The sequence below is a fragment of the Winogradskyella wandonensis genome, assembly GCF_004346845.1.
Taxonomy (GTDB): Bacteria; Bacteroidota; Bacteroidia; order Flavobacteriales; family Flavobacteriaceae; genus Winogradskyella; species Winogradskyella wandonensis.
In genome coordinates this window covers 1-57,671 of record NZ_SMGI01000003.1, presented here as the reverse complement: position 1 = coordinate 57,671, position 57,671 = coordinate 1, and the positions used below count along the sequence as shown (strand labels likewise).

Sequence of the window (57,671 nt, the reverse complement as noted above, 5' to 3'; positions counted from 1 at the left end):
TGCCCACGTCTTCGCTAATTCGATTCATTAAATCACCAGTACGATTGGCTTTATAAAAGCTCAAGGAAAGGACTTGATAGTGTTTGTAAACTTCGTTTTTTAGGTCGTATTCTATATATCTAGAAACATTAATAATGGTCTGACGCATTAAAAACGTAAATAACCCTGCAACTATAGCTGCACCAAGAATTAATAGAATAGTAGTTAATAAACTGGATTTTGCTAGGCTAAGAGGTAGGTCACCTTCAATATAAGCCTCGATAATATTTATAGATTTACCGATAAGTCGAGGCGTAAATAGCGCAAATATTTTAGCTACAATAGTAATTAAGATACCAACAATTAGTCGATATCTGTATTTATAGAAATATTTATTTAGATGTTTTAAGGCTTTCATTGAAAGTAAAAGAGTACAAAGCTATTGTTATAATCCTATTTTTCAGTTAATATTTTGCTAATGCTTCAATAAAGATTTATTTTTGCACGCTGTTTTTAAATAATCTCTAACAGCATTTAATAAATTTAAGCATGACAACAGACGTTATAGAGGCAAAAAACTTGGTAAATGCAGACCCGGTTTTTGGACAATTATCCTTCGATAATCATGAGCAAATCGTTTTTTGCAACGACAAAGATACTGGTTTAAAAGCAATAATTGGTATACATAATACGGTTTTAGGACCAGCACTTGGTGGTACAAGGATGTGGCAATATAAAAGTGAGTGGGACGCACTAAACGATGTTTTGCGCCTGTCTCGCGGAATGACGTTTAAGTCAGCAATCACAGGGTTAAATTTAGGTGGAGGTAAAGCGGTTATCATCGGTGATGCCAAGACTCAAAAAACACCAGAATTGATGAAACGTTTTGGTGAGTTTGTACATTCTTTAAGCGGAAAATACATTACGGCAGAAGATGTTGGGATGGAAACCGAAGATATGGATATTGTAAGGGAAGTTACACCATTTGTAACGGGTATCTCTGAAAGTAAAGGAGGTGCAGGAAATCCATCGCCGATAACGGCTTATGGCGTTTTTATGGGGATGAAAGCAGCAGCAAAGTTTAAATATGGCTCTGATATTCTTGAAGATAAAAATGTCTTTGTACAAGGCATTGGTAACGTAGGTGAAGCTTTGGTAGAGCACTTAGTTAACGAAGGTGCAAAAGTTACAATTGCCGATATAAGCCAAGAGCGATTAGAAGAAGTTAAATCTAAGTACGGTGCAACTATTTATGGTGGTAACGACATTTACTCAGAAGATATGGATATTTATGCACCGTGTGCATTAGGAGCAACAGTAAATGACGAAACTATCCATAAAATAAAAGCAGATATTATTGCAGGAGCTGCAAACAATCAGTTAGCAGACGAGCTTAAGCATGGAAAACTGTTACAAGAGCGCGGCATTGTGTATGCACCAGATTTCTTAATTAATGCGGGTGGAATTATTAACGTGTACGCAGAGCTCGAGAACTACGATAGAGCTGAAATTATGCGTAAAACCGAAAATATTTACAACACCACTTTGGAAATTTTAGAAAACGCTAAGGTTAATAAATTAACAACGCACAATGCAGCTTTAAATATAGCTAAAGACCGCATTGAAACACGTAGAAGAGAAAACGCGAATTAATTTTATTAATTAGCTAGAAATACTATTTTTGCAGGGTAAATCTTTTGTTAGATTTACCCTTTTTTAATGTTATAAATAAGTTCTTTACATATGCTCAATCGACGTCACATACGTATTAAAGTTATGCAATCTCTATTTGCTTTTAAAGGCACAGAAAGTGATGATTTTAAAAAAGACGAAAATTTCCTTTTTAACAGCATCGATAAGATGTCTGACTTATATTTTGCCATCATGGCATTACTGATTGAGATTCAAAAGAAAGCCAATTCTAAATTAGAATTATCTCAAAAAAAATTACTTGCTACTAAAGAGGATAAAAATCCAAACCGAAAGTTTGCAGATAATGCCGTACTAGAGTTTATAAGCAGTAATACTATGCTCAAGGAGATAATTAATAAACGTAAACTTAATTTTTGGGACTTGGATTTTGAGTATGTAGATGTTATTTACAAAGCCATAATCGATAGCGAGTTGTACAAAGAGTATATGTCTAAAGGGCCATCAGACCTAAAAGAAGACAAAGATTTTATCATAGATATATATTCTGAAATCATTGCACCTAACGAAAAATTATTTGACTATTTTGAAGACAAACAACTTACATGGATAGACGATTTACCTGTTGTTAATACCGCCATAGTAAAAAAGTTTTCAAAGCTTAAGCTCACAAAACCTGAAACATTTTTAATTCCTGAACTCTATAAAGACGAAGACGATAAAATTTTCGCAAAAGAATTGCTATATAAGACGCTATTGAATAGTTCAAAATTTTCAGAAGAAATATCAGAAAAAACGACAAATTGGGATGCTGAAAGATTAGCAAGTCTAGATGGTGTACTTTTACAAATGGCTTTGTGCGAGTTTCAAAAATTTCCATCTATCCCTGTAAAAGTAACTATCAACGAGTATCTGGAAATCGCAAAAGAATATTCTACACCTAAAAGTAGTCTCTTTATAAACGGAATTTTAGATAAAATCGTTAAAGAATATAAATCTAAGAACATTCATAACAAGATAGGAAGAGGGCTTATGGAATAACTAAAATCTACAGTTTTAGATATCTGTTAAGGACGTATTAAAAGTTTTAATTCCTTGAAAATATTGTTACATTTGGCAAACGAAATAAAAAGTTCAACATAAATTTAAAAATACAGCAATGAAAAAAGTAATTTTAGGACTGAGCGCATTATGTATGATAGCTTTTACATCATGCAAAGAAGATGCGGCAAGCAAAGTAAATTCTGAAAACGTAGCATTAGCGGCAGAGCGTGATGCTAACGCTGGTGATTTACCAGTAATTAAATTTGACAAAGAAGTTCACGATTTTGGTACTATTGAAAACGGAACTCCTGTAGAAACTACATTTAAATATACCAACACAGGAAATTCTATGTTAGTTGTTAGTAATGTAAAGAGCACATGCGGATGTACTGTGCCTTCTAACTACACTAAGCAAGTTGCACCAGGTGAGACAGGTGAGTTTACCGTAAAGTTTAATGGAAAAGGTAACGGAAATAAAGTAACAAAAGCTGTTACTATGACTACGAATACTGCAAAAGGAAATGAGCAGGTAAAGATTACGGCTTTTGTAGAAAAAGACCCTAATGCTAAAACGCCTGCACAAGCTACTGCAACGGGGACGTCTAGTATCTTACAGACACAGCCAAAGAAATCAAGCACTCGTCCAGGTCACGAAGGTCATAACCACGATTAATAAGTATCCATGGGAGAAGGTATAAGTTCGTTTTTACCATTAATAGCTATGTTTGCTGTGGTGTATTTCTTTATGATTGCACCACAAATGAAGCGTGCAAAGAAAGAAAAAGCGTTTGCAGCAGCATTAAAACGTGGCGACCGTGTTATTACAAAAAGCGGAATGCATGGTAAAGTTGCAGAGTTAAACGATAAGGATAATAGCTGTGTCATAGAAACACTAGCTGGAAAAATTAAGTTTGACCGTTCTGCAATTTCTATGGAAATGAGTAGTAAACTTAATGCTCCTGTAGTTAAGAAATAATTACGGTTAGCAATAGAAAATAAAAAAAGCCACTTGAAAAAGTGGCTTTTGTTTTATTAAGACTTTATAAAAATCATACAATGCTGCCAGGGTAGATTCGATATATTTTTTAAAAATTTAAATCCTGCGGCTTCAAACTCTTTAATAGCTTGCTTTTCGCTCATTTTATGAAGGCGTTTCATCGGTACGTTATCGTCCTCAGCTCTATATTCGACAAGGTATATTTCTCCGTTTGGTTTTAGTGCTTTTTTCATTGAAGCTAACATCTCAACAGGAAAACTAAATTCATGATATACGTCGACCATTAATATTTTGTCAATAGCATCTTCTGGAAGGTTTGTGCTCTTTTCAGTACCTTGAAGAAGTACGATATTATTTAATTTTTGCCTTTTATTTTCTTGTTTAATGGCATCTAGCATCTCTTTTTGAATATCTACTGCATATACTTTCCCATTCTTAGCAAGTGGTGCCATTTTAAACACATGATAACCAGAACCCGCTCCAATATCAGCTAATATGTCATTTGGTTGTATATCTAGGTTTTTAATGAGTTTACTTGTGTTTTCTTCATACTCACGTTCAGGGCGCTCTAACCAACCAATGCCTTGGTAGCCCATGACATAAGCAATTTCTCTACCCATATACCATTTGCCAATACCACTATAATCGCCTTTTTTATAGGTGTAGGTTTCTGCCGTAATTTTATCTTGGCTGTATAATGTAACTGTAGATAAAATACTTAGTAGTAGAATATATCCTTTGTAAAACATAACTTTACTTTTCCGGTAAAATTATGGAATATTAAGGTTGGCGTCTATGGGCTTAACGAAGAATTAGCAATTTTTGTATTTGTCATTTAGCCCAACACCGTTAAGTATCATTGGTGTAATTTTTTCTAATCGAGATACTTTTGTAGCCTCTCTTTTAGCAGAACTAATATATTCACAATACTCACGTTGCTTACCCGGAGTTAATGCGCTAAAAGCTAATTGTAAATCTTGGTCATTGTTTAAACAGGCTTTTAACTCTTCAGGAATATCTACTGTTTTTCCCTTACGTTCTACTTTTATCTCTTTGCCAGCACGTTGGTTTTCTATAGCTTCTTTTACGTAGTCTAAAACGAGGTTTTTGTTGATATCATCTATGGTTTCAAAGCGCATTTGGCGCAAGGCTTTGGTTTTACCTTCTTGTGCGTTTACGAGTAAATTATGTTCATCTTTTAAAAACACGCCATTAAAAAACCAAATGCAAAAGTGGTTTTTAAAAGCACCCAAACCCAATACATTCTTTCCGTTTAAATCATAAACAGGTGCAGACCATTTTATGGCTTCGTTAAGCTCTGTTTTTAACACAATTTCACGAAGTAACTCCAACTCTTTTTCAAAGTGGTTGTTAGTTTCTATATATTCTTCAACGGAGTATACTTTTTTCATTTTTTAATTGTAAAAAGAAAAGTTTCGTTATCGGTTCTGTGTATGGCAAGTAGGACAGTAAAAAGCGATAAACTTTCAAGTTTGCACTGAGCCAAAGCGTGTATTTTGTTTTTATCTTATTCATGTTAAAAGCCAAATCAACGATTTGGCGGCGTTTGTAAATAGCACCGAACTGTCGTAAACCACCGAACACCCTATTTGCAATATATAGTGTTAGGTGCTGACTTTATTTTATTTTTCTAAGATTTTCGAGTAAATCATTTTTAAACTTTTCATCGGTTTTTTTCGTCATAAAATACTCCTTGTCATATCGTTGTTTCTGTTCGTGTTCCCCTGCTGATAAGAAGTTAAGTTTTGAAATAGCCATAGACTGAACAAGTTTGCTTTTGTCGTTTAAGTAACTAAACAACATTTCAATACTTTCTTTATTTTTTAGGTCAACTATTTGGTCAAAATGAGCTTCTCGCATAGTATCTGATGAGTGCTCCTTTAGTTGTCTTAATAGCTTTGGATAGATATCGTCTGCGTTAATCCGCCATATTGCTTGTCCAATTACTAAAAGCCAACTTATATTGGTATTAGCATTTAATTGGTCATATAAAATTGGTAAGGCTTGCTTATCCTTTAAAACTCCTGCAGCTTTAAAAAGGTGAGATTGTCTCAGTTTCAAATTTTGGCGAATGAGTCTTTTAGCAATCTCTTTTTCATATTCAGACATTGCTTCAAAGAAGTATGTATCTACTTCATTCCTTGAAAGTCCATAAGTATTAATAAAGTGGTTTTGATAGAAGTCCTTGAACGCTCTAGAGAGAGAATCTGAGCTTGGGTTAATATCAATAAAATATTCAGAAACCTTGTCTGTAGTCTTTTCACCTGCTTCAGTCTTTTTTCCAAATAAATTTTTCAGTATTCCCATTTCCATCTTCCGATAATTCCAATTCTTTATGTGCTTGCACCTATTGCTTAGATAAATTCAATTATAATACTTCGACTTGCTCCTCCGCTATAGCTTCGGCGCACGCGGACGCTCATGACAGGTTGACTTTATCGGTTGATACTGAAGCAAGTTCAGCACATGTAACGAAGTTAGTTTTTTAAAATTAGAATGTCAAGCTATATAAGTATGTTACTTATTCTTTAAAGCCGTCAACTCCGCAATCTTACAAATCACTTCAGTAGCTTTAATCATACTTTCAACAGGAACATATTCATAACGTCCGTGAAAGTTATGTCCGCCAGCAAAAATATTTGGGCAAGGTAAACCCATATAACTTAATTGTGAGCCGTCGGTTCCACCACGTATGGGCTTTATAATCGGCTTAATGTCTAATGCTTTCATGGCTTCTTCGGCAATATCTATGATATGCATTAGAGGCTCAACCTTTTCTTTCATATTGTAGTATTGGTCTTTAATTTCTATTTCAAAAACAGGTTTGCCATATTTTTCGTTGAGGTCATCAGCTATTTTTTGCATTAGCGCTTTACGCGCTTCAAACTTATCGCGGTCGTGGTCACGAATAATATATTCTAGCGTTGTCGATTCAACTTCGCCATTCACAGCATATAAATGAAAAAAGCCTTGATAGCCTTCCGTGTGCTCTGGAGTTTCTTCTCTTGGTAATGAGTTGATAAACTCACTAGCATAATACATACTGTTCACCATTTTACCTTTAGCGTAGCCTGGATGCACAATTTTTCCATTGACTTTGATTACTGCGCCAGCAGCATTAAAATTCTCGTACTCTAACTCACCAATCTGGCTGCCATCCATGGTGTATGCCCAATCGGCACCGAATTTTTCAACATTAAATTTATGTGCGCCACGACCAATTTCTTCGTCTGGCGTAAAACCAACTTTTAGGGTACCGTGTTTTATTTGCGGATTGTTGATGAGGTATTTCATGGCTTCCATTATCTCGGTGATACCAGCCTTATCATCTGCGCCAAGAAGCGTTGTGCCATCTGTAGTGATTAGGGTTTGTCCTTTGTATAGTAGTAAGTCTTCAAAATAATCTGGAGATAAGACGATATTTTCTTCGGCATTTAGCACCAAATCTTGCCCTTGGTAATTCTCTACAATTTGAGGTTTTACATTGGCTCCTGTATAATCTGGTGTCGTATCGAAATGCGAAATAAAACCAATCACTGGGACTTCGTGGTCTACGTTACTAGGTAAGGTTGCCATAATGTAGGCATTCTCATCAATAGAGACATCACTCATACCCATATCTTTTAATTCATTTACTAGTTTGTTTGCCAAATCCCATTGTTTGGTAGTACTAGGTGTGGTTTCAGATTTTGGGTTGGATTCTGTATCTATGGTAACGTAGCTAATAAAGCGGTCTATGAGTTGTTGTTTGTCTATCATTATCTTATGGTTTCTTCAAAAATAGAGAACGAAATAGGATAGTGCAAGTGCAAGTTTGGTTTCTTTTTATTTGTTTGAAATTGACGTATTTTTGCCCAGCAACACACAACGCATGTACAAAACACTTATAAGGCCAATTTTGTTTCGTTTCGACCCTGAAAAGATTCATTATTTCACATTTTCATTAATTAGAAACTTATCTAAAATTCCAGGTGTTAAAGCACTTTTTAGAAGTTTGTATTTGCTTGAAGACAAACGTCTAGAGCGAGAGCTTTTTGGATTGAAATTTAAGAATCCAGTAGGTTTAGCTGCTGGTTTTGATAAAAATGCGGTATTATATAATGAGTTAGCAAATTTTGGTTTTGGTTTTATTGAAATAGGAACGGTGACACCTAAAGGTCAAGAAGGTAATCCAAAGCAACGCTTATTCAGATTAAAAGAAGACCAAGGCATCATAAACCGAATGGGATTTAATAACGAAGGTCTTGAAGCGGCAATTAAGCAATTAAAAAATAATAAAAGACAACTGATTATTGGTGGAAACATAGGTAAAAACACCCAAACTAAGCCTGAAGATTATACCAAAGACTATTTAGAATGTTTTAATGCGCTACATCCTTATGTTGATTATTTTGTGTTGAACGTGAGTTGCCCAAATGTAGGAAGCCATGCCAAGTTAAACGATAAAGATTATTTACTAGAGTTAATTGGCGCAGTTCAAAAAGCGAATAAAACTTTTGAAAAACAGAAACCAATCTTGTTAAAAATAGCTCCAGACCTCAATGATGGACAATTAGATGAGATAGTAGAATTAGTGCAAGAAACCAATTTAGATGGTGTTATAGCAAGTAATACTTCAACAGATAGAGATGGATTAAAAACTTCAAAACAACGCTTAGACGAGATAGGTAATGGCGGTTTAAGTGGCCAGCCGATTAAAGCTAAATCAACTAGAGTTATTAAATATTTAGCTGAGAAAAGTGGAAAAGCGTTCCCAATTATTGGTGTTGGAGGTATACACTCTGCAGAAGATGCTTTAGAAAAAATTGAAGCCGGTGCAGATTTGGTTCAAATCTATACAGGCTTTATCTATGAAGGACCAAGTCTTATAAAACGAATCAATAAGGCGGTACTCAAACGCTCTTAATTTTGAATTGGGAAACCCTAATATTGTTTTGTTCTGCAACCGCTGCTTTAGCCATCTCGCCTGGACCAGACAATATTTACGTGCTTGTTCAAAGTTTAACTAAGAGTAGAAACCACGCTTTAGCAACAGTTGCTGGTTTAATGACAGGATGTATCATTCACACCACATTATTAGCTTTTGGTATTTCTGCTATCATTCAGGCGAATGAACATCTTTTTTTAGGTATTAAAATTCTTGGAGCTATTTATTTACTATATCTAGCTTATAAAGTTTATAAATCAGGTAACAATATCTCTATTGATACAGATAATGCCCCAAAGAAAAGTTTAAAACAGTTATTTGTTCAGGGCTTTTTTATGAATGTACTTAACCCTAAAGTGACGATTTTTTTCTTAGCGTTCTTTCCAGCTTTTTTGTTTAGTGATACTTTAAACACAGTTATTCAATTTTATGTTCTTGGCGGATTGTTTATTCTAGTATCATTTATAATATTTTCTACAATTGCTTTGATGGCTGGGTTTATAAAAGATTATACGTTAAGTCATAAAAATTCTGGAGTTGTGTTTAAATGGCTTCAGATTGTCGTTTTTGTAGGAATAGCGATTTTTATATTATTGTAATTATGCGACTATGAAATCGACAGACGAAATCTTATATTTGATGTCGATGAACAAGAACGTAAAACTTATCGAATGTCCGCGAGATGCCATGCAAGGTATCAAAGATTGGATTCCGACTGAGAAGAAGGTGCAATACATTCAATCCTTGTTGCGTGTAGGGTTTGATACAATAGATTTCGGAAGTTTTGTGTCTCCAAAAGCCATTCCTCAAATGGTTGACACGGCAGAGGTTTTAGCGCAATTGGACTTAAGGAAAACAAAGAGTAAACTATTAGCAATTATTGCCAATGTTCGTGGTGCTAATGATGCGTCACAGCACAAAGAAATTGATTATTTGGGATTTCCGTTTTCGATATCTGAAAACTTTCAAATGCGTAATACGCATAAAACCATTGCACAATCTGTAGAGATACTTACCGAAATTTTAGAGATAGCAGACAAAAGCCAAAAAGAAGTAGTCGTTTATATTTCTATGGGTTTTGGCAATCCTTACGGTGACCCATGGAATGTGGACATAGTAGGAGAGTGGACAGAAAAATTAGCTAAAATGGGTGTGAAAATATTATCTTTAAGCGATACGATTGGAAGCTCTAATCCAGAAAATATTTCGTATTTATTTTCAAACTTAATCCCAAAATACCCAAATATTGAATTTGGGGCGCATCTTCATACAACACCAACGACTTGGCACGAAAAAGTAGATGCAGCTTATAAAGCGGGTTGTCGTCGTTTTGATGGAGCTATCCAAGGTTTTGGGGGTTGTCCTATGGCAAAAGATGAGCTTACGGGTAATATGCCAACCGAACGCATGCTGTCTTACTTCACGCAGCAAAAAGCACACGATTTAAGTGCTATGGCTTTTGAAAGCGCTTATAATGAAGCTAGTAAAATCTTCAAAATGTACCATTAAAAAAAGCGCTACTTTTCAGTAACGCTTTATCTGTTGTTCATCAATCTTTAAAACTTAAACTCTAAGCCTAAATTAGCACCGAATGGATGTCCCGGTCTTAAGCCTGCTGGTACTCTAGATACGGCGTAAGTTTCATCTAATAAGTTAATAATATTAGAAGTTAAGCTTAACTTTTTGTTGAAATGATATTTAGCTGAAAAATCGATAATAAAGTTAGAATCTACACGCTCAGCATCAGGTATTGAGCCATTTCCAGCAAGTGTTCTAAATTCGCCATTATAGCGTCCACTTAGATTCAATTCATATTTTGTGTGCTCTAATGAAATAGCAGCGTTAAATTGATGTTTTGGTATGTATGGTAATTCGTCACCAACTTCAACTTCTCCCCAAATACCGTTTGCACTATCAAAGGCATTTAAAAATTCGGTATGAGTAAAGGTGTAACCAAAGCTAATAGGCAATTTAAAAGTTGAGTTGTTTGGGAGTAATTCATAGTTTAACAATAACTCTAAACCACTGACTTCAACTTCACCAGCATTAAACTGGTCTAAATTTCCTGTGCCACCTGTCGCCGCGATATCGCTTCCTAATAAGTTGCTGTAATCGTTGTAAAAACCAACTAACTCTCCGCGAAGCTGACCTAATGTAAATCGAGAACCTAGTTCGTAATTAATACTCTCTTCAGCTTCTTCACCAGTTGAATTTCCTGGAGGGGAAAATCCTTTGTGTACGCCACCAAAAACTGAAGCATTATCAGTAAAAGCATAGTTAAAACCTATACCTGGAATAAAAATATCAACCTTGTTTTCTCTTGTAGATAAGTTGTCGCCAGTTCGTGTTGGGTCAGAGCTTCCAAAGTCTTCACGTTCTAGTAAAATATTCTCGTAACGTAAACCAGGTGTAAGCGTAAGGTCATTCCATTTTAGTTTATACATAGCGTATGCCGCAAACGCAGTAGCACTGCTAATTCTGTTGCCTTGTGCTCCTCGTGGACCTTCAGACGTTCGGTCGAGTTGTCCATCAGTTATACTATAACCATCTTCCCATTGAAAACGGTCTTCTTCATCATAATGGTAACGCGCACCAACTTCTAAATCATGGAACGTGTTGTCGCCATACCAATGATAATCTAATTTGGTTTGTATACCTGTAGAATAGTATACCCTATTATTAGCCTTAAGCAATAAAGCGTCAGCACCAGAATTTACATCACCTCTCACAATGGCCATATGGTCTGGAAATGCTAATGGATTAGCTACGACATTAGCAATACCTTGTTCATTGCCATTAAATACGACATCGTCGAGCTTAAACCAATTACGCGTAAACTTATTATAATATGCATTTGAAGTAATTCTGAAATTTTTAGTGAGGTTAAGCTCGTGGGTCAGCATAAACTGCATATGCTCTGCTACCATTTGGTCATCTTGGGAAGATGCATAGCGAGAGAATGGCGCTGTTTCAAAATCTTCTTCAGTTAAGCCTAAATAGGTTTCGTTTGATACTTCATCAGAATACTGAAATTTAGCTTCTATATATTGCTGAATTTTAGCATCTGCTTTACTGCTGTAGCGTAGTTTGGCTAGTACTTCATTAATATCAAAACCTGTATGGCTGTCGTCTGGTAAATCTTTAAACCCGCCAGAACCAAAGTTTAAAAATTCTGCTACATAACCAAACTGTCCTTTTTGTCCACCAGCTTTTGCATGTAATTGTCTTGTGTTGAAAGCTCCGTAATTTGCTAGTATTCTACCACCAAATTCATCAGGAATTTGTGCAGAAACCATATTTACAGCTCCACCTGTTGTAAAAGGACCATATTGCACTTGGCTACTACCTTTCAGAATTTCTACGGCTTCCATTCTCGCTACCGATGGAAAATAGTAAGCTGATGGCGAACTGTAAGGCGCTGGAGCAATTAAAACACCATCTTCCATAATAGATATTTTTGCACTTCGTTGAGGTGATGTACCACGAAGACTTATATTTGGTCTTAAACCAAAGCCATCTTCTTCATAATAAGTAACACCTGGTACAGAGCGTAACACACGATTTATGTCTGTATAATTATATTTTTTTAATTCTTCGGGCGAAATATAGTAAGCTGAACCTGTTCTGTTTTTTGCAACATACTTAGAACCAAATATAACGTTACTATTGATGATAACTTCATCTAATTTCTGAATCGAATCTTTACTTTTTTCATTGCTTTTGTTTTCTTGAGCAAATAAGATTGCACTAAAGCTTAATAGTAGATAGGAAAGTTTTAATTTCATTTATTTAGACTTATTAAAAATAATATTTGTTTTTCAGTTTGCAAATTTAAAATCAAATTAGACTTTGACAAAATTTATTTAGAATAAATAAAAATAAAGACTGTTAAAATTTTTAAATATCTATATATTAGATATATATGATTTTAAATTATCTTTAGTAATTTTATTCTTCATTTAAAATTACATTATGCGTCATATTATCACCTTAGTTTTATTAGCCTGTTTATTAATGTCTTGTGGAAGTTCCAAACCTATAATTTTAAGTACTTCAACAAGTCAATCGAAAAAGGCAAGTAATTACACGCCATTTTTTGATGTTACAGAATATGCTGAAGATGAGTCTTACGGACTCAAAGGTGACAATCCTGTTAGAGTAGGTGAAAAAAGTGTTGAGAATCAAATACGCTATATATCATCTCTTGCTGGCCCTAATGGAGAAGAACTAAAATTTATTCGTACCGGAAGTTGCTGCGCTTACGATAGTGAAACGGTTTTATGGGCAAAGCACTAGTTGATGTATATGAAATTACTTACGAAGGATTAAAAAAGCCAATTCTATTGTATATCTCATTTTACGATACTGATAAACTATACATTCCTAAAGGTTTTATAAAGCGCATTTAAAATCCTAAAAAAGCGCTATATTTGCATGCAATTATCTTTTAATTGCAACATGACAGCACACAACAACAAAATTCTTGGAGAAGGTCTTACGTATGACGACGTTCTTTTAGTTCCAGCTTATTCTGAAGTTCTTCCTCGCGAAGTCAACATTCAATCAAAATTTACTAGAAATATTACTATCAATGTACCCATTGTTTCCGCAGCGATGGATACAGTAACCGAAAGTCGTATGGCAATTGCTATGGCGCGTGAAGGTGGTATTGGTGTGTTGCATAAAAACATGACAATTGAGGAGCAAGCTACTAAAGTACGAAAGGTAAAACGTGCCGAAAGTGGTATGATTATCGACCCTGTAACTTTGCCGATGGATGCTAAAGTTATTGATGCAAAAAATGCCATGCGAGAGCATAGTATTGGCGGAATTCCTATTGTAGACGATAATGGAAAATTAAAAGGTATTGTTACCAACAGGGATTTGCGTTTTGAGCACAGAAACGAAAGACCAATTGTTGAGGTTATGACGTCTGAGAATTTGGTTACCGCACCAGAAGGTACATCGTTAAAGGACGCTGAACTTATTCTTCAGGAAAATAAAATTGAAAAACTACTGATTGTTGATGGTGACAGACTGGTGGGATTAATCACCTTTAGAGATATCACAAAAGTTACCCAAAAACCTATTGCCAACAAAGATTCTTACGGTAGATTGCGTGTTGCGGCGGCTATCGGTGTTACCGGTGATGCTGTCGATAGAGCGGAGGCTTTAGTTAAGGCAGGTGTGGATGCTGTGATTATTGATACAGCACATGGGCATACGCAAGGTGTTGTTTCCGTTTTAAAAGAGGTAAAGAAAAAATTCCCAGAATTAGAAGTTGTTGTTGGAAACATTGCTACTGCCGAGGCGGCTAAATATTTAGTTGAAGCAGGAGCAGATGCCGTAAAAGTTGGTATTGGTCCAGGTTCTATCTGTACAACACGAGTGGTTGCAGGAGTTGGTTTTCCACAATTTTCTGCAGTTTTAGAAGTTGCTGCTGCAATAAAAGGCTCTGGTGTTCCTGTGATTGCAGATGGCGGAATTAGATATACAGGCGATATTCCAAAAGCTATTGCTGCTGGAGCCGATACGGTGATGCTAGGTTCGCTTTTAGCAGGAACCAAAGAAAGTCCAGGTGAGACTATAATTTACGAAGGCCGAAAGTTTAAATCCTATCGTGGTATGGGTTCTGTTGAGGCGATGAAGCAAGGTAGTAAAGACCGCTATTTCCAAGATGTAGAAGACGATATTAAGAAATTAGTACCAGAAGGTATTGTTGGTCGTGTTCCTTACAAAGGAGAATTATTTGAAAGCATCCACCAATTTATCGGCGGTTTACGTGCCGGAATGGGATATTGCGGTGCTAAAGATGTCGACACTTTAAAAGAAACTGGTCGTTTTGTGAAGATTACAGCAAGCGGAATTAACGAAAGTCATCCGCACGATGTAACCATTACCAAGGAAGCTCCTAATTATTCGAGGTAATATATACTATGTAGGAAAAAAAAGAGGCATTAACCAATTAAAGTTAATGCCTTTTGTCTTTTATGAATTTATTGTTATTCGGTACAACTATTAATATCATAATTCTCCCTAAATAGAGTCGTAGTTCCTCCATTTGCATCCACTAAGTCTACAACATTTCCTTCGCATCGAAAATTGGGGATTGTTCTAGAAAAGTTTCCAAAATTCAAGTCAATTACTAGTTCATCTCCTTCAAAAACCCATTCATTTGGATTAGGTATAGCAGTTTCAATACCTCCAAAATTCCCATCTGTGCTGTAAATGGTATACCTTAAGTTTTCAGTAAAGACATACATTGTTGTTTGTTCAAAGCCAACAATGTGCCATCTACCAATTATTGTATTCTCTACTTCTTGTTCTAATACATTATCATCACTAGTGCTACATGATGAAAAAGATAAAATAGTTATTAGGATAATAACTTTGAAAATTTGATTTGTGTACTTCATAATTTTATAGTTTAGTTCATTTTGTTATATAACATTAGACTAAATGTTTTTCCTACCTTAGAATTAATTTTTTTTTAAATTTTTTAATTCAAGTTGTTAATATAGCTTCTAGAATTAACAATTTTTAGCATCTAATATATCCGATGAGATGTCTTGTAAGTTGTATTTTTACAAAACAAATGAAAAGCCAATCAGTAATCATAATAGGAGCAGGAATAGCTGGATTAGCAACCGCAATCCGTTTAAAAGCTAAGGGCTTTAAAGTTTCAGTTTATGAAGCTAATAGCTATCCTGGTGGAAAGTTAACAGCGTTCTCAGAAAATGGCTATCGCTTTGATATGGGACCATCTTTGTTTACGATGCCTCAGTTTGTTGAGGAATTGTTTAAGATTGCTAATGTGGATGTGTCTAACTATTTCCAATACAAAAAAAAGGAGGTGGTTTGCAATTATTTCTACGAAGATGGCACCACATTTTCGGCTGTTGCAGATGAAAATGAATTTGCAAAAAATGCTGAAAATACTTTCAATATAAAAGCCGAAGATTTAGAAACGTACTTTAAACAAAGTAAGCGTAAATACGATTTAACGGCTTCATTATTTTTAGAGAAATCACTTCATAAATTCAGTACCTATTTTTCAAAAGACACGCTCAAGGCTATATTTAATGTAGGCAGTTTAGACATCGATACCACTTTAGATGCTTATAATAGTAAAATGCTTAAGGACGAACGGCTAGTGCAATTCTTCAACCGCTTTGCGACGTATAATGGCTCATCACCATACCAAACGCCTGGGATTATGTCTATAATTCCGCACTTGGAGCAATATTTTGGGACGTATTTTCCAAAAGGAGGTATGCATTCTATTACTATGAGTTTGTTTCAATTGTCAAAAGACATTGGTGTCGACTTTCATTTTAATACAAAAGTAGAGCGTATTATTAGTGAAAAAGGGAAAGCTGTAGGTATTCAAATTAGTGGTGATAAAGTGCTAAGTGATATTGTGGTTTCAAACTCAGATATTGTGCCGACGTATCGTAAACTTTTAAAAGACCATAAGGCTCCAGAGAAAATATTGAATCAGCCACGAAGCAGTTCTGCCTTAATTTTTTATTGGGGAATTAAAAAGGAATTTACACAGTTAGATTTACATAATATTTTCTTTTCTGAAGATTATAAAACGGAGTTCGACTATATTTTTAACAGAAAAGAGGTGCATAGTGACCCAACAGTTTACATCAACATTACGAGTAAAGACGAAAAAGGAGATGCGCCAGATGGCTGCGAAAACTGGTTTACAATGATTAACGTACCAAGCAATACTGGGCAAGATTGGGATGGAATTATACGTCAGGCTCGAGAAAACATTATTAAAAAGGTAAGCCGATTGCTAAACGAAGATATCTCTAAACTTATAGAGTTTGAAGCTATTTTAGACCCAAGAACCATTGAGTCTAAAACGCAAAGTTACCAAGGTGCATTGTATGGCGCCTCTAGCAATAATAAATACGCGGCTTTTTTAAGACATCCAAATTTTAAATCTAGCATTAAGAATCTTTATTTTTGTGGTGGAAGCGTGCATCCTGGTGGTGGTATTCCGCTATGTTTATTGTCTGGTAAAATTGTTTCAGATTTAATTGCAAAAACAAACTAATGTTCGATAAAACCTTTAAGCTTCATTTTTCAATTTTTCTGATTTGGTTATTCACCATTTCAGGAATTTTTGGAATCCTATCCGATGAATATTCGGATTGGTTTTTAAGCATGACACCGCTTAATTTGCTATTAACCTTTATCATCTTAAATATTAATATAGAAGAATTAAAACCTAACGCAATTATCGCATTAGCCATTCCCTTTTTTATTGGTTTTATCACAGAGGCTTTAGGTGTTAATTTCGGACTAATTTTCGGTACCTATGCTTACGGTGAAAACTTAGGTCTTAAAGTTTTTGGTGTACCTTTAATGATATGCGTTAATTGGGCATTACTTACAGCAGCAACAGCAGACGTTGCTAGATATATTAGTAGAAACAAATGGCTTTCTGCATTAATAGGTGGCGCATTAATGACAGGTTTAGACGTGCTTTTAGAAGTCTCGGCACCTCGGTTCGATTTTTGGGAGTTTGAAGGTGGCGTAGTACCACTTCAAAATTATATAGGATGGTTAGTCACTGCATTTATAGCACATTTAGGTTATCAACATTTCAATATTAAAACCAATGCATCTATTTCTTGGCATATACTTATATCTATAGCATTATTTTTTACTGTGTTTTTATTTTTTTAATTTGAAAGTCTACGATTACATCATATTAGGTGCTGGCGCATCGGGATTAATGCTCGCATATCGCATGGCTAATGACGCCTTCTTTGATGATAAATCGATATTGATTATAGATAAAGACGCAGATAAAGGCAACGACCGCACTTGGTGTTATTGGGAAGAAGGTAAAGGCGAATGGGACGACATCTTACATAAAGAATGGGAAAATATCTATTTTGGAAGTTCAGTTTTTGAAGAGACAAAATCAATCCTTCCATATACCTATAAAATGATTCGCAGCGAAGCGTTTTATAAATCACTTTGGTTGAGAATTAATAAAGCTGAAAATATTTCATTTTTAAAAGCCTCGGTCGATGGTTTCTCAGAGCAATCTGAGGTTGAAGTCAACACTTGTAAAGGTGTTTATAAAGCAAAAAAACTATTCAACAGTATAGTTGATACTTCATTCCTTCAACAAAAGAAATATCCTGTTTTACAACAGCATTTTGTAGGTTGGTTTGTAAAAACTGAAGCAGATGTTTTTGACGACTCTACGGCTACATTTATGGATTTTACCGTGCCACAAAAGGGGAACACACGATTTATGTATGTGTTGCCAACAAGTAAGCGAGAAGCATTATTTGAATACACCTTGTTTTCTAAAGATTTATTAGAGATTTCAGAATACGAAGATGCAATCAAAGATTATTTAGAAGAGAAAAACATAGCCAATTACGAAATTGTTGAAACCGAAAAAGGGTCTATACCAATGACCTCATTTAAGTTTTCAAAACTAAATACTAAAAACGTATTGCATATTGGCACCGCTGGCGGTTGGACCAAAGCCAGTACAGGATATACGTTTAGAAACACGACCAAAAAAACAAAATCACTTATTCAGTTTTTAAAATCGAATGACGATTTATCCCAGTTTGGAAAAACTACAAAGTTCTGGTTTTACGATTTACTATTCTTAGATGTTTTGGCTAACGAAAACGCCAAGGGATACAAGCTATTTTCAGCTTTATTCAAAAACGCGAAGACAAAAACAATTTTCAAGTTTTTGGATGAGGAAAGCAGTTTTTTAGAAGATTTAAAAATTATTACGGCTGTTCCTACAATTCAGTTTACTAAAGTTCTATTTAAACGTTTATTTCAACTTTGATAAACTTGTCCGCGATGCGGACGCAACGCATCGCGTATAGGTTTCATTTTGTCTTCATCTACGACTAGATAGGCAATACTGTGCATATCGTTGAGTTCTTCCGTTCCTGTGATGATTACATCAAGTTTCTCAAGCTCTATATATTCTTTTAGATGAGTTAAGTGATGTTCGGCAGTTTTTTTTCCTGCGGGTCCACGGAAATCCCAGATGAGTTTTAGTCGTCTCATAAGTTTAAATTAGTGCTTTAAGGCAAAGATAAATCTAATGACGTTAATCTGTATAATTCTAATAGTCTTTTAAACTTGCAGAATAGGCTATTTATCTTATTTTTGTTCGGCTTAAACCTACATCAAATATAAGTTTTATGACAAATCGTTTTAACTCTCTTTACTTAAAAAACAAGCTCTTTTTGGTTGTTCTTTTTGTGGTCAATACAGCTCTTGCACAGACGCAAGAGACGTTGTTAACTGTAGAAGGTCAAGAGGTATCCTCCGATGAGTTTTTAAAACTCTACAAGAAAAATTTAGATTTAGTAAAAGATGAATCTCAGAAAGAACTAGATAATTACTTAGAACTATTCATTAATTATAAATTAAAATTAAAAGAAGCAGAACGACTTGGACTTGATAAGGATGTCAATTATCAGCGTGAATTCGAAAATTATAAGAAACAACTCACTAAAAACTACCTCACAGATAATCAAGTAACCGATGCATTAGTTAAAGAGGCATACGATAGAATGCGATACGATATTAAGGCATCGCATATTCTTATTATGGATAATCCTGAGGAAGAAGATACATTAGTCGCCTACAATAAGCTATTAGATTTTAGAAAGGTTTTAAAAGATGAAGGCTTTAAAGCAGCTAAGGAAAAATTTCATAACGGAAAAACAATTTTGGTAGAAGATTTAGGCTATTTCTCTGCGTTTAAAATGGTTTATGATTTTGAATCTAAGGCCTACAAAACACAACCAGGAGAGGTTTCTATGCCTTTTAAAACGCAATTTGGCTACCATATTGTTAGAGTCGATGACAAGCGACCATCACGAGGTCAGGTAACCGTAGCCCATATCATGGTGTCTTTAAAGCAAAAAGACAGCACGATAAATCCGGAAGAACGTGTTAATACTATTTACAATAAATTACAGCAAGGCGAAGCATTCGATGCCTTGGCTAAGCAATTTTCGGATGACAAGAGTTCTGCCCGAAATGGCGGAAAATTAAGAGCATTTAAAAGTGGTCAATTATCTTCTGTAGAGTTCGAAGATGCTGCATTTGCTATCAAAAATATAGGCGACATTACAAAACCCATAAAAACGCAATATGGTTGGCATATCATTAAGCTTTTAAATAAAGAGCCTATTCAAGATTTCGAGGACATCAAACCAAACTTAGAAGCACAAGTAAAGCGAGACCAGCGCTCGAAACTTATTAACAGTGCTATGGCTAAAAAGCTTTCTAAGAAATATACCGTTGTTAAAAATGAAGAAACAAAGGCTTATTTTAAACCCATTTTAGAAGACGCTTATTTTTCAGGAAAATTTAACTTACCATCAGACTATAACGGAAATACAGCCGTTATTAAGATAAACGATTCCATTTATTCTAATAACGATTTTCTTCAGTTTTTAAAATCGAAACAAAGGCAATACATGCGCCAACAAACAACTGTAAAAAAAGTCTTAGATGCAGAATTACCGTTGTTTTATGAGCAATCAATTTTAAAATTTAGAGAGGATAATTTAGTTAATGAGAATAAAGAATTCGCTGATATTCTTAAAGAATATAAAGATGGTCTTTTGCTATTTTCACTCATGGAAAAAGAAATTTGGAATAAGGCGGCAAAAGACTCTACAGGTCTAAGAGCTTACTATGAAGCAAACAAAAATAGTTACCAATGGGAAGATAGAATAGAAGCGACGATTGCCACTGGTAGTAAAAAAGCTAATGCAGAATTAGTAAAAAAACTATGGAATGATGGCAAAACAGATGAGGAGATTAAAAAAGAATTGAATACCGGTAAGTCCAACACTATAATTTTTACGCAAGGAACTTTCGAGAAGTCTAACCAAAAATTGCCTTCTAATTTGAAGTTTTCTGAAGGTATATCTGATGTTTATTTTAATAACGAGAACTATCATGTAATTAATATCAGTAAGGTTTTAAAGACAGGTCCGAAAAGTTTAGACGAAGCTCGTGGGAGTGTTGTTAACGATTATCAGGCCTTTATTGAAGCACAATGGTTAGAAAACTTAAGGGAAAAATACAAAGTATCTGTGAATCAAAAAGTCCTTAAACTATTAAAGGCGAAATTCAAAAACTAATTTTGAAAACAAAGCACCTACATATAATCTCGATTTTTATAGTTTTAATTGGCTGTAATAAATTTAGTACTGATATCCCAGAAGATGCAGTTGCGAGAGTTAATAACACATTCTTGTACAAACAAGATATCGAGCGCATTATTCCAGAAAATGCCTCAAAAGCAGATAGTACTTTGTTGGCGCAGAACTTTATTAACAAATGGGCAAATGGTTTACTGGTTTTAGAAAAAGCAAAATTAAATTTACCCGACAATCAACAACAAAATTACAATGAGTTAGTAAAACAATACGAAACAGATTTGTACACCAAGGCCTATCTTGAAGCTCTTGTAAAGCGTACGATTGACACGCTTGTAAGCGATGAAGAAGCAATAAGTATTTATGAGGCTAACAAAGAATCCTTCAAACTTAATGACGAGCTGTTAAAACTCAGATATGTAAGCTTACCTCAAAATGCAATTAATTTAGACAAAATTAAATCAAAGTTTAGAGCGTTCGAAAACCAAGATAAGGTCTACCTAGATTCTATCGCAGTACAATTTAAATCATACTCTTTAAATGATTCTGTTTGGGTTAGGGCATCACAGGTCTTAGAAAAGATTCCAGCAGCAAACCAAGGCAACAAAAATCAACTGTTAAAAAAATCTAATTTTGTAGAGCTCAAAGACTCATTAAACCTATATTTGATTCAAATTAATGATGTACTTTTGCGCAATGATTACGCACCATTAGATTACGTAAAACCTACGGTAAATCAAATTATAATTAATAAGCGTAAGCTAGAGCTAATTAAGCAGATAGAAAATGAAATTACAAAAGATGCTATTAAAACAAAACAATTCGAAATCTATAAGTAATATACTACTAACAGTCTTTTGGTCTATAATTGGTCTCTCATTTGGATTTTCTCAAGAAATTATTAAAGATGAAGACCGTAAAGCAGAGGTTTTAAGGGTTAAGGACAAAAGCGGAAGAATTAAAGCCGATGGTGTTGCTGCTGTTGTTGGAGACTTTATAGTTCTAGACTCTGACGTAGACAGAAGAACAGCGCAAATTAAAGCTGCTGGCGGAGATTTAGGTGATGTCACACGATGCGAATTATTTGGTAGTATTCTTGAAGAGAAGCTATATGCCCACCAAGCTATACAAGATAGTATTGTAGTAAATGAGTTACAGATTCGTTCGCAGATAGACCAACAAATTCAAGGAATTTTGGGAGAATTTGGAGGTTCTATGGATAGAATGTTAGAATTTTATAAAAAAGATTCTGAAGATGCACTTCGCGAAGAAATTTATGAGATTAATAAAAATCAATCGTTAGCGACTCAGATGCGCGAAAAAGTTATTGCAGATGTAGAGATTACGCCAGAAGAAGTGCGCCAGTTCTACAATGAAATGAAGCGTGATGGTCTTCCAACTTTTGGTACAGAGCTCCAAATTTCAAATATTGTGGTTATCCCTGAGGTAACAGAAGAATCAAGGCAAAAGGCTATTGACCAATTAAAGGGATTTAAGAAAGACGTGGAGGAAAATGGTGCAAGCTTTATTACTAAAGTATTGTTCTTTACTGACGACACTGCTTCAAAATCCACTAATGGTTTATATACATTAAATAGAAAACGTCCACGAATGGTAAAAGAGTTTCGCGATGTAGCATTTTCTCTACAAGAGGGCGAAATATCAGAACCATTTGAAACAGATTATGGCTACCATATTATCCTGCTTGAAAAAATTAGAGGACAAGAATACGATGTTAGGCATATCTTAATTCGTCCAGAAATTACACCAGATGCTATAGAAGAGGCACAAAAGAAAATTGAGGATGTAAGAGAAAAGTTAGTTGCTGGCACCGTAACGTTTGAAGAAGCTGCACGCGAATTTAGTGATGAAGAACAATCTAAGAACGAAGGTGGTCGACTTATTAATCCGATAACACAAGATTTTAATTTTGAGTTAACTAAAATGGACCCAGATATTTATGCTCAAGTCCAAAGTCTGAAAGATGGAGAAATAAGTGAAGTCATTCAAGATAGTGACCGAGAAAATCCGATTAAGTTTAAGATTATGAAAGTCACAAATCGAATTAATGAGCATGAGGCTGATTTTTCTAGAGATTATTTAAAGATTAAACGTTTAGCTCTTCAAGACAAACATTTCGATGCCATAGGGAAGTGGCAGAAAGAGACTATCGAGTCCACTTACATAAAAATTAACGGCGAGTACAGAGATTGTGAGTTTAGTGGAAATTGGCTTAAAAACAAATAATATGTCAGACGTAACGGCTATCGAAAGTTTTGTAAAAAAATATAAAGCTTTAAAAGAGGAAATTGCAAAAGTTATTGTCGGACAAGAAGACGTTATAGACCAAATTCTTATTTCTATATTTTCTGGAGGACATTCGTTGTTAATTGGTGTGCCTGGTCTTGCAAAAACCCTGATGGTAAATACTATTGCTCAGGCTTTAGGTTTGGACTTTAAACGAATTCAGTTTACACCAGATTTAATGCCTAGTGATATTTTAGGTAGCGAAATTTTAGACGAAGACCGTAAATTTAAGTTTGTAAAAGGACCAATATTTGCCAATATAATCCTTGCAGACGAAATTAATAGAACACCGCCAAAAACGCAAGCTGCATTATTAGAGGCTATGCAAGAGCGTGCGGTAACAGTTGCTGGTCACCAGTATAAATTATCTTTGCCATATTTTGTTTTAGCAACACAAAATCCAATAGAGCAAGAAGGAACATACCCTTTGCCAGAGGCGCAATTAGACCGTTTTATGTTTGCAATTAATTTGCAATATCCGTCATTTCAAGAAGAGGTAGAAGTTGTTAAAGCAACGACAACAGATGTAACCAAAACAGTAAACTCATTATTTACCGCTCAAGAAATTATAGATTATCAAAACGTAATACGCCGTATTCCTGTTGCAGACAATGTCATTGAGTATGCTGTATCTATGGTTGGGAAAACTAGACCTAATAGTGAGGCTGCTGCAGACTTGGTAAAAGAATACATTGATTGGGGCGCAGGACCAAGAGCGTCTCAAAACCTAATATTGGCAGCAAAAACTTATGCCACAACAAAAGGAAAGTTCTCTCCTGACGCAGAAGATATTCAAGCTGTAGCTACTTCAATTCTTAGGCATAGAATCATTAGAAATTATAAAGCCGAAGCAGAAGGTATTACAGACGAGACCGTGATTAGAAGCTTATTCTAATTATTCTTTAGCATAGTATTACATTTGTACTATGTGGAATATTCCAAACAGAAATTTTGGCCTCGATGTCATAAGAGCAACTGCGATAACTCTTGTTGTAATTTCGCATTGTACTTATATTTTACCCGAATTTAATTCTACATTAACAAATGCCATCAGGCTACTTGGTGCTACTGGCGTAGATATATTCTTCGTTCTAAGTGGATATTTAATAGGTGGAATACTACTAAGAAAACTAGAAACAAATAAGACAAACTTTAAAGATTTGTTTCATTTTTGGAAACGACGCTGGTTTCGAACATTACCTAATTATTTTGCGGTATTATTCCTGAATATTACGCTTGTTCTTTTTCTTGGAGATAATTTAGTAGACGACGTTTGGTTGTATATCCCATTTCTCCAAAATTTTTATCATCCACATCCAGATTTTTTTACCGAGGCTTGGAGTTTATCAATTGAAGAATATGCCTATTTAATATTGCCATTAGCAATGTATCTAGGTCTTTCGTTTTTTAAGAAAATTAAATCTTCCATCATCTTTATACAAACTACGATTCTTATAATTCTAGTTCTATTTGTTTTTAAGTTGAAGTTTTATCTTGAAATAACAATAACTGACTATTCTCATTGGAGTGCTACGTTTAGGAAAGTGGTTATTTACAGACTCGATGCTATATACTATGGTTTTATAATGGTTTTCTTAATGTCAAAATACACTTTTTTTAGAGGTAATTCTAGACTGTTTCTTTGGTCAGGTTTTTTGTTATTTATTGTGTTGCATCTTTTGATACTGGTTTTTGATATTAGTCCAGATAATTTCTTAGGATTTTTTTCGCTTTTCTATTTACCATTAGTGAGTATAAGTATCGCATTAGTTTTTCCGTTTTTTATTAGTTTGAAAAAGAATAGATTGATTGGATTAATTACATATGTAAGTAAGCGCTCTTACTCGATATATTTAGTTAACTATTCACTAATATTATTAAGTTTAAAGCGGTTTTTTCAACCTTCATTTTTTATTGTGATCGTCTTTTTAATATTGACTCTAATAATATCTGAAATTCTCTACAGAACCATTGAAATTCCCTTTTTAAGACTTAGAAAAAGACTGGTGCCGCGGTAATCACGAAAACGTTTGAAATCATACATAGAGTTTTATTGTTAACTCATTAAATTATTAACTAAATAATTCAAAAAATCTTAAATTAATTATGTGTATTTCACTTTTAGCTGAATTATTTTTAATGATATTTCAATTCTATTACATATTTTTAAATACGTTCTAAAAGTTGTAATTTTGTGCAACTTAAAAATAATAATTAACAACCTTTAAATATACGATATGGCTTTTGACATTGATATGATTAAAAAGGTTTATGCCAATATGACGGAGCGAGTAGATGCTGCTAGAGATATTGTTGGTAAACCACTAACCCTTTCAGAAAAAATATTATACTCACATTTATGGGATGGAAGACCTACAAAGGCTTTTACCAGAGGTAAAGACTATGTAGATTTTGCTCCAGATAGAGTTGCATGCCAAGACGCAACAGCACAAATGGCATTATTGCAATTTATGCAGGCCGGAAAGCCAAAGGTTGCTGTGCCTACAACAGTGCATTGTGACCACTTAATTCAAGCAAAGGATGGTGCAGCTACAGATTTAAAAAATGCTAATAACACAAGTAGCGAAGTATTTAACTTTCTAGAATCGGTATCTAATAAATACGGTATTGGTTTTTGGAAACCAGGCGCAGGAATAATTCATCAAGTTGTTTTAGAGAACTACGCTTTTCCTGGTGGAATGATGATTGGTACCGATTCTCATACAGTGAATGCTGGTGGATTAGGAATGGTGGCTATAGGTGTCGGTGGTGCAGATGCTGTAGATGTAATGGCTGGTATGGCGTGGGAATTAAAGTTTCCTAAACTCATAGGTGTAAGATTAACCGGAAAACTTTCTGGTTGGACAGCACCAAAGGATGTAATTTTAAAAGTTGCAGAAATCCTTACTGTTAAAGGTGGTACAGGTGCAATTGTAGAATATTTTGGACCAGGAGCCTTATCTATGTCATGCACAGGTAAAGGCACAATTTGTAACATGGGTGCCGAAATAGGAGCTACAACATCTACATTTGGATATGACGATTCTATGGAGCGTTATCTTAGAGCGACTGATAGAGAAGATGTAGCCGATGCTGCAAATAAAATTAAGGATTATCTTACTGCTGATGCAGAAGTTTACGAAAACCCAGAACAGTATTTTGACCAAGTTATAGATATCAATTTGTCAGAACTAGGACCTCTGTTAAACGGACCATTCACACCTGATTTATCGACAACTGTTGGAAAAGAAATGACAGAGAAGGCTCAGGCAAACGACTGGCCAATGCAAGTTGAGTGGGGACTTATAGGGTCTTGTACAAACTCGTCTTATGAAGACTTGTCAAGAGCATCTTCAATTGCACAGCAGGCTTTAGACAAAGGATTAAAAACTAAGGCAGAATTCGGCATAAATCCAGGTTCAGAACAAGTGCGTTATACAGCGGAGCGTGATGGTATTTTACAGGTATTCGAAAAATTAGATGCCAAAATCTTTACAAATGCTTGTGGACCATGTATTGGTCAGTGGGCAAGATATAGCGACCCTAAAAATGCGCCAAAGAATAGTATTGTGCATTCCTTCAATAGAAACTTTGCTAAGCGAGCGGATGGTAATCCAAATACACATGCTTTTGTCGCATCCCCAGAAATTACGGCAGCTATTGCTATTGCAGGCCGCTTAGACTTCAATCCAATGACCGACACACTTATAAATGAAAACGGAGAAGAGGTAATGTTAGATGAGCCAACGGGATGGGAGTTACCACCAAAAGGTTTCGAAGTAAAAGAAAATGGTTATTTAGAGCCAGTAGAAGATGGAAGCGGTGTTGAGATTTCTGTGAATCCAACATCAGAGCGTTTACAACTTTTAACGCCTTTTGAGCCTATTGGCGATAGTATAAAAGGCGCAAAATTATTAATTAAGGCTTTTGGAAAATGTACGACCGACCATATATCTATGGCTGGACCATGGTTGCGTTTTAGAGGGCATTTAGATAATATTGCTAATAATACACTAATTGGGGCTGTGAATGCTTTTAACAAGAAAACGAACTTTGTTAAGAATCAACTAACAGGCGAGTATGGTGGAGTGCCGGATACACAACGCGACTATAAGAAAGCAGGAGTTTGGTCCGTTGTTGTGGGTGACCATAATTACGGTGAGGGCTCGTCTAGAGAACATGCCGCAATGCAACCGCGTCATTTAGGTGTAGCTGCTGTTATTGTAAAATCGTTTGCACGTATACACGAAACTAACCTGAAAAAACAAGGAATGTTAGGTTTAACGTTTGCTAATGAAGCAGATTACGATTTAATTCAAGAGGATGATACATTTAATTTCCTTGATTTACATGAATTTGCTCCAGACAAGCAGTTAAATGTAGAAGTTGTGCATGCAGATGGAAGTAAAGATGTAATAGCTTTAAACCATACCTATAATAATGCTCAAATTGAATGGTACAAAGAGGGTTCTGCCTTAAATTTAATTAAGAAGCAGAATGCTTAATCCTATAAATTTTTGAAATTTAAAAAGGCTTTGATTTAATCAAAGCCTTTTTTTATTCAACTCCTTAATAAGAGAGTGGTTTTTATAGGGGATATCTATTCAAAGATAATTTCATCTTCAATTTGTCTCAAAAAAAAAGCCTTTCAAAACTGAAAGGCTTTTTAAATATTATATTTTCTAATTATAACGCCGCAACATGCTTCATTAAATTAGATTTTAAATTTCCTGCTTTATTAGAATGAATGATGTTTTTCTTAGCTAACTTGTCTATCATTCCTACAACAGTAGGTAACATAGCTTGCGCTTCTTTAGCATCAGTTAACTCACGTAACTTTTTAATCGCATTACGCGTAGTCTTGTGCTGGTATCTATTAAGCACTCGTCTCTTTTCGTTACTTCTAATTCTCTTTAAGGCTGACTTATGATTTGCCATGTTTTTTCTTTATATTAAAATTGTAGCCCGTAGGGGAATCGAACCCCTCTTACCAGGATGAAAACCTGGCGTCCTAGCCGATAGACGAACGGGCCATTTATTAACTTTAATTAGACATTACACACATGTAATTTCTAATATTTAAAATTTAAATGAACAACAATGTTTCCATTGCGGATGCAAAAATACAACTATTTTTAAATGTTGCAACACTAAATTAATTTTTTTTAAAAAAAATTAATAGGCCTTTGCAAACAGCACTCTTTGCTTAGATGGATTGCCTGTAAACACGCAGTTTCCAGCTTCAATTTTGCTGTCGTAAGGAATGCATCTAATCGTTGCTTTAGTCAATTCTTTTATTTTAGTTTCGGTCTCTGCTGTTCCATCCCAATGCGCAGATATAAAACCACCTTTTGTTTCTAGCGTATTTTTAAAATCATCAAAATTATCGACTTCTGTAATGTGAGATTCTCTAAAAGCGAGCGCTTTCTGGAATAGGTCGCTTTGTATAGTTTTTAATAAATCTGAAATTTTTTCTTCTATACCTTCTATGGATACAACTTCTTTTGTTAACGTATCGCGTCTCGCTAATTCTACAGTACCGTTTTCTAGGTCTTTTGGTCCTATGGCTATTCTTAGTGGAACACCTTGTAATTCGTGTTGTGCAAATTTTGCTCCTGGTCTGTAGGTGTCTCTATCGTCAAACTTTACACTTATATTATTGTTTTCTAAAGAAGACTTTAATTTAGATACAACAGCAGTTATTGCTTCCAATTGTTCATCACTTTTATAAATTGGAACAATCACAACTTGGAACGGAGCTAGATTTGGAGGTAATACTAAGCCTTGGTCGTCGCTGTGTGTCATTATCAACGCGCCCATAAGTCGGGTAGAAACACCCCATGAAGTTGCCCATACATGGTCCAGTTTTCCTTCCTTGTTCGTAAATTTTACATCAAAAGCTTTGGCAAAGTTTTGTCCCAGAAAGTGAGATGTTCCAGCTTGTAATGCCTTACCATCTTGCATTAATGCTTCGATGCAATGCGTGTCAACTGCTCCAGCGAAACGCTCGCTCTCTGTCTTTACACCTTTAATTACGGGTATAGCCATAAAGTTCTCAGCAAATTCTGCATAAACCTTATTCATTTGTTCTGTTTCAGCAATTGCTTCGGCTTCTGTTGCATGAGCAGTATGTCCTTCTTGCCATAAAAATTCAGCAGTTCTTAGAAACAGGCGCGTACGCATTTCCCAACGAACCACATTAGCCCATTGATTAATCAAAATAGGAAGGTCTCTATAGCTTTGAATCCATCCCTTGTAGGTATTCCAAATAATTGCTTCGCTCGTAGGTCTAACAACAAGTTCTTCTTCTAGCTTTGCTTCAGGGTCAACACGAAGTTTACCTTCATTATCTGGGTCATTTTGTAGTCTATAATGTGTGACAACAGCGCACTCTTTGGCAAAACCTTCAGCATTTTTTTCCTCAGCTTCGAATAAACTTTTAGGTACAAAAAGCGGGAAGTAAGCGTTTTGATGACCTGTAGCTTTAAACATTCGGTCTAATTCGGCTTGCATTTTTTCCCAAATAGCGTATCCGTAAGGTTTAATAACCATACATCCTCTGACTGCAGAATTTTCAGCTAGGTCAGCTTTAACTACAAGTTCGTTATACCATTTGGAATAATCGTCAGCTCTTTTCGTAAGATTTTTGCTCATTATCTGTAATTTGGCACAAATGTTGTGCTTATGTTAAATAGAAAAATAGTAGCGCAAAACTAACTATTTTTGTAATGTTCAACAATTAAATCATTAGAGATATGCGATTTACTTCTACACTCAAAAAAAAATATACGCCTTTTATGTTATTAGGGGCGCTTATAATGCTTACATCATGTGGTTCGTACCAATACGTTGGTTACGATAATGATGGTATTTACAGTTCTGACGAAGTTGTAGTCGAGGTTGAACAAGCAGCTACAAATAGGACTAATAGTAATTATTATGCTAATTATTTTGCAGATCAAGTCACTGATGCGCAGTTAGCGCAAGAAGAGACTGATGAAGTTTTTACTGATATTGATTCTTATACAAGTGGAAATGTTGCCAACAACGAAGTTGAAATTATTGAAGATTATGGCGGATGGGGACAAGTAAATGACAGAGTAGTAATTAACTATTACGATAATGGTTGGAATAACTGGGGCTGGGGTTGGGACCCATGGCTTTGGAATGGTGGCTTTGGCTGGGGTTGGAATAACTGGGGCTGGGGCTGGAATCGTTGGAACAGATGGGGAGGACTTGGCTTTGGTTGGGGCTGGGGCTGGAATGACCCATGGTTATGGAATGGCGGCTTTGGATGGGGCTGGAACAATTATTGGGGTTGGAATAACGGTTTCTACAGAAATAATCTGGCCTTTAATAGAAGTAGAAGAGGCGCTTACAATAGAGATTTAGCATTAAATAGTAGAAACAATCTTTCTAGAAGAATAGGTAACAGTAGTTTGTCTAGACGTTCTTCGGGACTTACAAGAAATAGAGATGGCTCAAGAACTAGAGTTGGTAGAAATATTTCTGGACGTCCATCAAGAGGAACTGTATCAAGACCAAGAGGAACTACGACACGTCCTTCTAGAGGCACTATTTCAAGACCAAGAGGAACAACAACACGTCCATCGCGTGGTTCGACTACCAGACCTTCTAGAGGAAACACAGCAAGACCATCAAGAGGTAATATTTCTAGACCATCAAGAGGTACAACAACTAGATCTTCTAGAGGCTCTTCGCGTTCTTCAGGAAGCGTAAGGTCAAGTGGTGGCTCTAGGTCATCATCAGGAAGCTCTCGAGGCGGTGGTTCTAGAGGTGGCGGAAGAAGAGGTTAATCTTTAAATCTTATTAGAATAAAAATATTATGAAAAAGTTAATGTTACTTGTCATAAGTGGGTTTTTAGTGTCTATTGGTAATGCACAAGATTTTACAGATGCACTAAGATTTGCAAAAGACGAAATTGAAGGAACTGCACGTTTTAAAGCTATGGGTGGGGCATTCGGAGCATTAGGTGGCGATTTATCTGCTGTTACTATTAATCCTGCAAGCTCATCCATATTTAATAGCAGTACAGCATCTTTTAGTTTAGGGTTTAATACTTTAGATAATGATGTTTCTTATTTTGGAGGTCCTTTGTCTACAAAAGAAGATAACGTTAATTTATCTCAGGGCGGAGGTGTTTTTGTCTACAAGAGTAATAATCCAAATAACAAATGGAACAAGTTTTCTTTGGGTGTAGCTTACGACAGAACAGGGAATTTTGATAACAATTGGGTAGCAAATGGTGTGAATCCTAACACGTCTATTGCCGAATATTTTAGAGGTTATGCTCAGGGTCTTCGTTTAGATGAAATTTCTGCGTTTCCTGGTGAATCACTTAATGAGGCGTATATAGCAATAGGTTCAGAATCTGGATTCGAAAACCAACAGGCATTTTTAGGTTATGAATCTTTTATCCTAGAACCAGATGTCAATACTGATGAAAATACCATTTACACTAACAACATCTCTGGAGGAAATTATAACCAAAGATATGCTTTAGCTACTTCTGGTTACAGTGGTAAAATGGCATTTAATATTTCTGGACAATATAACGAAAAACTAAATCTAGGCCTAAATGTAAATGCCCATTTTTTAGAGTATAATCGTTTGACTGTTTTCGACGAAAGCAATTCTAATGCCAGCTCAACAGTCACTAGGGTTGGGTTTGACAACACATTAAGAACAACTGGTACAGGTATTTCTTTTCAAATAGGTTCAATTTATAAACTATCTAAAGAATTTAGAGTAGGTCTAACTTATAATTCACCAACATGGTTTAGAGTGACTGACGAAACAACTCAGTTTTTACAAACAACAGTAGATGGGTTTGACGACCCTATAGTTATAAACCCTAATATTATAACGATTTTCCCAGAATATAAATTACGAACACCTGGAAAAGTTACGGGAAGTCTAGCTTATGTATTCGAGGATAAAGGCTTAATAAGCTTTGATTATTCTAGAAAGGATTTTGGGGAAACCATTTTTAGACCAACAGATGACCCATTTTTCTCTTCTAGAAATTCTGAAATGAGTCAATTATTAGGTGTGTCTAATACTTATAGATTAGGAGGCGAGTACAGATATAAAGAATTTAGTTTTAGAGGTGGTTATCGTTTTGAAGAAAGTCCTTTTAATGACGCTATTTTTGGCGGCGATTTAACAACCTATTCTTTAGGCTTAGGTTATAAAATTGGAGATTTTGCAATAGATGTGGCATTCTCTCAAGGTCAGCGAGAACAAAGTGAATTTTTATACTCCGATGCTCCTACCTTTGGTGAGGTGGCCAATATCGATTCTAGAATTACAGATGTAGTCCTTACATTATCATTTGGTATATAATTTCACTAAATAGAATACTTAAATCCTCTAATCGAAAGGTTAGGGGATTTTTTTTGTAAGTAATACAAAGTCATTACGACTTTAGGTAATGTCACCAATTATCACCTACAATGAATACTATTTGGCTCTTCGAGGATGTTAACCTGTTTGGGCTACTTTGCCCGCACAAATTCAAGGCTTATAAAAATAGTCATCAATTCGATGCTTATAAAAAAAGTGATTATATCTATTTTGAAGAAGATGCAGCAAATAAGGTTTATTTAATAGAAAAAGGAAAAGTAAAGATTGGTTATTATAATGAAGATGGTGTAGAAGTTATAAAAGCTATTTTACGCAAAGGAGAACTGTTTGGAGAAAAGGCAATTTTAGGAGATAGCAGACGCGACGAGTTTGCTCAGTCCATAGATAATAATACATCTATTTGTCCTGTCGGTGTGCAGACCTTGCACGAATTAATGAGAGATAACCAGACGTTTAGTTTTAAAATTTACAAGTTTATAGGGCTAAAATTCAAAAAACTAGAACGAAGGCTTCAGCTTTTATTATTTAAAGACGCTAAAACGAGATTAAAAGAATTTATAGACGAGCTCTGCGTGGATTATGGTTACAATTGCGTTAAAACAGGAGACCATATTATAAAACATCCTTATACACAAAAAGATATTGCGTCACTCATTGGTATCTCGAGGCCCACCTTAAACACACTTTTAAACGATTTGAAGGAAAATAAAATTATTGATTTTAATCGAAGCGAAATTAGAATACTTAAAAAATCAGCTTAGTGTTAGCTAGCTAACATTTTGTCTTGTTCATGTCATATAATTTAGCAGTATTAAATTATATGAACTTAAAAATAAGACAATGATTAAAAAAATGTTTTTAGGAGTTTTAGCATTAGGATTAATGTTTACTTCTTGTGATGACGATGATAATGTAATAATTATCCCAGACGCTGGCACATTAAGTGGTGGCCCTTTTTCTTTTATTGTAGATGGTCAGCCAGATATGGTAACAGGAGTTTCTACAGACCCATCTGCAGTAGGAACAAATAGAACGTTTGTAATTACGGATTTAGATTTAAATATTTTAGGAACACCACCTACGTTATCAGACTTAGAAGGCGTTAATTTCGATGGTGCTGGCAGAGGTGTTTGCTTAATTTGGTATTTACGTTACGAGAATGATACAAATTTAGATACTGTTACTAATGCGGGAGATTTAACTGGGACATTTAGTCTTTCAAATTCTATCAGAGTAGAGCGTGGTCCTAATGCAGATGTTTTAACAGGAGGACCTTTTAATTTTACAGTAGATGGTACGCCGGATATGGTAAGCGGTATTGCTTTTGAAAATCCTGATAATCGGGTAGGTAATAATGCTACTTGGGTAATAACTGATGATGCAGGTATGATTTTAGGTACACCACCAACATTAAGCGCTGTGGAAGGTGTAAATTTCGATGGCGCAGGAGTGGGTGTTTGCCTGATATGGTACTTGCGTTACGAAAACGATACAAATATTGCAACAGTAACAAATGCAAATGACCTAACGGGTACGTTTCACTTATCTAACTCTATTACTGTGAATAGAAATTAATTTTAGATGCAGATTTAATTAATTTTAAAGCGTAGTTTCGTTCATGAAATTGCGCTTTTTTTTAAATGAATAGAAAACGAATTAGTAACATTATTTTTCTTGTAGCAATTGTGCTTCTTGTAATACCACAAACAAGGAGGCCAATACAAGTAACGCTTCATAAGGCTCTAGCTATATTTAATTCGCCGAGCATTATTAAAGAAACACAAAGAACAAAACTTAAAGATTACAATTGGTCTTTAATAGATGAAACAGGTAAGTCTTATAATTTAAAGAATAGTAAAGGAAAAGTCATTATTATTAATTTTTGGGCTACTTGGTGTCCGCCATGTATAGCTGAAATGCCGAGTCTTCAAAAGCTATATGATAAATATGGAGATAATGCGGAATTTATTTTTGTAACCGACGACTCAATCGATAAAATTGAAGCGTTTAAAGCGAAGAATAGTTATACGTTTCCGGTTTATCAAACTGCTTCAAATCCACCTGACGGATTGACAACCAAGTCAATTCCAAGAACAGTTATTATTAATAAAAAAGGAGAAATAGTGATAGATAAATCTGGAGCTGTAGATTGGTATAATTCTAAAATTCAAGAACAGATAGAATTACTTCTAAAAGCTTCTATTTAAAATACTTGCGTGGGACTATAAGCATTCCAAAATTTTCGCCTTTATCTTTTCCCAAATGTTTATGATGAATTTTGTGTGCACGACGTACGCCTCTTGCGTATTTGTTATCAATATTTCTTAACCATTTAAAACGTTGATGTATAAAAATATCGTGAACTATAAAGTAGGCCAAACCATAAGCCATAATACCTATACCAATGGGCAGACAATACCACATGTTTTGTTCTCCCCAGAGATAAAAGCACGTCATGCTAACTACAGCATAGAAAATAAAAAACGCATCGTTACGCTCAAACCAACTATCGTGGTCTTTATGATGATGGTCTTTATGTAAACTCCATAAAAATCCATGCATGATATATTTGTGAGTAAACCATGCATTAAATTCCATGATAAAGAAGGTGGCTAGAAAAATAAGTATCCACAAAAAAACATCCATACTAATCGATTAATTTTAGAGTAAATTTAACTGATATTTTACGTAACTACGGGTTAGAAGTTCTACTTTTTTGTAGTCATTAACACGTATTCTGGTCGATTTAATTTTCAGAGCTGGCGTTTTCTTTAGTTTATCTAATAATTTATTGTAGTATCTGTAAGCCATAAATACACCGAATCTAGCCTCAAGTGGTAATTTTTTAATGCCTGCTAATCCTTTTTCAAAATCTTTTTCAATATCTCTAATTATTTCTTGTTTAGAGGCTTCATCTAAATGATTTAAGTCCGTATTAGGGAAGTATGTACGACTTAAATCTTCGAAATCTGCTTTTAAATCTCTTAAGAAATTTACTTTTTGAAACGCAGAGCCCAAGCTCATTGCCGAGTCTTTAAGTTCGTTATATTTTTCATTATCACCTTTAACGAAAACTTTTAGGCACATTAATCCAACAACATCGGCAGAACCATAGATGTATTCTTTATACTCAGCATCGGTAAGATATTCATGTTTGTGTAGGTCTTGCTTCATACTTTTCATAAACGCATCGACCATGTGCTTTTCTAAATTATACTTATGATATGTTTCTTGAAAAGCATTTAAAATAGGATTAAGACTAATTTTCATCTCAATAGCATCTTCTAAATCTTTAGAGAATTTATCGAAAAGGACCGCTTTGTCGTAATCATGAAATGTATCGACAATTTCATCAGCAAATCTTACAAATCCATAGATATTGTAAATGTCTTGTCTTATGCTATCTGAAAGCATTTTGGTAGCCATAGAAAAAGAAGTGCTGTAAGACGTCGTAACTAGCTTACTGCATTCTCTTGAAACGGAGTCGAAAATTGATTTCATAAGGGTTAATATTAATTAATCTTGGTAATGTTTTTTTATTAAATCTGAAGCCAGCTTTCCCGAAATCAATGATGGCGGAACACCTGGACCAGGAACTGTTAACTGTCCAGTAAAGTAGAGGTTATCTACTTTTTTACTTTTCAGGTTAGGTCTTAAAAATGCTGTTTGGGATAGTGTATTAGCCATACCGTAAGCATTGCCTTTGTATGAGTTGTACTCTTTTTTAAAGTCTTTTACACAGAAGGATTCTTTAAAGATAATATTATTTACGACCTTTTGGTTAGTCTTTTTCTCAAATCTATCAATAACAATATCAAAATATTTTTGTCTTAAGGCTTCTGTATCCTCTAAATCTGGAGCGATAGGAATTAGAAAAAAACCTGTTTCGCATCCTTTTGGCGCCATACTCTCATCTGTTATAGAAGGGAAATTAACGTAAAATAAGGGGTCTTTTGGCCACTTGGGATTATCGTAAATATCTTCTGCATGAGCTTCAAAATCAGTATCGAAAAATAAATTATGATGTTCTACATTTTCTAATTTTTTATCAAATCCTACATAGAACAATAGCGACGAAGGAGCAAATGTCTTTTTACTCCAATAGTTTTCGCTGTATTGTCTGTACTTGTTGTCTAAAAGTGTTTCGGAATGACTATAATCTGCGCCGCTTAAAACGTAATCAGTGACAATCTCTTTATTATTAACTGTAATGCCTGTTGTTTTTCCGTTAGCAACATTAATTTTTTCTACTGTAGCGTTTGTTTCGATTTTTACACCCAAACTTTCGGCTAAACTTTTCATTGCCTTAATAACTTCGTACATACCACCTTTTGGATGCCATGTGCCCAGTCCAAAATCGGCAAAATTCATAAAGCTATAAAACGATGGTGTGTTGCTAGGTTTAGCACCTAAAAATAAAACGGGAAACTCTAAAGTAGATACTAGTTTAGGATTTTTAAACTTTTTTCTTACCTCACCACTAATGGTTTTAAAAAATTGGTCAACGCGCGTAACAGTATCTTTTGTTACAAGTTCTAAGGGTGATAAACCTGGCTTAAGTACTATTTTATTTATAGCAATATCATAATTTTCTTGCGCCTTAGAAATAAACTTTCTTAAGGGTTTGGAACTTCCTGGTTCTATGCGTTCAAATTCTTCACAAATCTTGTCCATAGTATCGCCAATGGTAATTTCGTCATCGGCGAAAAATATTTTATATGCTGGACTAAGCTTATCTAGTTGGTAATAGTCTTTCGTAGATTTCCCAAAATCATTAAAAAACTTCTCAAAAATATCAGGCATCCAATACCAGCTTGGACCAATGTCGAATGTAAAACCTTCTTTTTGTAATTGTCTTGCTCTTCCACCAACGGTAGCGTTTTTCTCGAATACGGAAACGTCGAACCCTTCTTTGGCTAGATAACAAGCGGCAGAAAGTGAAGAAAATCCAGAACCTATTATTGCTACTTTTTTCATTATTTAAAGTTGTTCTACAACAGATTGAATGGATTTAAATGGTTTAATTTTCTTAGGAAGTTTTTCTAAGTCTAGACTATCTAACATTCTTCCTAAAATCCAGAATTCGGCATTTGATTTCTGAAGTATCTTTTTGTCAAAGTCCTTAATGTACTTGTCTATTTCTTCCTTTTCAGGCTTAATTGTAAAATAGGAAACAAACACTAAATCATCATAATAATTTAGAACGTCTTTTAAACTTTCCATTGGTACACTTGGACCCAATAAAATACTGTAATTGTTGTGAGCTACTAATTGATAGTTTAGAAACATTAATCCTAACTCATGAATTTCATTATCAGGCAAGAACAAAACAAATGTCTTACTAGAATTTGGTTTTGCAACTGATTGAATCTTTTCAGTATTTATTAATATTTTCTGACGTATAAGCGTTGTTAAAAAATGCTCGTGTGCAGGTGATATGGTATTGGTTTGCCACAAAAGTCCTATCTCTGTTAATAATGGGATAAAGATGTTATAAAAAACATCTTCAAATGTTTTCTCCTTAAGCAAACCATTATAGGTATTGTAAAATAAGGATTGGTCGAAATTAAACATCGATAGTTTAAAAGAGTTGATAGCCAGACTTTCTAAATTAGATTCTTGGGCTATTTCTCTAACTAGCTTTGGAATGTCGTTAGGGTCTAAAGTGGCTATCTTAGAAATTTTATAACCATTATTATTTAGGTAGCTAACATTCAGAAGTTTTTGGAAACTTGCTAAATCGTAATACCTTATGTTCGTTTCAGTTCGTTTTGGGGTAAGTAAATTATATCGCTTTTCCCATATTCTAATGGTATGCGCTTTAATTCCCGTAAGATTTTCAAGGTCTTTTATGCTAAACTTACTTTTTAAATTGTTCATTATTTAATTTAAAAGTTTAAACAAAAATAACTCTTTGCAGGAAAAATCAACACTATTTAACAAAAATTAAATAGATTTCTTAGAAAGTTAGGAATAATAGTATAAAGTGCGCACGAGAAGACTCGAACTTCCACGACCTAAACGGTCACTGGCCCCTCAAGCCAGCGCGTCTACCAATTCCGCCACGTGCGCAAAAATGTAGTATAAATATAAAAAAAAAGTTAAGCAAAAAGCTTAACTAAAAGTGACTTGGCTGGGGCTCGAACCCAGGACCCTCTCCTTAAAAGGGAGATGCTCTACCAACTGAGCTACCAAGTCATTAAGTGTTTTCCTCAAACGAGGGTGCAAATATAAAATGTTTAATTAATAAAACAATGCTTTTTTTATATATTTTTTTGTTTTTTTGTCGGGCATCTTTCTAGGTGTTTCACTATCAAATTATAAGGGCTAATGATAATTGTTTTAATGGGGTATATGGGGTCAGGAAAATCGACTGTAGGACATCTACTTTCTGATATTTTAGACTTTAATTTTATTGATTTAGATTTAGTTATAGAAGAAAAAGAGCAGAAATCGATAAATGAAATTTTTGAGCTTAAAGGAGAATTGTATTTTAGAAAAAAGGAGATAGAATACCTACAAGAGATACTTCAAAATAAATCTGATACAGTATTAGCTTTAGGTGGAGGTACCCCTTGTTATGGTAAGAATTTAGAGGCCATTTTAACGAGTCCAAACACAATATCGTTTTACCTTAAAACGAGTATAGCGGAGTTGCTTAAGCGTTTGAGAAATGAAAAACAAAGTCGACCTTTATTAAACCATTTAAAGTCTGATGAAGAATTATTAGAATATTTAGGTAAGCACTTATTTGAACGCTCTCCTTTTTACTCAAAAGCCAATCACGTTATTTCTACAGATGCCAAGTCGTATCAAGAAATTATTGAAGAAATTGTAATAAAATTAGTCTAGGTAAGCCTCGTAAGGCTGCTTGCTTAAGTTAACGTTAATATGTTCTTTTAACGATGTGGATAGCGATATGCCCTTAAAGTCAGCTTTAACAGGGAATTTTTTATGATTTCTGTTCACTAAAACGGCAGTTTTAAATTGTTTAAGAGGAACGTCTAAAAAGTGTCTTACGCCGTACATCAAAGTGCTTCCCGAATTTAAAACATCGTCTACTAATACCAATGACTTTTCGGAGTAATCATCTGAATTTAAGGATGTACTTACCGTATTTAGCGGCGACTTTTTATCCATAGTTACTTTGCATAAAACACTATTAATATTTGATATTTTATCGAGATTAGCCTTAATCTTTCTGGCTAATAAGTAACCATTTTTATCAATACCTGCTAGAATTATCTCTCTTTCGCTTGTGTTACTCTCGTATATTTGATAAGCAATGCGCTTTATTTTATGCTCAATTTCCTGATGATTAAGAATTATATTTTTTTCAGTGCTCATGATTACTTTTTTTCAAAGATAAAAAAGAGTTCTTTATCTTTTCTTTGTTCAATTGAGTTGTAGGCTGGTTCTAGTGTTTTTATTTTAAAGTACTTTTCAAAAAGTATTTTGTAGCTCTTAATATCGCCACCAAAAGGAGGTCCTTGTTCTGTTAATTCAAAATTAAAAAGAATACCACTAAGCTTTCCTTTATCACGAAGTAATGAACTCATTTTCTGAGCATAGTCTTTTCGTAGAGATGGCTCCAAAGCGCAAAAGAAGGTCTGCTCAAGAATTAAATCAAATTTCATCTCAAGATTAAAAAAATCATCATTAATTAATTGTTGTTTTGGAAAATTTGGAACTCTTGTAGAAAAATTTAGCAAAGGTTGTCTAGCAATATCCAACATGTGCACATTTTTAAAACCGGATAGCCATAAATATTCAGTTTCATAACCATTACCAGCTCCTGGGATTAATATGGATAGCGATTTATCCTCTAACTGATTTATGTATTCTTTTAAAGGTCTAGATATCTCACCAATGTTCCAACCTGTAGTTTCTTTAAGGTATCGTTCTTCCCAATATAATTCTGTAAATCTATTCTTCTTCATCCGTATAATTGTCAATTGAACGCCTGTCTTTTTTTGTTGGTCTTCCTGTTCCTTTTTTGCGGTAATAGTCTTTACTATATTTTAATAGTTCTTGGGCCTCAAACTCGGATCTAGGTGTTAGGTCTGTTCTGTAGATATCCACAAGCTTAGCTCCAACTCGATTTGGTGGTATATTGTTTACTTTTATTTTGTAATTAATTTGGTTCTTGCGTAATGTAATTATGTCACCGATATACACCTCTCGACTCGGCTTTGTAATACTATCATTTATTTTAACCTGACCTTTTTTACACGCAACAGAAGCTTGGTTACGAGTTTTATGATATCTAGTGCACCACAAGTACTTATCTATGCGCATATTTTTTAACTAAATTCTACGTTAATCTATTTGTACAAAAATATTATAATATTGTATCTTGTGCCCATAAATAAAGCAATTTTGAACCTTGTTTGTTTTGAAGCAAGCACGTATAAAAAGACCCTATGAAATTAAGAACTTTCCTTACAAGTATTATTGTTTTTTCAATTATTATTTTTGCTTGTACCCCAGATGAACCTGAAATTAATATTGTCCCAGAAAGAGACCGTGGAGAGCAACAGATTGTAGATGACAATCTACTTCAGGCTTATTTATCAACGCATTATTACAATAGAGATGATTTCGTTTCTGGAGAGGACTATGATTTAGAGGATATAATAATATTAAAATTAGAAGATGGACAGGTTCTACCTCCAGGTTCAGAGTTGCTAATAAATGCAGTTGAAACTTTAAATACTGAATTTCAAGGTGTAAATTACAAGTATTATATTTTGAAAATTAATGAAGGAGGTGGATCTAATTATCCCAATTTTACCGATAAAATTAGGGTAAACTATGAGGGAAGTTTAGTTGCAGACGCAACAGTTTTCGACAATCAGTTTATTCAGGATTTTAACTTGGTCGGAGAAAACGAGTTTTCTGGAGTTATAACGGGCTGGCAAAGAGTATTCCCCAACTTTAAAGCATCAGAGGACTTTAATATTCTTAATAATGGTATTGTTGATTACGATAATTATGGGTTCGGAGTTATGTTTTTACCTTCCGGTTTAGGTTATTTTGGAAGAGCTTTAGAAGGCATTCCAGTTTATTCAAATCTAATTTTTAAGTTTTCATTATTTCAAACAGAACAGAATGACCACGACAATGACGGTATTCCATCATACCTTGAAGATTTAAATGAAGATTTAAGTGTTTTTGATGAAGATACTGATGCAGATAACGTCGTAAACTATGTAGACCCAGATGATGATGGAGATGGTGTTTTAACTGTAAATGAACTTCAACGCACAGAATATGTTATTGATACAAATATGGGACAAATGGAACCGACACTTGGTGTCAATGAATTTGAATTGACACGAACAGAGAGTATGGGAATAATAACTATAACAACAGGTACTATTATAGATGCTAATAATAACAATATTCCTGATTATTTAGATGCTGAAGCAACTACCGATTACAGCGAAGACAACTAAAAAATGGATTTTCATAAAAAAACCGCTAATTTCTAGCGGCTTTTTTTGTTGTGTTTAGATTATATTAAATCTTATACGAAAGGCTTAGAATTAATTGTTCTGGACGTGTGTCTAGACGGTCTGTTGTAATAATATTGTTATTGTCAATAAATGTGGCTTCATTATCGCTAAAGCCTCTTTCATACCTCAAATCAATACCTATTCTGTTAAGATTAATGCCTATCCCAAAGTTAAGACCTACACTAAAATCATTTTCAAGTTCATCAATTCCTAAATTGGTAAAACCAGAATCGGTATCTAGCACGTACTGAAAAGCTGGTCCAGCAAAAACATTTACAGGACCTAATACTTTAAGCCCAACTAGTAATGGTAAATCTAGTTTTTGCATGTCAAACTCACCAGAGTCGTAATCGCTTTTTATTTTAGTGTAAACTAATTCTGGTCTGAAATAAAGTTTGTTTCCTAATTTCCCGAAAAGACCAATATGGTAGCCAATATTTTTGTCGGGATTTTGAGCGTTACTACTGGCAGATTCAAAATAATCACCGTTACCAGCGTAATTTAAACCAGCTTTAATCCCAAATCCGCTTCCGCTTTGCGCAAACAATGCTGTTGAAAATCCTGCAATACATAATGCAGTTAAAAATAAATTTTTCATAATTATTCGTTTTTGATTTAGATTACTTTAACAAAAACGTTGCCAAACTCAACTTATTTTCTTTTTAGCACTTTTTTTGAGGCCTCTATAATCGCTTTTGCATTTAACCCATACTTGTCCATTAGTTGGGAAGGCGTTCCTGATTCTCCAAAAGTATCGTTCGTTGCTACAAACTCTTGAGGTGTCGGATTATTTTTTACTAAAGTTCTAGAAACACTTTCGCCTAAACCACCTAAATAGTTATGCTCCTCAGCAGTTACGATGCAACCTGTTTTTGCCACAGACTTAAGAATAGCGTCTTCATCCAAAGGTTTAATCGTATGGATATTAATTACTTCGGCAGATATGCCTTGTTCATATAGTACTTTTGATGCTTCTAACGCTTCCCAAACTAAATGCCCAGTAGCTACTATTGTAACATCTATTCCGTCTGTTAATTTTACAGCTTTACCAATTTCAAACTTCTGATTTTCGGATGTAAAATTTGCTACCTTAGGACGACCAAAGCGTAAATAAACAGGGCCTTTGTGCTCTGCTATTGCTAAAGTCGCTGCTTTTGTTTGGTTATAGTCGCAGGTGTTAATAACAGTCATTCCAGGAAGCATTTTCATCAATCCAATGTCTTCTAATATTTGGTGAGTAGCACCATCTTCACCAAGTGTTACTCCAGCATGAGAGGCACAAATTTTTACGTTTTTACCAGAGTAAGCGACACTTTGTCTAATTTGGTCATAAACTCTACCTGTTGAAAAATTAGCAAATGTTCCAGTAAACGGTATTTTTCCTCCTATGGTTAGACCAGCGGCTATACCAATCATATTCGCTTCGGCAATTCCAACTTGGAAAAAGCGTTCGGGATGATTGGCTTTAAATTCGTCCATTTTTAATGACCCAATAAGGTCTGCACAAAGTGCAACTACATTCTCGTTAGTCTTACCAAGCTCGGTTAAACCTGCTCCAAAGCCAGAGCGTGTATCTTTATTTCCTGTGTTTTCGTATGTTTTCATAATAGTATTCATCAAACTAGATGGATTCTTAATTAATAATCTCCTAAGGTTTCGGCGTTTTGTGATAATGCAATTTCTAACTGCTCATCATTAGGAGCTTTACCGTGCCAAGCATGTGTATGCATCATAAAATCGACACCGTTACCCATTTCAGTTTCTAAAAGCACACAAACGGGTTTGCCTTTTCCTGTTTGCGCTTTTGCCTCAGACATACCATCTAGTATGGCTTCGATATTATTACCTTCTTTTATTTCTAGAACAATCCAGCCAAAAGCTTCAAATTTTGCTTTTAAACTTCCCATGGGCAATACATCGTCAGTGGCGCCGTCGATTTGTTTTCCGTTTAAATCTATAGTAGAGATAAGATTATCCACCTTATTTGCAGAGGCATACATAATGGCTTCCCAATTCTGCCCTTCCTGTAATTCGCCATCTCCATGGAGACTATAAATCAGATGGTTGTCGTTATTTAGTTTTTTGGCTTCAGCTGCGCCTATTGCAACAGACATACCTTGTCCTAAAGAACCCGATGCAATTCTTACACCTGGTAACCCTTCGTGAGTTGTTGGATGTCCTTGTAATCTTGAATCGATTAATCTAAACGTATTTAATTCGTCTACAGGAAAGTATCCACATCTTGCTAAGACACTATAATAAACAGGAGAAATATGTCCGTTAGAAAGAAAGAAAAGATCTTCTCCAATACCATCCATATCAAAATGGTCTTTAGTATCCATGATTTCTTTGTAAAGGGCAACGAAAAATTCGGCACAACCTAGAGAACCTCCAGGGTGACCAGAGTTTACTTTGTGTACCATGCGAAGAATATCTCTTCGGACTTGAGTGGTTAAATTTTGTAATTTTTGAATGTCTGGCATCTTATATATGGCTAATTTTAATGCACCAAAAATAGAAGATTATCAGGGGTTGACAAAAAGAGATTATAGTCATTTATTAACGATTTAATGGATTTGCTAACAATTTTAAATCTTATTTCTAACTTATGAGTAGGAGTTATTTATATTTGCGCTTTCACATCTATTTTAAATGAATTTTACAAGAATTGCAGCTGATAAGAATAGTAAAGCTAGGGCAGGAGAAATAACTACGGACCATGGAAAAATTGAGACGCCTATATTTATGCCAGTCGGTACAGTTGCAACTGTAAAGGGTGTTCATCAAAGAGAATTGAAGAATGATATCAATCCAGATATTATTCTTGGCAATACCTATCACTTGTACTTGCGCCCCCAAACACAAATTTTAGAAAAGGCAGGCGGTTTGCATAAGTTTATGAATTGGGATAGAAATATTCTTACCGATTCTGGAGGTTATCAGGTATATTCGCTATCAGCTAATAGAAAGATTAAAGAAGAAGGTGTAAAATTTAAATCACATATAGATGGTAGTATGCATTTATTTACACCAGAGAATGTTATGGAAATTCAACGTTCAATAGGTGCAGATATTATTATGGCGTTCGATGAGTGTACACCTTATCCTTGTGATTATAAATATGCGCAACGGTCAATGCATATGACGCATCGTTGGTTAGAACGTTGTTTAACACATCTTAAAAAGACGCCTTTTAAGTACGATTATTCTCAAGCCTTTTTTCCAATCGTACAAGGAAGTACCTATAAAGATTTGAGAAAACAATCTGCAGAATATATTGCAGGAGTTGGAGCAGAAGGTAACGCCATAGGTGGTTTGTCCGTAGGCGAGCCTGCAGAAGAGATGTATGCCATGACCGATGTTGTTTGTGACATTTTACCAGAAGATAAACCAAGATATTTAATGGGCGTTGGTACACCAATCAATATTTTAGAGAATATTGCGTTAGGTGTAGATATGTTCGATTGTGTCATGCCAACTCGTAATGCCAGAAACGGAATGTTATTTACAGCTCATGGCACAATAAATATTAAAAATAGAAAATGGGCAGATGATTTTTCGCCTATCGACGAAATGGGAATCACCTTTGTAGATACAGAATATAGCAAGGCATACCTAAAACATTTATTTTCGGTAAACGAATTATTAGGAAAGCAAATAGCAACAATACATAACTTAGGTTTCTATTTATGGTTAGTAAGAGAAGCTAGAAAGCATATTATTGAAGGAGATTTTAGAACATGGAAAGACAAAATGGTAAAACAAATGGATAAGCGTTTGTAAGTAATGAAAATATTAGATTGGTACATACTTAAGCGCTATTTGTTTACATTTTTAATGATGTTATTGCTGTTTATACCTATAGCAATAATGGTGCATATGGCCGAAAAAATAGGCAAGATCTTAAGTAATGATGTACCTTTTGACGAATTAGCAATGTACCTTTTAAATTTTACTATTTATTTTGCTAATCTTCTTTTTCCGTTATTTTTATTTCTATCTGTAATTTTCTTTACCTCCAAATTAGCAAATAATACAGAAATTGTAGCGTTTCTTAGTTCTGGAGTTTCGTTTACAAGATTTCTTAGACCTTATTTAATAGGTGCAACAATTGTAGCTTTTTTAGCCTTGATGCTAGGGATGATTTTAGCTCCTAAAGCAAGTAAAGGTTTTAATGAGTTTAGATATAAGTACCTTTCAAGAAATAAGAATATTCAAGATACCCAAGATGTGTATAGAAGATTATCCGATAATGAAATTGTATACGTAAGTAATTTTGATCCTAAGAGTAAAAATGGACAGAATTTCACTTTGGAATACTTAGAAGATAATAAACTTAAATACAAGATTTTTGCTAATAATATTCGTTATGTTGAAGAAGATTCGTTGTACAGACTCAGTAGATATTATAAGCGAGTGTATGACACTAATGGCAATGTAACTGTAGAGAGTGAAAACAGCATAGATTTAAAATTTTCTTTCGATGTCGATGATTTAACACCAGTTAATTATATTGCTGAGACAAAACCTTATGGCGAATTAGTAGATTTTATTGATAAAGAAAAGAGGCGTGGTTCGCCTAATATAGGTCGATACGAAGTTGTAAAATATAAAAAATGGAGCTTGCCAGTTTCTGTTTTCATTCTAACAATCATTGCTGTTGCTGTATCTTCTGTTAAACGAAGAGGCGGAATGGGAATTAATTTGGCTATTGGTATCACAATAGCAATGGTCTTTGTGTTTTTCGATAAAATATTCGGTGTATTAGCAGAGCAAGCTAATTTTTCTCCATTAATAGCGGTTTGGTTTCCAAATGTTGTTTTTGGTATTTTAGCATTATATCTATTAAACAATGCCAGACGCTAGTATAAAGCATTATCTTCATTTACATTTTTTGGTTTTTATAGCTGGTTTTACGGCTATTTTAGGAGAGCTTATTTCTATAGGTTCTTTTGCTTTGGTATGGTATAGAATGTTAATAGCAGGTATTCTAATGTATGGGTACATTAGAATAACAAAGAAGAATTTAAGAATTACTAAGCGACTCTTATTTCAATTAAGCATTGCTGGATTAATCATAGCCGCACATTGGATTACGTTTTTCGAGGCTATTAATCAATCGAATGTATCCATAACTTTAGCCATGTTTTCGTCTGGCGCTTTCTTTGCATCATTTGTGGAGCCTTTAATCTTCAAGCGGAGAATTTTGTATTATGAGATTTTATTTGGAATTATAGTGATAATTGGAATTTTTCTAATCACACAAGGCGAACTTAAATACATTAATGGTATTATTTTGGGTTTATCATCAGCACTTTTTTCAACCTTATTCGCCGTCATCAATGGTAAACTTATAAGAAAGCACAAGGCTAGTGTCATTTCTTTTTATGAGTTCGTAAGCGGAGTTATTTGCATAAGTGTTTGTATAATTTTGTTTTATGACGGTTTTGATGTTGCTTTTTTTACATTATCGAATAACGATTGGATTTATCTTATAATTCTAGCCTCAATTTGTACAGCTTATGCTTTCATTGCCGCGGTGGAAATCATGAAATACATTTCGCCCTTTACAGTAATCCTTAGTTACAACTTAGAGCCTGTATACGGAATTATTTTAGCGCTTTTATTTTTTCCTGATAAAGAGAAAATGTCTCCTCAATTTTATATCGGTGCTATCATAGTTATTTGCGCAGTTGTTTTTGATGCTTTACTGAAGAATTATCGCAAAAAGAAACGTACTTAATTTAATTTATCATATTAAAATAGCCCATAGCTAAGTTGTAATTTATATTTTTGTCATCTAACTAAATAAACTAATTTCAAATTGTATGGAATATTTAGAGTTTGAATTACCGATAAAAGAACTAGAAGACCAATTGCAAAAATGCAGAATTATTGGCGATGAAAGTGAAGTAGACGTTACAGAAACCTGCAAGCAAATAGAGAAAAAACTAGAGGATACCAAGAAAGATATCTATAAAAATCTTACCGCTTGGCAACGTGTACAGTTGTCAAGGCATCCAGATAGACCTTATACATTAGACCATATAAAAGCGTTGTGTGGCGACAGCTTTTTAGAACTTCATGGCGATAGAAATGTGAAGGACGATAAAGCAATGATTGGTGGTTTAGGTAAAATAGGAGACCAGAGCTATATGTTTATTGGTCAGCAAAAAGGATACAATACAAAAACTAGGCAGTATAGAAATTTTGGGATGTCTAATCCTGAAGGCTATAGAAAAGCGTTGCGCTTAATGAAGTCTGCAGAAAAGTTTGGAATTCCTGTAGTTACTTTAATCGATACACCGGGAGCCTATCCGGGTTTTGAAGCCGAAGAAAGAGGTCAAGGTGAGGCTATTGCGCGAAACATTTTGGAAATGACAAGACTAAAAGTGCCTATCATCACCATTATTATTGGCGAAGGTGCATCAGGAGGTGCATTAGGTATTGGTGTTGGTGACAAAGTATTAATGTTAGAAAACACCTGGTATTCTGTAATTTCTCCGGAGTCTTGCTCTTCTATTTTATGGCGCAGTTGGGAGTACAAAGAACAAGCGGCAGAAGCTCTTAAGCTTACCGCTAAAGACATGAAGCGAATGAAGTTGGTAGACCAGATTATTAAAGAACCATTAGGAGGAGCTCATAAGGATAGAGAAAAAACATTTTTGGCAGTACAAAACGCCATTGTTAAAACTTACGACGAGCTTAAAAACTTATCACCAAAAGATTTAATAAATAACCGAATGGAGAAGTATAGTAATATGGGCGTTTATAAATCTTAAGTCCAACAAAACATAGACTAACGGAAAGACTGAAGTTTTTTACTTCAGTTTTTTTGGCTCTATTAACAATATATTCGAGTTATTAACAGTTAATTTGTTAATGAAGTGTTGATGATTGCATAGTCTCTAAACCATAGAAATTAAAGTATTTATTTACTTTCGTAAACCTTGAAAACGATGACTCATTTTTATCGTATTTCAGCGCATAACAACTAACTGCAAAATCAAAGATTAATAAAAAAATCAATCACTATAAATGAAACAACCTAACCCAGTACAAGGCTATAAAGTTGACAAAAGTTCTATTATTAGTCTAGAAAAAGGAAAAATTCCACCTCAAGCTTTAGACCTAGAAGAGGTTGTACTTGGTGCCATGATGATTGATAAAAAAGGTGTGGATGAGGTTATTGATATTCTTAGCCCGGACGCTTTCTATAAACAAGCACATCGAGATATATTTGAAGCCATTTTTAAACTTTTTGAAAATAGCGAACCTGTTGACTTATTAACAGTTTCTACGCAATTGCGAAAAGACGGAAAGTTAGATGCTGTAGGTGGTGATTTTTATCTCATCTCTTTAACACAACGTGTTTCTTCGTCTGCCCATATAGAGTTCCATGCGCGTATTATTCTTCAAAAGTATATTCAGCGTAGCCTTATAAAAATTTCAAACGAAATTATTGAGGAAGCCTATGATGAAGGTAAGGATGTTTTTGATCTTTTGGATAATGCCGAAGCTAAACTCTACGAAGTTACTCAAGGCAATGTAAAGAAATCAACAGAGACAGCTCAAAGCTTAGTAATTCAAGCTAAGAAAAAAATTGAAGAAATATCTAATAAAGAAGGACTCAGTGGTATACCATCAGGATTTGATAAGTTAGATAAGTTAACCTCGGGCTGGCAGCCATCCGATTTAATTATTGTTGCAGCACGTCCAGGTATGGGTAAAACGGCCTTGACCTTAACAATGGCCCGTAATATTGCTGTAAATAGTAATATTCCTGTGGCATTCTTCTCTTTAGAGATGTCTTCAGTACAACTTATTACACGTTTAATTTCTAGTGAAACGGGTTTGTCTTCAGAAAAACTGAGAACAGGAAAATTAGAAAAACACGAATGGGAGCAACTTAATGTAAAAGTAAAAACGTTAGAAAAAGCCCCACTATTTATCGATGACACACCGTCACTATCTATTTTCGATTTACGTGCTAAAGCTAGAAGACTTTCGTCTCAGTATGGTATAAAGATGATAATTATTGATTACTTGCAATTAATGACGGGTGGTGGAAGCCAAAAAGGAGGAAACAGAGAACAAGAAATCTCAATGATTTCTCGTAATCTTAAGGCTTTAGCTAAAGAATTAAATGTTCCTGTAATTGCGTTATCTCAATTGTCTCGTGCTGTAGAAACTCGTGGCGGAAGTAAACGACCATTATTATCGGATTTACGTGAATCTGGAGCTATAGAACAAGATGCGGATATTGTATCGTTTATATACCGTCCAGAGTATTACAAGATTGACGAGTGGGATGACGAAGAACGTTCGCCAACAGAAGGTCAGGGTGAATTTATTGTTGCAAAGCACAGAAATGGTGGTTTAGATAATATTAGACTTAAATTTATAGGACATCTAGGTAAGTTCGATAATTTAGATGACTTTGATACGCCTTTCGAGTTTCAGTCTAAATTAAATGCTGCTGCCAACGATGATACATTTAAAACGGATAATTTTCCTTCAGCAAGCGATGCTTTTGATGCACCAGACGATGATGGTGTACCATTCTAATTTTATCATTTTTTTCAGATAATTTATTTAATATAAGAGTTAGCTTTGTTCTATGCTTAACGAAAGACGAACAACCAATATTTTACTACTTATAATCGTAATACCTATCGTATTTTATTTACTTAAGGTATTATCTTTTATTTTTATTCCATTAATATTTTCAATGTTTATTGCATTATTGTTTTTACCATTAATGCGTTGGTTAGGCCGAAAAAATATCCCAAAGTTTTTTAGTATTATCATTGTTTTGCTTCTTGTTGCCGGTGGATTAAAAATAGGAATAGAACTTATACAGTTATCCAGTAAGGAAATATTAGCAAACAACTCAGAGTTTCTTGATAAAGCCGAGCCAAAAATTGAAAGCCTAAAGACATATCTGTCTTCTAGTTTTGGCATAGAGGTAGCTTCTAATAAAAATGTTTTAGCACAGTTTTTTCAAAAAGAGAATATTGGAAATACTATAGGATTTCTGCGAAAATTCTTGACCATGTTGTTAATGACGGCTTTTTTTGTGGTCCTTTGGTTAGCAGAATCAATAAATGTCCACACTTTAATTAACAATACCCTTTTACGACAAAAATACACATCCATAAAAGCGTTTATGAAAATTGAAAAGGACTTAATAAAATTTATTAAAGTCAAGTTTTTAGTTAGTGCTTTAACAGGATTATTTACCGGTTTAATGTGTGTGTTCTTCGATGTAAGTTTTCCAATATTCTGGGGATTATTTGCATTTGCGATAAATTTTGTTCAGATGGTAGGTTCGTTTGTATCTGTAATTTTACTATCGATATTTGCATTTGTAGAATTAGACACAACTAGTATCTTATTGTTTTTTATGTTGTCCATTACACTTGTTCAAGTAGTTTTTGGAGCCATTTTAGAGCCAATTTTTATGGGAAAATCATTTTCAATAAATATTATTGCGGTCCTAGTAATGTTGATGTTCTGGGGATTTTTATGGGGAATTCCTGGATTAATTATGGCAATTCCAATAACTGTTTTTCTAAAGATTATTTTAGAACAATTTCAATCCACCAGAATTATTGCCAGTTTGCTTTCTGGAAAGCAGACAACAATAGAAGATATTTAGAATCTATTAATTCTTAAAAGAATAATAAAGGCTTAATCTCCGAATTAAATTTTAGTTATCTTTCAAATCAAATTATTAACAGATTGAAACGATTTCTTTTACTTTTTACTATTATTTTTTGTACTACTTGGGCTCATGCGTCATACATTCTGGTGCCTATGGATGCAGAAACTCAAGAAAATCATTTAAAAGCCTATGGTGTAACCTATTGGACCTTGGAGCGAAATTTAAAAGTAAAATGGTTGCTAAATTACAGAGGTGGGTCTTTTTTATTACCAGATGCAGATATTATTAGAAGAGAATGCCAAATAAGAGGTGTCTCTTTTGAATTAATATCAGACGCCCAAGCAGAGCAAATCTTAGACGAGATTGCTAGTCCTGCTGTAAATCAAGAAGCCGTTGTACTAGAAAAAGCACCAAAAATCGCTGTTTATACGCCGTACGGGAAACAACCTTGGGATGATGCGGTGACCATGGTTTTGACCTATGCCGAAATTCCTTATGAAACTATTTATGATGAAGAAGTTCTTAAAGACGGATTATTACTTTACGATTGGTTGCATCTACATCATGAAGATTTTACGGGGCAATACGGAAAATTTTACAGAACATATCGTTCTGCAGCATGGTACATAGAAGAAAAAAAAGAGGCCGAAGCGTTAGCTAGAAAGTTAGGTTATAATAAAGTATCTGAAGCTAAATTAGATGTCGCTCTTAAGATTAGAAATTATGTTGCTGGTGGCGGATTTATGTTTGCTATGTGTTCAGCCACAGATAGTTTTGATATTGCTTTGTCTGCTGAAGGTGTGGATATCTGTGAACCGATGTTCGATGGCGATGGTAGTGACCCTGGTTATCAAAACAAAATAGACTATAGTAAAACCTTTGCTTTTAAAGATTTTATATTAGAGAGAAATCCTAATATTTATGAGTTTTCTTCAATAGATATGACGCGTAAAAGAAGAATTCCGAAAGAAACAGATTATTTTTCTCTAATGGAATATTCGGCCAAATGGGATCCAATTCCAACCATGTTAACGCAGAACCATACGGCTTTGGTAAAAGGCTTTATGGGACAAACAACGTCGTTTACAAGAGAACAAATAAAGTCTAATGTTTTAGTTATGGGAGAAAATAAGACTAATGGCGAGGCTAAGTACATCCATGGTATTAAAGGAAAAGGTTTTTTTACCTTCTATGGCGGTCATGATCCAGAAGATTATACGCACCGAGTAGGTGACCCAAAAACAGAATTAGACTTACATCCCACATCTCCTGGATATAGGCTAATACTTAATAATGTCTTGTTTCCTGCTGCTAAAAAGAAAAAGCAGAAGACTTAATAAGCTTCAATGTCCAATAGCACTAAATCTTTTTTACGACTTTTTTTAATATCTACTATTTTTTGGGTAGGCGCATTTATACTATTTACTGCGATACGGTATAATGGTCTTGAATCAGAATTGTCTCTATTTACTGATGATGTTTTAGACTTGCCTTTAAGAGCTTATTTTGAAGGTGCTATTATCGTAGGGCTAATTGTAAGTCTATTTTATGCGATTATAGAATTTTTATTCGACAGGTTTAGTAAGCGTCTTGTCCTAGGACTAAGTATTATACTTAAATCTATTATCTATTTTATACTTATCATAGTTGTGCTAAGTCTTACCTCTTTTTATTTAGAAGAACTAACAGATTTAGATTTGCCAAACGAAATAGGGTGGTGGCGGAAGGACCCATTTTTTTGGATTACTGTTATATACTTTGTTATAGCATCAATAGTATTTTCCTTAATTCGTATAGCTAATGGAAGATTCGGTAGAGGAAATTTTTTGCAAGTTCTTGTAGGTCAGTATAAAAAACCAAAAGAACAAGAAAACGTTTTAATGTTTTTAGATTTAAAGGACTCTACTAAAATAGCAGAGCAATTGGGACATAAAATGTATAGTCAATTTATACAAGATTGCTTTTTAGACTTGAACATAACGCTAAATCGTTTTGAAGCTGAAGTTTATCAATACGTCGGTGATGAAGCAGTCATTTATTGGAGAGGGAAAAGTGGATTTAGAAATAATAATTGTATTAACATGTTTTTTGCTTTTCAGAAAAGATTAGAAAAAAGACGTAGTTATTTTGAAAAGAAGTATAATTTCTGGCCTGTTTTTAAAGCAGGTGTGCACTTTGGAAAGTTAATGGTAGCAGAGATTGGTACAGTAAAAAAAGATTTAGCATTTCATGGTGACGTAATAAACACCGCTTCCAGAATTCAAAGTTTATGTAATAAGTTTAATAAGTCTTTACTGCTTTCTGAGTCTGTAATGGAAAATTTGAACATTTCTCCTTCTCATTTTCAGCTATTAGCACAAGATATGGAGCTTAAAGGAAAGTCAGAAAGGCTTAAGATTTATGCAATTCAATAATACAAACAAAAAACCCACTCATTTAAGTGGGTTTTTCTAAGCGAAATGTTGTTATTAATTTGGCTAAAAGCCTTATTTAACTTTGTTTACTATAGCTTCAAAAGCCTCAGGGTGATTCATAGCTAAATCTGCAAGAACCTTACGATTCAATTCAATATTATTAGCTTTTAATTTCCCCATGAATTTCGAATAGCTCATCCCATGTTGTCTTGCACCTGCGTTAATACGCATAATCCATAATGCACGGAATGTTCTTTTTTTGTTTCTGCGGTCTCTGTACGAGTATTGCATCGCTTTATCTACCGCATTTTTTGCTACTGTCCAAACGTTTTTACGTCTTCCCCAGTAGCCTTTTGCTTGCTTAAGAACCTTTTTTCTTCTAGCTCTCTTTGCAACTGAATTTACTGATCTTGGCATTTCTTTAATTGTTTTTTGTAGTAGGCGACCACTATGGTACTTGCTAAATAATTTTGCCTAACTCCAGGGTTTATAAAATAATTTTAACCGATTAAAACTATATTACTTTAAACGTAACATGGTTTTAATGTTGTCTTCGTCAGCCTTATGTACTAATGTATCATGAGTTAACGCTAGCTTACGCTTTTTAGATTTTTTTGTCAAAATATGACTCTTAAAAGCGTGCTTTCTTTTAATCTTACCAGTGCCAGTTAGTTTGAAACGTTTCTTAGCACTTGATTTGGTTTTCATTTTAGGCATTTTCTCCTATTATTTAATTACGTTTCGCTTATTATCTTAAAACCGAATCTCTTTCGGCTACTTTTTACTTTTTCTTTGGAGCGATAAACATAATCATACGTTTACCTTCTAATTTTGGCATTTGTTCTACTTTACCAAACTCCTCTAAATCCTGAGCAAGTCTTAATAGTAATATCTGTCCTTGCTCTTTAAACACAATAGAGCGTCCTTTAAAAAACACAAAAGCCTTAAGCTTTGCACCATCTTTTAAAAACTTTTCTGCGTGTTTCTTTTTAAATTCGTAGTCATGGTCATCAGTTTGTGGTCCAAATCTAATTTCCTTAACTACAACTTTGGTGGCTTTAGACTTTAAAGCCTTTTCGCGTTTCTTTTGCTCATAAAGAAACTTTTTATAGTCCATAACTTTGCAGACAGGCGGATTAGCGTTTGGCGAAATCTCTACTAAATCTAACCCTTGTTCATCTGCTATGTCCAAGGCTTTGCGTGTAGGATATACACCTATTTCTACATTGTCTCCGACAAGCCTTACCTCTTCGGATCTAATTTTTCCGTTTATTCTGTGCTTGTCCTCTTGGACTACACGTCTGCTGAAATTTTTTCTTCTACGTATTGCTATGGCTTATAAATTTTAATTAAACTTCTTTTATTTGAAAGTTTTAAGACTTTCGTTTATTTGCTTTTTTACTATTGCTGAGAAAGCTTCTACACTTATTGTGCCAAGATCCTCACCACCGTGCGCCCTTACCGTTATTGTATTGTCTTTCTCTTCTTGCTCGCCAACAATAATCATAAACGGATACTTCTGCATTTCGGCTTCCCGAATTTTCTTGCCTACAGTCTCGTTTCTATTATCTGCGAGGGCGCGAATTTCGTCATTTTCTAGCAAATTTAAAACTTTTTCAGCGTATTTTTCATATTTCTCACTGATTGATAAGACAATAGCTTGCTCAGGCATTAGCCAAAGCGGAAAATTACCTCCTGTATGTTCTAGTAAAATAGCTACAAAGCGCTCCATACTTCCAAAAGGTGCACGGTGAATCATTACAGGTCTATGCAACTCATTATCACTTCCTTTATAAGTTAAATCAAAACGTTCTGGCAAGTTATAATCTACTTGGATTGTTCCCAATTGCCATTGGCGACCAAGAGCATCTTTCACCATAAAATCTAATTTAGGTCCATAAAATGCGGCTTCACCTTCTTCAACAACAAAATTGAGACCTTTATCTTTTGCTGCATTAAGAATTGCATTTTCTGCTTTTTCCCAATTTTCAACACTCCCAATGTATTTTTCAGGATTTTTTGGGTCTCTAATAGAAACCTGAGCTGTAAAGTTTTCAAATCCTAAAGAACCAAACACATAAAGTACTAGGTCAATAACTTCTTTAAACTCTCTATCTAGTTGGTCTGGTGTACAGAAAATATGCGCATCATCTTGAGTAAAGCCTCTTACACGGGTTAAGCCATGCAGTTCACCACTTTGTTCGTATCTGTATACTGTACCAAACTCGGCATAACGCTTTGGTAACTCTTTATAAGAAAATGGTCGCGTATTATATATCTCACAATGATGTGGACAGTTCATCGGTTTCAACAAAAATTCTTCACCTTCGTTGGGCGTGCTTATAGGTTGAAAGCTATCTTCGCCATATTTTGCATAATGTCCAGAAGTTTCATAAAGTTCTTTTTGTCCTATATGCGGTGTAACGACCATTTCGTAGCCTGCTTTTTTCTGAGCAGCTTTCAAGAAATTTTCTAGACGTTCTCTTAGCGCAGCTCCTTTTGGTAGCCATAGTGGTAGACCTTGACCAACTTTTTGAGAAAATGTAAAAAGCTCGAGTTCTTTTCCTAGTTTTCTATGGTCGCGTTTCTTTGCTTCTTCTAATAAATGTAAATATTCAGTGAGTTCTTTTTGTTTAGGGAAAGAGATACCATATACACGTGTCAGTTGTTTTTCATTTTCGTCACCTTTGTAATACGCTCCAGCAACGCTTAATATCTTTACAGCCTTAATAAGCCCTGTATTAGGGATATGTCCACCGCGACATAAATCTGTAAATGTAGAATGGTCGCAAAAACTAATGGTACCGTCTTCAAGATTTTCTATCAAATCCACCTTGTACTCATTTTTACCCTCGTAAATGGCTAGTGCATCCGCTTTAGAAACAGAGCGCATCTTAAAATCGTACTTGCCGCGAGCGATTTCAAGCATTTTATTTTCAATTTGCTTAAAATCCTTTTCAGAAATAGAGCCTTCTCCTAAATCAACGTCATAATAAAAACCATTTTCAATTGCAGGTCCTACCCAAAGTTTTACACCAGGATATAGTTCTTCTAAAGCTTGTGCAAGTACGTGGGCAGAAGAATGCCAAAAGGCTTTTTTACCATCATCATCACGCCATGTATATAATATAAGACTACCGTCGGTGGTCAATGGAGTGGTGGTTTCAATAACTGTATTATTGAATTTTGCAGATATAACATTACGGGCAAATCCCTCGCTAATATCTACAGCCACTTCATAAGGTGTTACACCTTTATTAAAAGTGCGCACCGAACCGTCAGGTAGAGTAATTTGTATCATTATATTTTATAAGTTTTTAATAACTGACAAATATATAGGTATATCAGGAACTAGCAAAGTATAGGAGATAATAACTGTGTAATATTCTTTTTATAGCGTTCCCCTAGAGGGTCGGGCTTTCCGTTCCAAGTCCTCGCAAGTCTACCAAAAGGATTTGGTGGACTTACTGTGGGCTATCCACTACAATCCCTAACGCGGGCTTAATCATTAATCAGTTTATTAAACGGAAGTTTAGGTCAATGAGTTAACATAAGGCAAATTTTAATT

General features: G+C 34.6%; 58 protein-coding genes and 3 tRNA genes (1 of these 61 running past the window's edge). 34 read left to right on the top strand and 27 right to left on the bottom strand.

Translation table 11 applies throughout. The features are described 5' to 3' along the window. Positions 1-397, bottom strand: partial view of an ABC transporter ATP-binding protein gene (locus DFQ05_RS09495; RefSeq protein ID WP_132705176.1) — the start only. It extends 1,358 nt beyond the left edge of the window; the window shows 397 of its 1,755 coding nt (coding positions 1-397); its start codon is at positions 395-397; the stop codon falls past the left edge of the window. Positions 398-528: 131 nt separating this feature from the next. Here DFQ05_RS09495 and DFQ05_RS09490 point away from each other — a divergent pair, with 131 nt between their 5' ends. From DFQ05_RS09490 to yajC, 4 genes are all read left to right on the top strand, one after another. Further along, complete coding sequence (locus DFQ05_RS09490; protein WP_132705175.1) at positions 529-1,632, top strand: Glu/Leu/Phe/Val family dehydrogenase; 1,104 nt, start codon at positions 529-531, stop codon at positions 1,630-1,632. Positions 1,633-1,755: 123 nt separating this feature from the next. Next, a complete protein-coding gene (gene nusB / locus DFQ05_RS09485; RefSeq protein ID WP_132705174.1) occupies positions 1,756-2,670 on the top strand; it encodes a transcription antitermination factor NusB in 915 nt (304 codons plus the stop codon). 118 nt (positions 2,671-2,788) lie between these two features. Further along, positions 2,789-3,346 (top strand): DUF1573 domain-containing protein, encoded by a 558-nt coding sequence (locus DFQ05_RS09480; RefSeq protein ID WP_132705173.1) that lies wholly within the window; start codon positions 2,789-2,791, stop codon positions 3,344-3,346. 9 nt (positions 3,347-3,355) lie between these two features. Then, a complete protein-coding gene (gene yajC / locus DFQ05_RS09475; RefSeq protein WP_132705172.1) occupies positions 3,356-3,649 on the top strand; it encodes a preprotein translocase subunit YajC in 294 nt (97 codons plus the stop codon). A 56-nt stretch (positions 3,650-3,705) separates the two neighbouring features. On the opposite strand, the gene DFQ05_RS09470 is transcribed toward yajC, so the two are convergent. The 4 genes from DFQ05_RS09470 to pepT form a co-directional block, all read right to left on the bottom strand. Then, a complete protein-coding gene (locus DFQ05_RS09470; RefSeq protein WP_132705171.1) occupies positions 3,706-4,419 on the bottom strand; it encodes a class I SAM-dependent methyltransferase in 714 nt (237 codons plus the stop codon). Positions 4,420-4,482: 63 nt separating this feature from the next. Further along, the gene (locus DFQ05_RS09465) at positions 4,483-5,082 is read right to left on the bottom strand and encodes a YdeI/OmpD-associated family protein (RefSeq protein ID WP_132705170.1); all 600 of its coding nucleotides are present in this window, start codon (positions 5,080-5,082) and stop codon (positions 4,483-4,485) included. Positions 5,083-5,308: 226 nt separating this feature from the next. Continuing rightward, positions 5,309-6,004, bottom strand: a complete 696-nt coding sequence (locus tag DFQ05_RS09460; protein ID WP_132705169.1) for a HEAT repeat domain-containing protein — start codon at positions 6,002-6,004, stop codon at positions 5,309-5,311. A gap of 204 nt (positions 6,005-6,208) precedes the next feature. Further along, complete coding sequence (gene pepT / locus DFQ05_RS09455) at positions 6,209-7,450, bottom strand: peptidase T (RefSeq protein WP_132705168.1); 1,242 nt, start codon at positions 7,448-7,450, stop codon at positions 6,209-6,211. 112 nt (positions 7,451-7,562) lie between these two features. Here pepT and DFQ05_RS09450 point away from each other — a divergent pair, with 112 nt between their 5' ends. From DFQ05_RS09450 to DFQ05_RS09440, 3 genes are read left to right on the top strand one after another with little or no spacing between them, the layout of a single operon-like run. After that, entirely contained in the window at positions 7,563-8,597 is a 1,035-nt protein-coding gene (locus tag DFQ05_RS09450) for a quinone-dependent dihydroorotate dehydrogenase (RefSeq protein ID WP_132705167.1), read from the top strand. 2 nt (positions 8,598-8,599) lie between these two features. After that, on the top strand, positions 8,600-9,217 hold the full coding sequence (locus DFQ05_RS09445; protein ID WP_132705166.1) for a LysE family translocator: 618 nt from the start codon (positions 8,600-8,602) through the stop codon (positions 9,215-9,217). Between the two features lie 46 nt (positions 9,218-9,263). Continuing rightward, the gene (locus DFQ05_RS09440) at positions 9,264-10,127 is read left to right on the top strand and encodes a hydroxymethylglutaryl-CoA lyase (protein WP_132705165.1); all 864 of its coding nucleotides are present in this window, start codon (positions 9,264-9,266) and stop codon (positions 10,125-10,127) included. A 47-nt stretch (positions 10,128-10,174) separates the two neighbouring features. On the opposite strand, the gene DFQ05_RS09435 is transcribed toward DFQ05_RS09440, so the two are convergent. After that, positions 10,175-12,403: a TonB-dependent receptor family protein gene (locus DFQ05_RS09435; RefSeq protein ID WP_132705164.1), complete on the bottom strand. Its 2,229-nt coding sequence runs from the start codon at positions 12,401-12,403 to the stop codon at positions 10,175-10,177. A 187-nt stretch (positions 12,404-12,590) separates the two neighbouring features. On the opposite strand from DFQ05_RS09435, the gene DFQ05_RS09430 reads away from it, so the two are divergent. From DFQ05_RS09430 to guaB, 3 genes are read left to right on the top strand one after another with little or no spacing between them, the layout of a single operon-like run. Continuing rightward, positions 12,591-12,914 (top strand): hypothetical protein, encoded by a 324-nt coding sequence (locus tag DFQ05_RS09430; RefSeq protein WP_132705163.1) that lies wholly within the window; start codon positions 12,591-12,593, stop codon positions 12,912-12,914. Further along, entirely contained in the window at positions 12,899-13,027 is a 129-nt protein-coding gene (locus DFQ05_RS13795) for a hypothetical protein (protein ID WP_277871519.1), read from the top strand. Before DFQ05_RS09430 ends, DFQ05_RS13795 begins: the two co-directional genes overlap by 16 nt. A gap of 49 nt (positions 13,028-13,076) precedes the next feature. Then, positions 13,077-14,546 carry an IMP dehydrogenase gene (gene guaB / locus DFQ05_RS09425; protein WP_132705427.1) on the top strand — a complete coding sequence of 490 codons (1,470 nt, stop codon included), beginning with the start codon at positions 13,077-13,079 and terminating at the stop codon, positions 14,544-14,546. Positions 14,547-14,620: 74 nt separating this feature from the next. On the opposite strand, the gene DFQ05_RS09420 is transcribed toward guaB, so the two are convergent. Further along, entirely contained in the window at positions 14,621-15,034 is a 414-nt protein-coding gene (locus DFQ05_RS09420) for a hypothetical protein (RefSeq protein WP_132705162.1), read from the bottom strand. 179 nt (positions 15,035-15,213) lie between these two features. Here DFQ05_RS09420 and crtD point away from each other — a divergent pair, with 179 nt between their 5' ends. From crtD to DFQ05_RS09405, 3 genes are read left to right on the top strand one after another with little or no spacing between them, the layout of a single operon-like run. Beyond that, positions 15,214-16,689, top strand: coding sequence for a 1-hydroxycarotenoid 3,4-desaturase CrtD (crtD, locus tag DFQ05_RS09415; RefSeq protein ID WP_132705161.1), 1,476 nt, complete (start codon positions 15,214-15,216; stop codon positions 16,687-16,689). Then, a complete protein-coding gene (locus DFQ05_RS09410; protein ID WP_132705160.1) occupies positions 16,689-17,324 on the top strand; it encodes a carotenoid biosynthesis protein in 636 nt (211 codons plus the stop codon). Before crtD ends, DFQ05_RS09410 begins: the two co-directional genes overlap by 1 nt. A 1-nt stretch (position 17,325) precedes the next feature. Further along, on the top strand, positions 17,326-18,465 hold the full coding sequence (locus DFQ05_RS09405; protein WP_132705159.1) for a lycopene cyclase family protein: 1,140 nt from the start codon (positions 17,326-17,328) through the stop codon (positions 18,463-18,465). Here DFQ05_RS09405 and DFQ05_RS09400 read toward each other — a convergent pair. Further along, positions 18,456-18,692, bottom strand: coding sequence for a hypothetical protein (locus DFQ05_RS09400; protein WP_132705158.1), 237 nt, complete (start codon positions 18,690-18,692; stop codon positions 18,456-18,458). The genes DFQ05_RS09405 and DFQ05_RS09400 overlap by 10 nt on opposite strands. Before the next feature lie 137 nt (positions 18,693-18,829). Between DFQ05_RS09400 and DFQ05_RS09395 the strand changes: the two genes are divergently transcribed. From DFQ05_RS09395 to DFQ05_RS09370, 6 genes are all read left to right on the top strand, one after another. Then, a complete protein-coding gene (locus DFQ05_RS09395) occupies positions 18,830-20,791 on the top strand; it encodes a peptidylprolyl isomerase (RefSeq protein WP_132705157.1) in 1,962 nt (653 codons plus the stop codon). Positions 20,792-20,793: 2 nt separating this feature from the next. Then, positions 20,794-21,648 carry a peptidyl-prolyl cis-trans isomerase gene (locus DFQ05_RS09390; RefSeq protein WP_241974249.1) on the top strand — a complete coding sequence of 285 codons (855 nt, stop codon included), beginning with the start codon at positions 20,794-20,796 and terminating at the stop codon, positions 21,646-21,648. Further along, a complete protein-coding gene (locus tag DFQ05_RS09385) occupies positions 21,596-23,056 on the top strand; it encodes a peptidylprolyl isomerase (protein ID WP_132705156.1) in 1,461 nt (486 codons plus the stop codon). The genes DFQ05_RS09390 and DFQ05_RS09385 overlap by 53 nt, the downstream gene beginning before the upstream one ends. 1 nt (position 23,057) lies before the next feature. After that, positions 23,058-24,011, top strand: a complete 954-nt coding sequence (locus DFQ05_RS09380; RefSeq protein ID WP_132705155.1) for an AAA family ATPase — start codon at positions 23,058-23,060, stop codon at positions 24,009-24,011. Between the two features lie 31 nt (positions 24,012-24,042). After that, positions 24,043-25,134 carry an acyltransferase family protein gene (locus DFQ05_RS09375; protein ID WP_132705154.1) on the top strand — a complete coding sequence of 364 codons (1,092 nt, stop codon included), beginning with the start codon at positions 24,043-24,045 and terminating at the stop codon, positions 25,132-25,134. Positions 25,135-25,353: 219 nt separating this feature from the next. Beyond that, positions 25,354-27,621: an aconitate hydratase gene (locus DFQ05_RS09370; RefSeq protein ID WP_132705153.1), complete on the top strand. Its 2,268-nt coding sequence runs from the start codon at positions 25,354-25,356 to the stop codon at positions 27,619-27,621. Positions 27,622-27,802: 181 nt separating this feature from the next. Here the strand turns inward: DFQ05_RS09370 and rpsT are convergent, their stop codons facing one another. The 3 genes from rpsT to proS all read right to left on the bottom strand — a co-directional run bounded on the left by rpsT (position 27,803) and on the right by proS (position 29,770). Beyond that, positions 27,803-28,054 carry a 30S ribosomal protein S20 gene (rpsT, locus tag DFQ05_RS09365; RefSeq protein ID WP_132705152.1) on the bottom strand — a complete coding sequence of 84 codons (252 nt, stop codon included), beginning with the start codon at positions 28,052-28,054 and terminating at the stop codon, positions 27,803-27,805. A gap of 23 nt (positions 28,055-28,077) precedes the next feature. Then, a tRNA-Glu gene (locus tag DFQ05_RS09360) sits at positions 28,078-28,149 on the bottom strand. Positions 28,150-28,291: 142 nt separating this feature from the next. Continuing rightward, positions 28,292-29,770, bottom strand: coding sequence for a proline--tRNA ligase (gene proS / locus DFQ05_RS09355; RefSeq protein ID WP_132705151.1), 1,479 nt, complete (start codon positions 29,768-29,770; stop codon positions 28,292-28,294). Between the two features lie 101 nt (positions 29,771-29,871). Here proS and DFQ05_RS09350 point away from each other — a divergent pair, with 101 nt between their 5' ends. From DFQ05_RS09350 to DFQ05_RS09330, 5 genes are all read left to right on the top strand, one after another. Then, complete coding sequence (locus DFQ05_RS09350) at positions 29,872-30,933, top strand: hypothetical protein (protein WP_132705150.1); 1,062 nt, start codon at positions 29,872-29,874, stop codon at positions 30,931-30,933. A gap of 29 nt (positions 30,934-30,962) precedes the next feature. Then, positions 30,963-32,483: an OmpP1/FadL family transporter gene (locus DFQ05_RS09345; protein WP_132705149.1), complete on the top strand. Its 1,521-nt coding sequence runs from the start codon at positions 30,963-30,965 to the stop codon at positions 32,481-32,483. 110 nt (positions 32,484-32,593) lie between these two features. Next, a complete protein-coding gene (locus DFQ05_RS09340; protein WP_132705148.1) occupies positions 32,594-33,265 on the top strand; it encodes a Crp/Fnr family transcriptional regulator in 672 nt (223 codons plus the stop codon). Between the two features lie 79 nt (positions 33,266-33,344). Next, positions 33,345-34,079, top strand: coding sequence for a hypothetical protein (locus DFQ05_RS09335; RefSeq protein WP_132705147.1), 735 nt, complete (start codon positions 33,345-33,347; stop codon positions 34,077-34,079). Between the two features lie 65 nt (positions 34,080-34,144). Beyond that, the gene (locus DFQ05_RS09330) at positions 34,145-34,711 is read left to right on the top strand and encodes a TlpA family protein disulfide reductase (RefSeq protein WP_132705146.1); all 567 of its coding nucleotides are present in this window, start codon (positions 34,145-34,147) and stop codon (positions 34,709-34,711) included. On the opposite strand, the gene DFQ05_RS09325 is transcribed toward DFQ05_RS09330, so the two are convergent. From DFQ05_RS09325 to DFQ05_RS09300, 6 genes are all read right to left on the bottom strand, one after another. Continuing rightward, positions 34,704-35,150: a sterol desaturase family protein gene (locus DFQ05_RS09325; protein WP_132705145.1), complete on the bottom strand. Its 447-nt coding sequence runs from the start codon at positions 35,148-35,150 to the stop codon at positions 34,704-34,706. The two genes, DFQ05_RS09330 and DFQ05_RS09325, sit on opposite strands and share 8 nt — an antisense overlap. Before the next feature lie 15 nt (positions 35,151-35,165). Beyond that, a complete protein-coding gene (locus tag DFQ05_RS09320; RefSeq protein WP_132705144.1) occupies positions 35,166-36,005 on the bottom strand; it encodes a phytoene/squalene synthase family protein in 840 nt (279 codons plus the stop codon). Positions 36,006-36,020: 15 nt separating this feature from the next. Then, positions 36,021-37,481, bottom strand: coding sequence for a phytoene desaturase family protein (locus tag DFQ05_RS09315; protein WP_132705143.1), 1,461 nt, complete (start codon positions 37,479-37,481; stop codon positions 36,021-36,023). Positions 37,482-37,484: 3 nt separating this feature from the next. After that, entirely contained in the window at positions 37,485-38,384 is a 900-nt protein-coding gene (locus tag DFQ05_RS09310) for a MerR family transcriptional regulator (protein WP_132705142.1), read from the bottom strand. Positions 38,385-38,491: 107 nt separating this feature from the next. Continuing rightward, positions 38,492-38,576 (bottom strand) — tRNA-Leu (locus DFQ05_RS09305). Between the two features lie 53 nt (positions 38,577-38,629). Continuing rightward, positions 38,630-38,702 (bottom strand) — tRNA-Lys (locus DFQ05_RS09300). A gap of 132 nt (positions 38,703-38,834) precedes the next feature. On the opposite strand from DFQ05_RS09300, the gene DFQ05_RS09295 reads away from it, so the two are divergent. Further along, entirely contained in the window at positions 38,835-39,356 is a 522-nt protein-coding gene (locus DFQ05_RS09295) for a shikimate kinase (RefSeq protein ID WP_132705141.1), read from the top strand. Here DFQ05_RS09295 and DFQ05_RS09290 read toward each other — a convergent pair. The 3 genes from DFQ05_RS09290 to DFQ05_RS09280 are packed head-to-tail and all read right to left on the bottom strand — an operon-like array spanning position 39,348 to position 40,802. After that, on the bottom strand, positions 39,348-39,851 hold the full coding sequence (locus DFQ05_RS09290) for a phosphoribosyltransferase family protein (RefSeq protein WP_132705140.1): 504 nt from the start codon (positions 39,849-39,851) through the stop codon (positions 39,348-39,350). The two genes, DFQ05_RS09295 and DFQ05_RS09290, sit on opposite strands and share 9 nt — an antisense overlap. Before the next feature lie 2 nt (positions 39,852-39,853). Further along, positions 39,854-40,444 carry a class I SAM-dependent methyltransferase gene (locus DFQ05_RS09285; RefSeq protein WP_132705139.1) on the bottom strand — a complete coding sequence of 197 codons (591 nt, stop codon included), beginning with the start codon at positions 40,442-40,444 and terminating at the stop codon, positions 39,854-39,856. Beyond that, a complete protein-coding gene (locus DFQ05_RS09280) occupies positions 40,431-40,802 on the bottom strand; it encodes an RNA-binding S4 domain-containing protein (RefSeq protein WP_132705138.1) in 372 nt (123 codons plus the stop codon). The genes DFQ05_RS09285 and DFQ05_RS09280 overlap by 14 nt, the downstream gene beginning before the upstream one ends. Before the next feature lie 125 nt (positions 40,803-40,927). On the opposite strand from DFQ05_RS09280, the gene DFQ05_RS09275 reads away from it, so the two are divergent. Further along, positions 40,928-41,962, top strand: coding sequence for an FKBP-type peptidyl-prolyl cis-trans isomerase (locus DFQ05_RS09275; RefSeq protein ID WP_132705137.1), 1,035 nt, complete (start codon positions 40,928-40,930; stop codon positions 41,960-41,962). A gap of 64 nt (positions 41,963-42,026) precedes the next feature. Here DFQ05_RS09275 and DFQ05_RS09270 read toward each other — a convergent pair whose 3' ends face one another. From DFQ05_RS09270 to DFQ05_RS09260, 3 genes are read right to left on the bottom strand one after another with little or no spacing between them, the layout of a single operon-like run. Continuing rightward, complete coding sequence (locus tag DFQ05_RS09270) at positions 42,027-42,620, bottom strand: porin family protein (protein WP_132705136.1); 594 nt, start codon at positions 42,618-42,620, stop codon at positions 42,027-42,029. Positions 42,621-42,673: 53 nt separating this feature from the next. Beyond that, complete coding sequence (locus DFQ05_RS09265; RefSeq protein WP_132705135.1) at positions 42,674-43,627, bottom strand: transketolase family protein; 954 nt, start codon at positions 43,625-43,627, stop codon at positions 42,674-42,676. 32 nt (positions 43,628-43,659) lie between these two features. After that, positions 43,660-44,505, bottom strand: coding sequence for a transketolase (locus tag DFQ05_RS09260; protein WP_132705134.1), 846 nt, complete (start codon positions 44,503-44,505; stop codon positions 43,660-43,662). Positions 44,506-44,674: 169 nt separating this feature from the next. On the opposite strand from DFQ05_RS09260, the gene tgt reads away from it, so the two are divergent. The 8 genes from tgt to DFQ05_RS09220 all read left to right on the top strand — a co-directional run bounded on the left by tgt (position 44,675) and on the right by DFQ05_RS09220 (position 54,103). After that, on the top strand, positions 44,675-45,805 hold the full coding sequence (gene tgt / locus DFQ05_RS09255; RefSeq protein WP_132705133.1) for a tRNA guanosine(34) transglycosylase Tgt: 1,131 nt from the start codon (positions 44,675-44,677) through the stop codon (positions 45,803-45,805). Positions 45,806-45,808: 3 nt separating this feature from the next. Further along, complete coding sequence (locus DFQ05_RS09250) at positions 45,809-46,888, top strand: LptF/LptG family permease (RefSeq protein WP_132705132.1); 1,080 nt, start codon at positions 45,809-45,811, stop codon at positions 46,886-46,888. After that, positions 46,875-47,765: a DMT family transporter gene (locus tag DFQ05_RS09245; protein ID WP_132705131.1), complete on the top strand. Its 891-nt coding sequence runs from the start codon at positions 46,875-46,877 to the stop codon at positions 47,763-47,765. The genes DFQ05_RS09250 and DFQ05_RS09245 overlap by 14 nt, the downstream gene beginning before the upstream one ends. Positions 47,766-47,850: 85 nt before the next feature. Beyond that, entirely contained in the window at positions 47,851-48,804 is a 954-nt protein-coding gene (locus tag DFQ05_RS09240; protein WP_132705130.1) for an acetyl-CoA carboxylase carboxyltransferase subunit alpha, read from the top strand. A 256-nt stretch (positions 48,805-49,060) separates the two neighbouring features. Beyond that, positions 49,061-50,590, top strand: coding sequence for a replicative DNA helicase (gene dnaB / locus DFQ05_RS09235; protein WP_132705129.1), 1,530 nt, complete (start codon positions 49,061-49,063; stop codon positions 50,588-50,590). Positions 50,591-50,642: 52 nt separating this feature from the next. Further along, on the top strand, positions 50,643-51,683 hold the full coding sequence (locus DFQ05_RS09230) for an AI-2E family transporter (protein WP_132705128.1): 1,041 nt from the start codon (positions 50,643-50,645) through the stop codon (positions 51,681-51,683). A 158-nt stretch (positions 51,684-51,841) separates the two neighbouring features. Beyond that, on the top strand, positions 51,842-53,026 hold the full coding sequence (locus tag DFQ05_RS09225) for an asparagine synthetase B (protein ID WP_132705425.1): 1,185 nt from the start codon (positions 51,842-51,844) through the stop codon (positions 53,024-53,026). Between the two features lie 9 nt (positions 53,027-53,035). After that, positions 53,036-54,103, top strand: coding sequence for an adenylate/guanylate cyclase domain-containing protein (locus tag DFQ05_RS09220; RefSeq protein WP_132705127.1), 1,068 nt, complete (start codon positions 53,036-53,038; stop codon positions 54,101-54,103). A gap of 72 nt (positions 54,104-54,175) precedes the next feature. Here the strand turns inward: DFQ05_RS09220 and rplT are convergent, their stop codons facing one another. From rplT to thrS, 4 genes are all read right to left on the bottom strand, one after another. Further along, on the bottom strand, positions 54,176-54,520 hold the full coding sequence (gene rplT / locus DFQ05_RS09215; RefSeq protein WP_073081329.1) for a 50S ribosomal protein L20: 345 nt from the start codon (positions 54,518-54,520) through the stop codon (positions 54,176-54,178). 102 nt (positions 54,521-54,622) lie between these two features. Then, positions 54,623-54,820: a 50S ribosomal protein L35 gene (rpmI, locus tag DFQ05_RS09210; protein WP_019388182.1), complete on the bottom strand. Its 198-nt coding sequence runs from the start codon at positions 54,818-54,820 to the stop codon at positions 54,623-54,625. Between the two features lie 64 nt (positions 54,821-54,884). Beyond that, positions 54,885-55,436: a translation initiation factor IF-3 gene (gene infC, locus DFQ05_RS09205; RefSeq protein WP_199221994.1), complete on the bottom strand. Its 552-nt coding sequence runs from the start codon at positions 55,434-55,436 to the stop codon at positions 54,885-54,887. Between the two features lie 27 nt (positions 55,437-55,463). After that, the gene (gene thrS, locus DFQ05_RS09200) at positions 55,464-57,404 is read right to left on the bottom strand and encodes a threonine--tRNA ligase (protein ID WP_132705125.1); all 1,941 of its coding nucleotides are present in this window, start codon (positions 57,402-57,404) and stop codon (positions 55,464-55,466) included. Between the last annotated feature and the right edge of the window lie 267 nt (positions 57,405-57,671).

Coding starts and splice junctions, on each gene's coding strand:
- DFQ05_RS09250 (WP_132705132.1), top strand. CDS start 45,809: ATGAAAATATTAGATTGGTACATACTTAAGCGCTATTTGTTTACATTT.
- yajC (WP_132705172.1), top strand. CDS start 3,356: ATGGGAGAAGGTATAAGTTCGTTTTTACCATTAATAGCTATGTTTGCT.
- DFQ05_RS09460 (WP_132705169.1), bottom strand. CDS start 6,004: ATGGAAATGGGAATACTGAAAAATTTATTTGGAAAAAAGACTGAAGCA.
- rpsT (WP_132705152.1), bottom strand. CDS start 28,054: ATGGCAAATCATAAGTCAGCCTTAAAGAGAATTAGAAGTAACGAAAAG.
- DFQ05_RS09340 (WP_132705148.1), top strand. CDS start 32,594: ATGAATACTATTTGGCTCTTCGAGGATGTTAACCTGTTTGGGCTACTT.
- DFQ05_RS09400 (WP_132705158.1), bottom strand. CDS start 18,692: ATGAGACGACTAAAACTCATCTGGGATTTCCGTGGACCCGCAGGAAAA.
- DFQ05_RS09410 (WP_132705160.1), top strand. CDS start 16,689: ATGTTCGATAAAACCTTTAAGCTTCATTTTTCAATTTTTCTGATTTGG.
- DFQ05_RS09380 (WP_132705155.1), top strand. CDS start 23,058: ATGTCAGACGTAACGGCTATCGAAAGTTTTGTAAAAAAATATAAAGCT.
- DFQ05_RS09295 (WP_132705141.1), top strand. CDS start 38,835: ATGATAATTGTTTTAATGGGGTATATGGGGTCAGGAAAATCGACTGTA.
- tgt (WP_132705133.1), top strand. CDS start 44,675: ATGAATTTTACAAGAATTGCAGCTGATAAGAATAGTAAAGCTAGGGCA.
- DFQ05_RS09225 (WP_132705425.1), top strand. CDS start 51,842: ATGGATGCAGAAACTCAAGAAAATCATTTAAAAGCCTATGGTGTAACC.
- proS (WP_132705151.1), bottom strand. CDS start 29,770: ATGAGCAAAAATCTTACGAAAAGAGCTGACGATTATTCCAAATGGTAT.
- DFQ05_RS09435 (WP_132705164.1), bottom strand. CDS start 12,403: ATGAAATTAAAACTTTCCTATCTACTATTAAGCTTTAGTGCAATCTTA.
- DFQ05_RS09375 (WP_132705154.1), top strand. CDS start 24,043: ATGTGGAATATTCCAAACAGAAATTTTGGCCTCGATGTCATAAGAGCA.
- DFQ05_RS09265 (WP_132705135.1), bottom strand. CDS start 43,627: ATGAAAACATACGAAAACACAGGAAATAAAGATACACGCTCTGGCTTT.
- pepT (WP_132705168.1), bottom strand. CDS start 7,450: ATGATAGACAAACAACAACTCATAGACCGCTTTATTAGCTACGTTACC.
- nusB (WP_132705174.1), top strand. CDS start 1,756: ATGCAATCTCTATTTGCTTTTAAAGGCACAGAAAGTGATGATTTTAAA.
- DFQ05_RS09325 (WP_132705145.1), bottom strand. CDS start 35,150: ATGGATGTTTTTTTGTGGATACTTATTTTTCTAGCCACCTTCTTTATC.
- DFQ05_RS09290 (WP_132705140.1), bottom strand. CDS start 39,851: ATGAGCACTGAAAAAAATATAATTCTTAATCATCAGGAAATTGAGCAT.
- DFQ05_RS09220 (WP_132705127.1), top strand. CDS start 53,036: ATGTCCAATAGCACTAAATCTTTTTTACGACTTTTTTTAATATCTACT.
- DFQ05_RS09385 (WP_132705156.1), top strand. CDS start 21,596: ATGAAATTACAAAAGATGCTATTAAAACAAAACAATTCGAAATCTATA.
- DFQ05_RS09240 (WP_132705130.1), top strand. CDS start 47,851: ATGGAATATTTAGAGTTTGAATTACCGATAAAAGAACTAGAAGACCAA.
- DFQ05_RS13795 (WP_277871519.1), top strand. CDS start 12,899: ATGGGCAAAGCACTAGTTGATGTATATGAAATTACTTACGAAGGATTA.
- DFQ05_RS09320 (WP_132705144.1), bottom strand. CDS start 36,005: ATGAAATCAATTTTCGACTCCGTTTCAAGAGAATGCAGTAAGCTAGTT.
- DFQ05_RS09420 (WP_132705162.1), bottom strand. CDS start 15,034: ATGAAGTACACAAATCAAATTTTCAAAGTTATTATCCTAATAACTATT.
- thrS (WP_132705125.1), bottom strand. CDS start 57,404: ATGATACAAATTACTCTACCTGACGGTTCGGTGCGCACTTTTAATAAA.
- DFQ05_RS09260 (WP_132705134.1), bottom strand. CDS start 44,505: ATGCCAGACATTCAAAAATTACAAAATTTAACCACTCAAGTCCGAAGA.
- DFQ05_RS09480 (WP_132705173.1), top strand. CDS start 2,789: ATGAAAAAAGTAATTTTAGGACTGAGCGCATTATGTATGATAGCTTTT.
- rplT (WP_073081329.1), bottom strand. CDS start 54,520: ATGCCAAGATCAGTAAATTCAGTTGCAAAGAGAGCTAGAAGAAAAAAG.
- DFQ05_RS09285 (WP_132705139.1), bottom strand. CDS start 40,444: ATGAAGAAGAATAGATTTACAGAATTATATTGGGAAGAACGATACCTT.
- DFQ05_RS09315 (WP_132705143.1), bottom strand. CDS start 37,481: ATGAAAAAAGTAGCAATAATAGGTTCTGGATTTTCTTCACTTTCTGCC.
- DFQ05_RS09230 (WP_132705128.1), top strand. CDS start 50,643: ATGCTTAACGAAAGACGAACAACCAATATTTTACTACTTATAATCGTA.
- DFQ05_RS09465 (WP_132705170.1), bottom strand. CDS start 5,082: ATGAAAAAAGTATACTCCGTTGAAGAATATATAGAAACTAACAACCAC.
- guaB (WP_132705427.1), top strand. CDS start 13,077: ATGACAGCACACAACAACAAAATTCTTGGAGAAGGTCTTACGTATGAC.
- DFQ05_RS09270 (WP_132705136.1), bottom strand. CDS start 42,620: ATGAAAAATTTATTTTTAACTGCATTATGTATTGCAGGATTTTCAACA.
- DFQ05_RS09370 (WP_132705153.1), top strand. CDS start 25,354: ATGGCTTTTGACATTGATATGATTAAAAAGGTTTATGCCAATATGACG.
- rpmI (WP_019388182.1), bottom strand. CDS start 54,820: ATGCCTAAAATGAAAACCAAATCAAGTGCTAAGAAACGTTTCAAACTA.
- DFQ05_RS09275 (WP_132705137.1), top strand. CDS start 40,928: ATGAAATTAAGAACTTTCCTTACAAGTATTATTGTTTTTTCAATTATT.
- DFQ05_RS09335 (WP_132705147.1), top strand. CDS start 33,345: ATGATTAAAAAAATGTTTTTAGGAGTTTTAGCATTAGGATTAATGTTT.
- crtD (WP_132705161.1), top strand. CDS start 15,214: ATGAAAAGCCAATCAGTAATCATAATAGGAGCAGGAATAGCTGGATTA.
- DFQ05_RS09430 (WP_132705163.1), top strand. CDS start 12,591: ATGCGTCATATTATCACCTTAGTTTTATTAGCCTGTTTATTAATGTCT.
- DFQ05_RS09310 (WP_132705142.1), bottom strand. CDS start 38,384: ATGAACAATTTAAAAAGTAAGTTTAGCATAAAAGACCTTGAAAATCTT.
- DFQ05_RS09395 (WP_132705157.1), top strand. CDS start 18,830: ATGACAAATCGTTTTAACTCTCTTTACTTAAAAAACAAGCTCTTTTTG.
- DFQ05_RS09450 (WP_132705167.1), top strand. CDS start 7,563: ATGTACAAAACACTTATAAGGCCAATTTTGTTTCGTTTCGACCCTGAA.
- DFQ05_RS09345 (WP_132705149.1), top strand. CDS start 30,963: ATGAAAAAGTTAATGTTACTTGTCATAAGTGGGTTTTTAGTGTCTATT.
- DFQ05_RS09245 (WP_132705131.1), top strand. CDS start 46,875: ATGCCAGACGCTAGTATAAAGCATTATCTTCATTTACATTTTTTGGTT.
- DFQ05_RS09470 (WP_132705171.1), bottom strand. CDS start 4,419: ATGTTTTACAAAGGATATATTCTACTACTAAGTATTTTATCTACAGTT.
- DFQ05_RS09280 (WP_132705138.1), bottom strand. CDS start 40,802: ATGCGCATAGATAAGTACTTGTGGTGCACTAGATATCATAAAACTCGT.
- DFQ05_RS09350 (WP_132705150.1), top strand. CDS start 29,872: ATGCGATTTACTTCTACACTCAAAAAAAAATATACGCCTTTTATGTTA.
- DFQ05_RS09330 (WP_132705146.1), top strand. CDS start 34,145: ATGAATAGAAAACGAATTAGTAACATTATTTTTCTTGTAGCAATTGTG.
- DFQ05_RS09490 (WP_132705175.1), top strand. CDS start 529: ATGACAACAGACGTTATAGAGGCAAAAAACTTGGTAAATGCAGACCCG.
- dnaB (WP_132705129.1), top strand. CDS start 49,061: ATGAAACAACCTAACCCAGTACAAGGCTATAAAGTTGACAAAAGTTCT.
- DFQ05_RS09440 (WP_132705165.1), top strand. CDS start 9,264: ATGAACAAGAACGTAAAACTTATCGAATGTCCGCGAGATGCCATGCAA.